At 44.8% G+C, this 42,007-nt stretch carries 44 protein-coding genes, 1 tRNA gene and 1 pseudogene (1 of these 46 running past the window's edge); 25 read left to right on the top strand and 21 right to left on the bottom strand.

Annotated elements, in window-relative coordinates; all coding sequences use genetic code 11:
• Nucleotides 1-394: 394 nt before the first annotated feature.
• From LIX84_RS21025 to LIX84_RS20995, 7 genes are all read right to left on the bottom strand, one after another.
• Nucleotides 395-1,648 (bottom strand): HD-GYP domain-containing protein, encoded by a 1,254-nt coding sequence (locus LIX84_RS21025; protein ID WP_048626864.1) that lies wholly within the window; start codon nucleotides 1,646-1,648, stop codon nucleotides 395-397.
• A gap of 128 nt (nucleotides 1,649-1,776) precedes the next feature.
• Entirely contained in the window at nucleotides 1,777-2,775 is a 999-nt protein-coding gene (locus LIX84_RS21020; protein ID WP_006742369.1) for a LacI family DNA-binding transcriptional regulator, read from the bottom strand.
• A 105-nt stretch (nucleotides 2,776-2,880) separates the two neighbouring features.
• Entirely contained in the window at nucleotides 2,881-3,636 is a 756-nt protein-coding gene (gene chbG, locus LIX84_RS21015) for a chitin disaccharide deacetylase (protein WP_006742368.1), read from the bottom strand.
• 18 nt (nucleotides 3,637-3,654) lie between these two features.
• Nucleotides 3,655-4,977 (bottom strand): 6-phospho-beta-glucosidase, encoded by a 1,323-nt coding sequence (locus LIX84_RS21010; protein WP_005397437.1) that lies wholly within the window; start codon nucleotides 4,975-4,977, stop codon nucleotides 3,655-3,657.
• A 10-nt stretch (nucleotides 4,978-4,987) separates the two neighbouring features.
• Entirely contained in the window at nucleotides 4,988-5,299 is a 312-nt protein-coding gene (locus LIX84_RS21005; protein ID WP_031780628.1) for a PTS lactose/cellobiose transporter subunit IIA, read from the bottom strand.
• Nucleotides 5,300-5,350: 51 nt separating this feature from the next.
• A complete protein-coding gene (locus tag LIX84_RS21000; RefSeq protein WP_226422116.1) occupies nucleotides 5,351-6,685 on the bottom strand; it encodes a PTS sugar transporter subunit IIC in 1,335 nt (444 codons plus the stop codon).
• A gap of 88 nt (nucleotides 6,686-6,773) precedes the next feature.
• Nucleotides 6,774-7,079 carry a PTS sugar transporter subunit IIB gene (locus tag LIX84_RS20995; RefSeq protein ID WP_025767645.1) on the bottom strand — a complete coding sequence of 102 codons (306 nt, stop codon included), beginning with the start codon at nucleotides 7,077-7,079 and terminating at the stop codon, nucleotides 6,774-6,776.
• Between the two features lie 247 nt (nucleotides 7,080-7,326).
• Between LIX84_RS20995 and LIX84_RS20990 the strand changes: the two genes are divergently transcribed.
• Complete coding sequence (locus tag LIX84_RS20990; protein ID WP_053809395.1) at nucleotides 7,327-8,610, top strand: carbohydrate-binding protein; 1,284 nt, start codon at nucleotides 7,327-7,329, stop codon at nucleotides 8,608-8,610.
• Between the two features lie 199 nt (nucleotides 8,611-8,809).
• On the opposite strand, the gene LIX84_RS20985 is transcribed toward LIX84_RS20990, so the two are convergent.
• A tRNA-Leu gene (locus LIX84_RS20985) sits at nucleotides 8,810-8,894 on the bottom strand.
• Nucleotides 8,895-9,084: 190 nt separating this feature from the next.
• Nucleotides 9,085-9,750 carry an SDR family NAD(P)-dependent oxidoreductase gene (locus tag LIX84_RS20980; RefSeq protein WP_145533556.1) on the bottom strand — a complete coding sequence of 222 codons (666 nt, stop codon included), beginning with the start codon at nucleotides 9,748-9,750 and terminating at the stop codon, nucleotides 9,085-9,087.
• A 227-nt stretch (nucleotides 9,751-9,977) separates the two neighbouring features.
• Here LIX84_RS20980 and LIX84_RS20975 point away from each other — a divergent pair.
• A pseudogene (locus LIX84_RS20975) lies at nucleotides 9,978-11,246 on the top strand (DUF2254 domain-containing protein).
• Between the two features lie 184 nt (nucleotides 11,247-11,430).
• Nucleotides 11,431-11,910 (top strand): RDD family protein, encoded by a 480-nt coding sequence (locus LIX84_RS20970; RefSeq protein ID WP_005397453.1) that lies wholly within the window; start codon nucleotides 11,431-11,433, stop codon nucleotides 11,908-11,910.
• 87 nt (nucleotides 11,911-11,997) lie between these two features.
• Here the strand turns inward: LIX84_RS20970 and lptG are convergent, their stop codons facing one another.
• Both lptG and lptF read right to left on the bottom strand, forming a co-directional pair.
• Nucleotides 11,998-13,068, bottom strand: a complete 1,071-nt coding sequence (gene lptG, locus LIX84_RS20965) for an LPS export ABC transporter permease LptG (protein WP_005397455.1) — start codon at nucleotides 13,066-13,068, stop codon at nucleotides 11,998-12,000.
• 3 nt (nucleotides 13,069-13,071) lie between these two features.
• Nucleotides 13,072-14,172 (bottom strand): LPS export ABC transporter permease LptF, encoded by a 1,101-nt coding sequence (lptF, locus tag LIX84_RS20960; protein ID WP_006742363.1) that lies wholly within the window; start codon nucleotides 14,170-14,172, stop codon nucleotides 13,072-13,074.
• A gap of 200 nt (nucleotides 14,173-14,372) precedes the next feature.
• On the opposite strand from lptF, the gene pepA reads away from it, so the two are divergent.
• The 5 genes from pepA to LIX84_RS20935 all read left to right on the top strand — a co-directional run bounded on the left by pepA (nucleotide 14,373) and on the right by LIX84_RS20935 (nucleotide 21,029).
• Nucleotides 14,373-15,881, top strand: a complete 1,509-nt coding sequence (gene pepA / locus LIX84_RS20955) for a leucyl aminopeptidase (protein WP_005397459.1) — start codon at nucleotides 14,373-14,375, stop codon at nucleotides 15,879-15,881.
• A 115-nt stretch (nucleotides 15,882-15,996) separates the two neighbouring features.
• Entirely contained in the window at nucleotides 15,997-16,446 is a 450-nt protein-coding gene (locus tag LIX84_RS20950) for a DNA polymerase III subunit chi (RefSeq protein WP_046873623.1), read from the top strand.
• Between the two features lie 96 nt (nucleotides 16,447-16,542).
• Nucleotides 16,543-19,401: a valine--tRNA ligase gene (locus tag LIX84_RS20945; protein WP_226422115.1), complete on the top strand. Its 2,859-nt coding sequence runs from the start codon at nucleotides 16,543-16,545 to the stop codon at nucleotides 19,399-19,401.
• A 202-nt stretch (nucleotides 19,402-19,603) separates the two neighbouring features.
• The gene (locus LIX84_RS20940; protein WP_005397464.1) at nucleotides 19,604-20,008 is read left to right on the top strand and encodes a DUF2061 domain-containing protein; all 405 of its coding nucleotides are present in this window, start codon (nucleotides 19,604-19,606) and stop codon (nucleotides 20,006-20,008) included.
• A 115-nt stretch (nucleotides 20,009-20,123) separates the two neighbouring features.
• Nucleotides 20,124-21,029, top strand: a complete 906-nt coding sequence (locus LIX84_RS20935) for a bifunctional helix-turn-helix transcriptional regulator/GNAT family N-acetyltransferase (RefSeq protein ID WP_226422114.1) — start codon at nucleotides 20,124-20,126, stop codon at nucleotides 21,027-21,029.
• A 19-nt stretch (nucleotides 21,030-21,048) separates the two neighbouring features.
• On the opposite strand, the gene LIX84_RS20930 is transcribed toward LIX84_RS20935, so the two are convergent.
• Both LIX84_RS20930 and rraB read right to left on the bottom strand, forming a co-directional pair.
• Nucleotides 21,049-21,849 carry a glycosyl hydrolase 2 galactose-binding domain-containing protein gene (locus tag LIX84_RS20930; RefSeq protein WP_226422113.1) on the bottom strand — a complete coding sequence of 267 codons (801 nt, stop codon included), beginning with the start codon at nucleotides 21,847-21,849 and terminating at the stop codon, nucleotides 21,049-21,051.
• A 166-nt stretch (nucleotides 21,850-22,015) separates the two neighbouring features.
• Nucleotides 22,016-22,429 (bottom strand): ribonuclease E inhibitor RraB, encoded by a 414-nt coding sequence (gene rraB, locus LIX84_RS20925; RefSeq protein ID WP_005381081.1) that lies wholly within the window; start codon nucleotides 22,427-22,429, stop codon nucleotides 22,016-22,018.
• Nucleotides 22,430-23,012: 583 nt separating this feature from the next.
• On the opposite strand from rraB, the gene arcA reads away from it, so the two are divergent.
• The 6 genes from arcA to LIX84_RS20895 all read left to right on the top strand — a co-directional run bounded on the left by arcA (nucleotide 23,013) and on the right by LIX84_RS20895 (nucleotide 27,601).
• Nucleotides 23,013-24,233 carry an arginine deiminase gene (gene arcA / locus LIX84_RS20920; protein ID WP_005397470.1) on the top strand — a complete coding sequence of 407 codons (1,221 nt, stop codon included), beginning with the start codon at nucleotides 23,013-23,015 and terminating at the stop codon, nucleotides 24,231-24,233.
• Between the two features lie 156 nt (nucleotides 24,234-24,389).
• Nucleotides 24,390-25,394: an ornithine carbamoyltransferase gene (locus LIX84_RS20915; protein ID WP_226422112.1), complete on the top strand. Its 1,005-nt coding sequence runs from the start codon at nucleotides 24,390-24,392 to the stop codon at nucleotides 25,392-25,394.
• Between the two features lie 99 nt (nucleotides 25,395-25,493).
• The gene (locus tag LIX84_RS20910) at nucleotides 25,494-25,589 is read left to right on the top strand and encodes a hypothetical protein (RefSeq protein ID WP_031780631.1); all 96 of its coding nucleotides are present in this window, start codon (nucleotides 25,494-25,496) and stop codon (nucleotides 25,587-25,589) included.
• A gap of 87 nt (nucleotides 25,590-25,676) precedes the next feature.
• Entirely contained in the window at nucleotides 25,677-26,606 is a 930-nt protein-coding gene (pyrB, locus tag LIX84_RS20905) for an aspartate carbamoyltransferase (protein WP_005397473.1), read from the top strand.
• A gap of 15 nt (nucleotides 26,607-26,621) precedes the next feature.
• Nucleotides 26,622-27,083 (top strand): aspartate carbamoyltransferase regulatory subunit, encoded by a 462-nt coding sequence (gene pyrI, locus LIX84_RS20900; protein WP_005381086.1) that lies wholly within the window; start codon nucleotides 26,622-26,624, stop codon nucleotides 27,081-27,083.
• A 128-nt stretch (nucleotides 27,084-27,211) separates the two neighbouring features.
• Entirely contained in the window at nucleotides 27,212-27,601 is a 390-nt protein-coding gene (locus LIX84_RS20895; RefSeq protein ID WP_005381087.1) for a RidA family protein, read from the top strand.
• 85 nt (nucleotides 27,602-27,686) lie between these two features.
• Here LIX84_RS20895 and LIX84_RS20890 read toward each other — a convergent pair whose 3' ends face one another.
• From LIX84_RS20890 to mlaF, 8 genes are all read right to left on the bottom strand, one after another.
• Nucleotides 27,687-28,412, bottom strand: a complete 726-nt coding sequence (locus LIX84_RS20890) for a 1-acylglycerol-3-phosphate O-acyltransferase (protein ID WP_005381088.1) — start codon at nucleotides 28,410-28,412, stop codon at nucleotides 27,687-27,689.
• Between the two features lie 146 nt (nucleotides 28,413-28,558).
• The gene (gene murA, locus LIX84_RS20885) at nucleotides 28,559-29,824 is read right to left on the bottom strand and encodes a UDP-N-acetylglucosamine 1-carboxyvinyltransferase (protein ID WP_046873610.1); all 1,266 of its coding nucleotides are present in this window, start codon (nucleotides 29,822-29,824) and stop codon (nucleotides 28,559-28,561) included.
• 9 nt (nucleotides 29,825-29,833) lie between these two features.
• Nucleotides 29,834-30,088, bottom strand: a complete 255-nt coding sequence (gene ibaG / locus LIX84_RS20880; RefSeq protein WP_005396230.1) for a BolA family iron metabolism protein IbaG — start codon at nucleotides 30,086-30,088, stop codon at nucleotides 29,834-29,836.
• Between the two features lie 3 nt (nucleotides 30,089-30,091).
• Nucleotides 30,092-30,412 (bottom strand): STAS domain-containing protein, encoded by a 321-nt coding sequence (locus LIX84_RS20875; RefSeq protein ID WP_226422111.1) that lies wholly within the window; start codon nucleotides 30,410-30,412, stop codon nucleotides 30,092-30,094.
• Nucleotides 30,412-31,050, bottom strand: coding sequence for a phospholipid-binding protein MlaC (gene mlaC, locus LIX84_RS20870; RefSeq protein ID WP_005396232.1), 639 nt, complete (start codon nucleotides 31,048-31,050; stop codon nucleotides 30,412-30,414). The genes LIX84_RS20875 and mlaC overlap by 1 nt, the downstream gene beginning before the upstream one ends.
• Nucleotides 31,051-31,052: 2 nt before the next feature.
• Entirely contained in the window at nucleotides 31,053-31,541 is a 489-nt protein-coding gene (gene mlaD, locus LIX84_RS20865; RefSeq protein WP_012841383.1) for an outer membrane lipid asymmetry maintenance protein MlaD, read from the bottom strand.
• Between the two features lie 2 nt (nucleotides 31,542-31,543).
• The gene (gene mlaE / locus LIX84_RS20860; RefSeq protein WP_005396234.1) at nucleotides 31,544-32,335 is read right to left on the bottom strand and encodes a lipid asymmetry maintenance ABC transporter permease subunit MlaE; all 792 of its coding nucleotides are present in this window, start codon (nucleotides 32,333-32,335) and stop codon (nucleotides 31,544-31,546) included.
• Nucleotides 32,325-33,128, bottom strand: a complete 804-nt coding sequence (gene mlaF / locus LIX84_RS20855; RefSeq protein WP_005396235.1) for a phospholipid ABC transporter ATP-binding protein MlaF — start codon at nucleotides 33,126-33,128, stop codon at nucleotides 32,325-32,327. The genes mlaE and mlaF overlap by 11 nt, the downstream gene beginning before the upstream one ends.
• 374 nt (nucleotides 33,129-33,502) lie before the next feature.
• Between mlaF and LIX84_RS20850 the strand changes: the two genes are divergently transcribed.
• The 11 genes from LIX84_RS20850 to mgtE all read left to right on the top strand — a co-directional run.
• On the top strand, nucleotides 33,503-34,468 hold the full coding sequence (locus LIX84_RS20850) for a calcium/sodium antiporter (protein ID WP_005396236.1): 966 nt from the start codon (nucleotides 33,503-33,505) through the stop codon (nucleotides 34,466-34,468).
• Between the two features lie 29 nt (nucleotides 34,469-34,497).
• On the top strand, nucleotides 34,498-35,469 hold the full coding sequence (gene kdsD / locus LIX84_RS20845; protein ID WP_005396237.1) for an arabinose-5-phosphate isomerase KdsD: 972 nt from the start codon (nucleotides 34,498-34,500) through the stop codon (nucleotides 35,467-35,469).
• Nucleotides 35,470-35,555: 86 nt separating this feature from the next.
• On the top strand, nucleotides 35,556-36,119 hold the full coding sequence (gene lptC / locus LIX84_RS20840; RefSeq protein WP_005396238.1) for an LPS export ABC transporter periplasmic protein LptC: 564 nt from the start codon (nucleotides 35,556-35,558) through the stop codon (nucleotides 36,117-36,119).
• Entirely contained in the window at nucleotides 36,100-36,594 is a 495-nt protein-coding gene (lptA, locus tag LIX84_RS20835) for a lipopolysaccharide transport periplasmic protein LptA (RefSeq protein WP_005396239.1), read from the top strand. Before lptC ends, lptA begins: the two co-directional genes overlap by 20 nt.
• Nucleotide 36,595: 1 nt before the next feature.
• Nucleotides 36,596-37,321, top strand: a complete 726-nt coding sequence (gene lptB, locus LIX84_RS20830; RefSeq protein WP_005396240.1) for an LPS export ABC transporter ATP-binding protein — start codon at nucleotides 36,596-36,598, stop codon at nucleotides 37,319-37,321.
• Nucleotides 37,322-37,371: 50 nt separating this feature from the next.
• Nucleotides 37,372-38,841: an RNA polymerase factor sigma-54 gene (locus LIX84_RS20825; RefSeq protein ID WP_005396241.1), complete on the top strand. Its 1,470-nt coding sequence runs from the start codon at nucleotides 37,372-37,374 to the stop codon at nucleotides 38,839-38,841.
• A gap of 24 nt (nucleotides 38,842-38,865) precedes the next feature.
• On the top strand, nucleotides 38,866-39,153 hold the full coding sequence (hpf, locus tag LIX84_RS20820) for a ribosome hibernation promoting factor (RefSeq protein WP_005381114.1): 288 nt from the start codon (nucleotides 38,866-38,868) through the stop codon (nucleotides 39,151-39,153).
• Nucleotides 39,154-39,155: 2 nt separating this feature from the next.
• A complete protein-coding gene (ptsN, locus tag LIX84_RS20815) occupies nucleotides 39,156-39,602 on the top strand; it encodes a PTS IIA-like nitrogen regulatory protein PtsN (protein WP_005381116.1) in 447 nt (148 codons plus the stop codon).
• A gap of 14 nt (nucleotides 39,603-39,616) precedes the next feature.
• Nucleotides 39,617-40,480, top strand: a complete 864-nt coding sequence (rapZ, locus tag LIX84_RS20810) for an RNase adapter RapZ (protein WP_006742353.1) — start codon at nucleotides 39,617-39,619, stop codon at nucleotides 40,478-40,480.
• A gap of 2 nt (nucleotides 40,481-40,482) precedes the next feature.
• Entirely contained in the window at nucleotides 40,483-40,758 is a 276-nt protein-coding gene (locus LIX84_RS20805) for an HPr family phosphocarrier protein (RefSeq protein WP_005396244.1), read from the top strand.
• A 148-nt stretch (nucleotides 40,759-40,906) separates the two neighbouring features.
• Nucleotides 40,907-42,007, top strand: the 5' portion of a protein-coding gene (gene mgtE / locus LIX84_RS20800; RefSeq protein ID WP_005396251.1) for a magnesium transporter. Its footprint extends 258 nt past the window's final position; 1,101 of the gene's 1,359 nt are visible here — the first part of the coding sequence; the start codon lies at nucleotides 40,907-40,909; the stop codon falls past the right edge of the window.

Genomic DNA, 42,007 nt, shown 5'->3' with positions numbered 1-42,007 from the left:
ATCATTGAAACCTAATTTGAAACCGAAGTTTCTAATTGGATTATCATCAACGAGTGCCCACACAGATTGATAGGTCTATATTGTTAAAGAGCTTGCTTTTCGATAAGTTTTCTCTCAAAGCGGAGGTGCATTCTAGCGATTTGGTTGTTAGTGTCAAACACTTTTTTCAACTAATTTTTCGTAGAACCTTTTTACCTCTTCGACCCTGCTGAAGCCTTGTGGCGTCTGCCGTGTCGATGGATGCGCATTATAGGGAGAAGATTTTTTTTGGCAATACTAAAAACACATTTTTTCTAAAAAAACATGCCAAGTGGATACTTTCCATCCAACCTCAAAATTACCCCGAAATAACACTCAAGATTTCTACAGCTTACCCACAAAAATATGTGGATAACTACTCATCACTATCGAAGAAGTAAGAAATGCGTGAACGCGGATTAAGATACTCTTTGATTTTCTCCGGCAATTTAGACGGATGAACCGCGTTAACTATCTTTATATCCTTTGATGCAAGATCAATGATTGGCGCCTGCGTCCTTGGCACTGATGGGTCGTAAACCAATACATTTGGGAATAATAGATGCGATGCATTCACTGAGATAACCAAGCCCACCATATTATTGGAAAGCTGAACCACAGTGCCTGGAGGAAACACGCCCATAAACTTAATCAGGATATTCAGGTTTTCTTCTTTATATAGGTGTTTACAGTTCTTATATAAATGAGAGAGTGCAGTATAAGGAATTTTTTGCTCTGAGACTATAGGTGTATGACACAAGTTATCAAATGCGTTAGCTACAGCAATAATTTGAGCAAACTCGTTGATCTCATCTCCTTTCAGACCTTTGGGATAGCCAGACCCATCTCTTAGTTCATGGTGCTGTGCAATCACAACTCTCGCAACCTCGGGAAAACCTTCTATTTGACTCGCAAGGTCTACTCCATATTTGGTGTGCAACTTTAAGTAGTTAATTTCTGGTTCCGTCAGCGGTGCTTGCTTTCTTAATATTGCGGTAGGAATTTTTATTTTACCGATATCGTGGAATAGCGCTGAAAATGAAAGCTCTTTCAACTGCGCAGCTGAGTACCCGTTAGCACGGCCAATCATCATGGCGATAACAGCAACGTTCAACGAATGGAAATAAATATCTTCAAACTCATTTTTACCGTTCATCAGATGTAGAGTGACATTATCATCACACATTAACTTCTCGACGATATCTTCAATAAGAAGCTTTGCTTCATCAACGGCAGCTGTTGGACGATTGCGAATTTTCGTCATGACTGAGCGCATACGCGCAAGAGAGCGCTCAAACTCTTTTTCGCACTGAATAACGCGTCGACGATACGCACTTAACTTTTCTATGCGGTTTTGTTTTTCTTGCCAAAGTTTTTGAGTTTCATGATCTAGCGACGCTTCATTCGTTACTCTATCAGCTTGTATCTGGTCGACTGGAAGTGGTGCGGCATCACTTTGCTCTGGATTAAAGTAAACGAACTTTACACCGAGGTGACGGATCATCTCGACTTGTTCTTGATCTTTAATCTTAAAACTATTGAGTAGAAAAGGGTGATCGTTCCACTTTAGCGGAAGACGGATATGTAATCCGGGTTGAATACGATCGACCGTAAGTTTAATGGCTGCCACTTATTCACTACTGATTTACGTTGCCTAAGAGAGTTAGAATACTAGTAAATTTTGTGAATAAATTCATCAGTAAGTATCAAAACATCAGATGGTCATTTCTAATTACTCATTTAATGAGCAAAAGCAAGCTACTTTAAGGTTCGATCTGCTTTGCGTATTTTAAGCTGAGCCTCGAACGTTGGCTTATCTATTATTTCTTGACCTTTGACTAATCCCATTAATGTTTGTACCGCTACACGGGCCATATCACTGATAGGAAAGTGCACTGCCGACACTGTAGGATAAAGGCTTTCACAAAGGTCGACACTGTCAAAGCTAGTTAAAGAGATTTGCTCCGGTACTGAAATATTGTGCTCGTGTAAGTACTGCATTGCACCGACCGTCATTTCCTCACTGCAAGAAAAGACTGCAGTAACTTCAGGGTGTCGTTGTAAAATTGCAGCCATTGCATCATAACCACTTTGCCGACCATAATTCCCTTCTTCACACCAGCTTTCGTCAATATCGATACCTGCATCCTTCATCGCGTCAACGTACCCAAGCTTTCTTAATAAACTATTATGACGTTGGGATGGACCGGTAATACAGGCGATTTTTCTATGACCACCAGCTAAAAGATGCTCGACGGCAATACGGCTTGCATGATGATGATTAAAAGTAACGCAACGCTCTTCTATTCCTTCAACATAGCGATCCAGAAGAACGAAAGGCGTAGGCTGTTTTGCTAATTCACGTAAATCATCATCTGACAAATAACGACTATGGAGGACATAGCCATCACAACGCAGATCATTAAAACGCTGAATGGCTTCCTTTTCACCTTCTGCAGAATGATGTCCTTGAGCGGTAATCAGAAACTTTTTATGAATATCCAGCTCAGTCTGAACCTGCTCCATCATCTCTCCAAAGAAGCCCCCCGTATAGTAAGTCACCAATAAGCCAACCATATTACTGGATGAGGTTGCGAGTGAACGAGCAATCGCACTCGGGCGATAATTCAGTTGCGCCATAGCTTGCTCTACTTTTTTTCGAGTTTCTTCGCGAAACTTCCCCTCCCCATTAATGATTCGAGAAACGGTAGAGCGATTTACACCGGCGAGTTCGGCGACATCTTTAATCCTTGCCATAATGCTATTGGGTCCAACTGCAATTGTTATTAAATATCCGTTTGTGTAGAACGGCTGCCAGCAATTCGTAAGGTGCTTATAGGGGGCGAAGCTGGCAGCCTTTAATCATACACCGACCATTTGATTGGTAGAAACGAGCTCAGAGTAATCCGTGACAGCTATACCATGTTGAGCTAACTGTTCTTTTAAAATGGGAGAGGTTAGAACTTGTAACTCTAGCTCTCGCTGAAGCGCATAACCACTCTTTAAAATCAGCGCTTGATCGGCCTCTGCCGGGTGGCACATCACCTCAACCAAATCATAGTTTGTCTTTAGACTCAATAAATGCGCCATCAAACCATCTAAACTTACTTTTTGATCGTAAAACTCGTCAGTAAAGACATACCTTGTTGTCATCGATTCTTGACACAAGCCAGTGCCCCGCAGTGGCACTCGGTATTCACTCGCTACCTCTTTAATAACGGGCAAAATTTGAGGGTGAGTATGCGCGTGATGATGGCTATCTAAGTGGCTTAGCTCTAACCCAAGCGATAAAAAATGTTCCACCTGAGCTTTTGCTTCGTCATAAATGACCTGAGTTTCGAAGTCCTGCTTACCCCACAGTTCGTCGTATTTGATAAAATGCGCTCGACCGTTGGTCAAATTAGGGTGCCCAGTTAGAGGCACTCCCGCTGTAAACCTAAGATGAACGCCAATTCTCAAGTCTGGATTATGGCGAGCCAACTCTAAAGCATGTTTCTCAGCATCCATACCGACCATCATGGTGGTTGAATGAACAACACCTTGCTGATGAGCTTTTACGATGCCGTTATTTACACCTCTCGTTAAACCAAAATCATCAGCATTAAAAATGACTTTCATTGGCGTGCTTCCTTAGTACTACAACGTCGTTAGTTTAAATTGAGGTAAATACGGAGCGTTCACCGCCAGAATATCATCCAGAATTGACTTGGCACGGCCAATGTCAGGCACCAATGGGTTGTTGGTTAGTGCCATGAGCGCTTTGTCATAATTACCTTCAACAGCAGCGTCTATTGTCAACTGTTCATATGCTTTGACTTGATAGAGTAGTCCTTTGATATTGTTTGACAGCTCACCAACCGCAAGAGGTTTCGCGCCCCAACTACCAATCACCGCGCTACACTCAATCACAGCATCGTCAGGGAGGCCGTTAATCGCTCCGTTATTTAAGACGTTAACAACATGAATACTATTACGATTGTTATAAATTGAATCAACCAAGTTTAGTGATGCATCTGAATAATAAGCCCCACCCCGCTCTTCTAACTCTTTCGGCTTATGATCGAGATTAGGATCTTGATAGAGCTTGAATAGCGCATTTTCTGTTTCCATTACCTGCTCAGCACGAGTGCCCTTTTCACCCGCGCTTTGTTTCTCTTCAGCGAGCATAGCATCGGTTTGATAGAAATAACGATGGTAAGGACATGGTATCGCCCCCAGCGCTTTTAGAAATGCGGGATCCCACGGTTCTTCCCAGATGTTCTTCATGCTGAAGTTAGCACCATCACCGACTTTCTCTAATACTGTTTGAGTAATATCTTCTCCATTGAGCCATGCTTTGTGCACCCAAACGAGATGGTTTAATCCGGCAAACTCAAGTTGTAGCTCTTTTGGCTCGCACTCCATCATTTCTGCGATCATCATTTCCATCGAAACCGGCACATTACATAAACCAATACTCTTTACTTTGGTGTACTTACTGACGGCTTCAGAGACCAAACCCGCAGGGTTGGTGAAGTTGAGCATCCATGCATTGGGTGCCAACTCTTCAATATCTTTACATATATCAAGAATAACCGGGATGGTTCGCAGTGCTTTAGCAAACCCACCTGGGCCTGTTGTTTCTTGACCGATGACGTCGTATTTAATTGGAATTCGCTCGTCATTAGCACGAGCAGCAAGGCCACCCACACGGAACTGCGTCATCACAAAGTCCGCATCTTTTATCGCAGCACGACGATCAAAGTCTGCTTTTATCTCAATCTTTGCACCTGCTTTATCAACCATTCGCTGCGCTAGACCTTTGATAATCTCAAGCTTCTCAGCTCCTGACTCAATGTCCACAAAATGAATCTTCTTAACGGGTAAATATTCTAAGCGCTTAATAACCCCTTCAACCAGTTCAGGGGTATAGCTACTACCACCGCCAATAATGGCAAGTTTGATCGCCTCTCTAGACATTTTTCTCCCCTTATTTGTTCGAGATTTTTTTGTTCAGTGCAACGATTTCTACAGCCATTTCTTGAGCCAAAATCGTGGTCATTAAGTGATCTTGAGCATGTACCATCACTAACGTCATCGGGACTTTCCCTTCCCCCTGATCTTCCTCAATCAACTGAGTCTGAATTAAGTGGGCTTTGTTAATGCACTCTCTTGCTTGAGAGAGCTTCTCCTCAGCCGCATCAAAATCTTGTTCTCTAGATAAACGCAACGCCTCGTAGCTCAAACTTCTGGCTTCGCCAGCATTACAGATGATCTCCATCACAACCAATTCTTGTTCCATCATTTTCTCTCCGAAAATCGGGCCGCGGTAATTGCGGCCCATTAAGCACCGTTAAGCAGTAACACCTTCACCTGAAGGTTGCGTCTCATCCTTAGTTTCTTTCGTCGTTGGTAGTTCTTGCTCCAACATTTGCTTCTCAAACATTTTGAAGAATGGGAAGTAGATAATTAGATCAAGAATCAATAAACCAATGACGAGCAATACTGGAGCAAAGGTCCAACCGCTACCCCACGAAGCACCTATCAGTGCTGGTGTTGTCCAAGGCGTTGTAGCGACCCCCATACCCACAAAGCCGACATGCACAGCAAAGTACGCTATCGTAGCGTTGATGACTGGAGCGAAGACGAACGGGATAAACAAGGTCGGGTTCATCACAACTGGGCTACCGAAGATCACAGGTTCATTGATTTGGAAGAAGCCAGGCACCGCACTCATTCGACCAATACTCTTAAGGTGAACAGAACGGCTAAATGACATCAGCATAACAAGAGCAAGTGTTGCACCAGAGCCACCGATAAAGATGTAAAAATCCCAGAAAGGCTGAGTAAATACGTTTGGAATCGGTTCACCTGCAACAAAGGCTTCGATGTTGGCACCAATGTTGGTCAAGAAAATTGGAGAAAGCAGCCCCACAACAATTGCAGCACCATGGATACCCGCAAACCAAAGTAGTTGGCAAAGCAATAGAGCGCCAATAATGGCAGGCAATGAGTTAGACGCACTAATTAAAGGCTTAAAAACTGCCATGACCGCATCTGGAATCAACATGTCGTACTGGGTTTGCACGAAAAGGCTAAGTGGATATGAGGTAATGAATATCGCTAAGACTGGTAACAGTACTTCAAATGATCGTGCAATCGCCGGTGGCACCTGCTCTGGCATACGAATCGTAATATTGTGCTTTTTCATAAAACGGTAGAGCTCTACCGAGAAGAATGCACACATCACAGCAGTGAAGATCCCTGTTCCTCCCATGTGTGACATAGACAACGCGCCATCTTTAGCAGGGGCCGCGATGAGTAAAAAAGACATCAGCGACAATACAGCACTCGTGATCCCATCCATCTTGTAAGCCTTAGCTAAGCTATAAGCAACGCCGAGCGAAACAAAAATGGTCATGATCCCCATCGACATGTTGTAGGGCATCATTATGGTATCAAAATGTGTGGTGGCGAAATCGAGCCAAATTCGACCAAAAGTAAAGGTCGTGTCTTCGGCAAATGGTGGGAATGCAAAAATCAAAATGAAACTACCGACAATAATAAACGGCATTGCAACTATAAAACCGTCTCTCATTGCTCGAACATGGGGCTGATTCCCCACTTTTGCTGCTATAGGGGCTATATGCTTTTCGACTGCGCCTATAATTGCGTCATAAAGCTTCATAGAATCCATCCTTATTTTAGGCAAAAGAATCCCGCATCAAATATTTATATTTGATGTACAGTTATCTTTTTTAATTTAAAACTATGGTTTAGTTAATTAATTCTAATGCTTGCTCTAGTACTTCTTCTCCCTTCATCATTCCATAATGCTGAGGAGAAATCGCATCAATGTTTTTACCATGCTCTTGCGCCGTTTTTCTTAGCTCTTCTAGCTGAAAACGTACTTGAGGCCCGAGAAGACAAACATCGTACTCTTTAATTGCATCTTCAAATGCATTCACTGACATCGCGTCAATTTTGCACTCAATTCCTTTATTTTCAGCTGCTTGCTCCATTTTTTTAACAAGCATACTGGTTGACATCCCTGCGCTACAGCATAAAAGGATCTTTTTCATAGCCTTACTCCCGTTGTGTAAATTTCAACCTGCAAAAACTGTAGCAAAAATAACCAAGACAAAAAAGCGCAACCGGTTGCATTATTCGTGAACACAATCCCAATTTAGAAAATACGATCTGTTTTTTAGTAATTATTTAGGTCTAGGATAAAAGTCAGGAAATAAATTAAGACACCACATTAGGTTTCAAATTATCAATATATTACTACTGACAACGTCGTTATTAATTTCTAAAAAGGAATAGAGAATGAAATTTAATAAATTAGCTATTGCAACGCTTGTAAGTGCCGCACTATCACAATACTCATTTGCTCAAACCGACTCTAAAGGCACCATTTATCTAACGTTTGATGATGGACCAATCAATGCATCTATTGACGTTATTCAAGTACTTAACCAAGAAGATATCAAAGCGACGTTTTACTTTAATGCTTGGCACTTAGACGGAATTGGTGATGAGAATGAAGACCGTTCGCTAGAAGCCTTAAAGCTCGCATTAGACACTGGTCATATTGTCGCGAACCATAGTTACGATCATATGGTTCATAACTGCGTTGATGAGTTTGGACCTAATAGCGCAGCAGAATGTAATGCTACCGGCGACCACCAGCTTAACTCGTACCAAGATCCTGTTTACGATGCCTCAATGTTTACAGAAAACTTATCTGTTTTAGAAAAGTATCTGCCTAACATTACAAGCTACCCGAATTATAAGGCAACAGAGTTTGCTAGACTGCCCTACACCAACGGCTGGCGCGTGACTAAAGACTTCAAAGCAGATGGATTATGTGCAACGTCTGATGACTTTAAACCTTGGGAACCAGGCTACGTTTGTAATATCAACGACCCATCAAACAGTGTGAAAGCCTCAATTGCGGTACAAAACATTCTGGCTAATAAAGGCTATCAAACACATGGTTGGGATGTGGATTGGGCACCTGAAAACTGGGGGATAGCAATGCCAGCCAACAGTCTAACAGAGGCAGAACCTTTCCTAGGTTACGTAGATGCAGCATTGAACAACTGTGCTCCTACCACCATCAACCCTATCAATTCAAAAGCACAAGAGTTTCCATGTGGTACACCACTCCACGCAGACAAGGTCATTATTCTAACGCATGAGTTTTTGTTTGAAGACGGTAAGCGAGGAATGGGCGCAACCAAGAATTTACCTAAATTAACGGAATTTATCCGACTAGCAAAACAAGCTGGCTATGTATTCGATACGATGGATAACTACACACCAAACTGGCAAGTTGGTCATAGCTACAACGCTGGCGACTACGTCCTACATTTAGGCACCGTTTACCAAGCAGTGACCAGCCATAACGCACAGCAGGACTGGGCACCTTCCCCAACCTCTAGCCTTTGGACCAATGCTGATCCGGCAACAAATTGGGAAGTGAATGTTTCATATAAAGAGGGAGATGTTGTGACGTACTCTGGCAAACGTTATCTCGTCAACGTCCCACACGTCTCTCAAGCCGATTGGACACCTGACTCACAGAACACCTTGTTCACAGCTCTATAAGCTGTTCCCTACTATTATCATGTAGTAGCTTGCGCGAGGTAATACCTCGCGCTTTTTTATTTTTAGAAAAGTAAAAATGGAAAGCAGTAAAGAGTGGACTGACTGGGCCTGGCATTCCTGACGCCACGCTGGATTTGAATTCACAAACCCTAGATACAACAAAGCCCCGACTTACGTCGAGGCTTTATCATATGAATTATGGTACCGGTGGGCGGACTTGAACCGCCACGCCCGAAGGCAACGGATTTTGAATCCGTCGTGTATACCAATTTCACCACACCGGCATCTTTGGGCTATTGCCCTTTGATGGTTGGCATTATACGGAAGCTTTTGACCTGCGCAAGCAGAAATACCTTAAATAACTATCGTTTGCTGATAATTTCGCCACAAAGTGTGACAAAGCTGTACTGATAAGAAACGTACACTCCATTTCCTACTACTGTTCCAGGTGGAAATGAGTATACGTAACTCTTTTTAAATTCTATTCACTGTAATATCAGAAACATAACCATTCCCGATGCTCGACAAAGCCGTATGGAGCATCTCGGCAGCATCTTCCGCTTGCATGAAGTGACTCGTGTCCATCATGTTGCCGCTTGTTTTCCAGAATTCCGTATCCATTCCACCAGGATAAACCGCGATAATTTTCATTGGCTTTCCTTTTAACTCCAAACGAACCGACTCGATTAATCCTTTGACAGCCCACTTCACAGCACAATACGTAGACTCTTGCGCTTTAGGCTGTTGCGCAGCAGTAGACATAACCATGACCACTTTTATCGGTTGATCTTTGTAACGCTTTACTAACTCTCTTAATACATGAATGGCGGAATTCAGGTTATTATCAATCAGTTTTTGAATCTCTTCCGGCTCCTGCTCTTCCAGTTCGCCAAAATAACCACTTCCTGCACTATGAATGACCATTTCAGGCGGCTGTTTCATCCCATCAAATAGGTGTTTCACATCTTGATGTAATGAGAGGTTGCAAGCTTGATAGCCGACGTTATGAGAGAGTTGTTTTGCTAGTGCGGATAGTTTTTCTGTGTTTCTTCCTATGATATACGTCTCTTTGTCTTCCGCATCATAACGCTTTGTCAGCTCTGCCCCTAAACCGCTACTTGCACCTGTAATTACAATCATGGCTACCTCTTATCAATCACATACTTTTAATGCATCTATCAATTAAGGTAACAGAATCTTGGTAATTCACACCTCAAGAACACCATTCTTTGAAGCAAGCGGCTTTCTTACTCTCATGATGCATGAAATACCAAGTAGAACGAGGAAGATTTAACCTATGCTTAAGCAAGAATAACTTTCTGAATTTTCTATCGACTTTCGAGTAAGAGCTTAATAGGAGCATACGAATGACTGGGTCAAAATGGCAATGGTTACTGAAGCAAATGACGCGCAAACTGTGGGTTCGCACGTAACTTTATGCCTTACTTGCTGTCGCCACCGCCCTAATATCCATTGTTTTAAACCAGTTCATTACTCTGCCTCCTGCAATCAACGTCAGTAAGGATTTGCTTAACAACATATTAAATATCCTCGCGACTTCCATGCTTGCGGTGACCACATTCTCGCTCAATATAATGGTCTCAGCGTACAGTGCCGCTAGTGCAGGGGTAACGCCACGGGCCACCAAACTGTTGATGGAAGACAGCACAACGCAAAATGCTTTGGCAACCTTTCTTGGCTCTTTTTTATTTAGCTTGGTAGGCATTATCGCGCTAGGCATTGGTGCCTATCATCAACAAGCACAAATTTATCTGTTCATCGTGACCATCGCCGTAATCGTGATGATCATACTCACCTTGCTACGTTGGATTCAGCACCTTTCCGTGCTAGGGAGAGTCAGTGAAACTACCTCCTACGTGGAACAAGCTTTGTTAAATGCGATAAGAAAACGTGGTCGGGAACGCTGGCTAGGCGCTCACCCATGGAGCCATCCAGAACATAAACCCAGAGGAAGCAAGCCTATTTTCAGCCAAGAAATTGGCTACTTACAGCATGTTGATATGCATCATCTAGATAGTATTGCTGAAGCAAACCAATGCACCATCTATCTTGAACGACAACCAGGAAGTTTTGTGTATGTGAGTCAACCATTGGCTTGGGTTTGTGGAGCGTTGCCAGACGAAAACGAAATAACTGCGGCCTTCACGATTCGAACGGAGCGTTCCTATGATCAAGATCCTCGTTTTGGATTAGTCGTCATGGCGGAGATTGCCTCACGAGCTCTCTCCCCCGCCGTGAATGATAACGGTACCGCGATTGATGTTCTTGGGCGTTCTGTACGAGCCCTTTCATTGTGGGGAGAGTTACTCAGCGAACCTCCCACCAAGACTCGATACCCTAGGCTATTTGTGCCCGCATTAAGCTGCCAAGATTTATTTGATGATGTCTTTTTGCCAATCGCGCACGATGGTGCAGCGCAACTCCAAATACAGATTCGCCTACAAAAAGCCTTGCTAGCTCTCTCTAGTATGCACCCCAAGTTGTTTTTATCACCTGCAACCAAGCTATCAGAAAAAGCTTTAGAGCTCTCCTTGAGCCAGCATTATACCGAAGATGAGAAACACCAACTCTCTCATCTGTCTAATCTAGTTACAGACCAAAAAGCTAATGGTTAGGCAAGTAAAATTCAGTTGAAATAGGTTACCGAAAGGCCTTGTACATCATGGTATATATTCATAACACACAGCAGAAAAGTCACTTCGTTTATGCATAATTAAAGACTCTGTGCGTTAGGTCTCTTTTCTCTTGGTGAGGGAATCTATATTCTGACGCACAATTTTTAAGGTAAGTGATGGAATAATGACAACGTCTACAACTCTTCCACCTGCTGGTCTCTTTCGTCGACTTGCAGCGTTGATTTACGACACATTGATTATTATCGCAATTGAAATGATGGCCGCAGGTATTGTTATGGCCGTTGTATTTGCACTAAATGCAGCAGGGCTGTTGAGCTACGGCGAGTACGCAGATGCCGCTGATATGCTCGGAAAGCACCCTGTATTAAGCCCTCTATTTACACTGTATCTTGCGGTTGTATGGATTTACTTCTTTGTCTTCTTCTGGACGCGAGCAGGGCAAACACTTGGGATGCGCGCTTGGAAACTTCGAGTTCGCAATGCCAAAGACGGTGCGCCGATTACAGTCACTCAAGCCCTGATTCGCATTGCAACATCTGGCTTTGGTTTGGCAAACCTGACTGTGCCGATTGATCCCAAGAAACGTGGGTTCCACGACATTTGGGCAAAAACAGAGGTTGTTGTGTTGCCTAAGGCAAACTAACTTATCCGGGACTACAAAAAAGGAAGGCATAATGCCTTCCTTTTACATTTAGTCCGATGAAACATGGTTTATTCGGTGATACTTCAGCTACAGCTTTCTTCTCAGCAGCGCAATCGCAATCGCTAAGAACACTAGGCTCGGGGCCAATGCACCAAACACAGGGGATATGCCATACACCAAGCTTAATGGGCCAAAGAACTCACTGGATATATAAAAAGTAAACCCGGCAACCACGCCCGACAATACCCTTGCCCCCATGGTCACACTTCTGAGTGGACCGAAAACAAACGATAGCGCCATCAACATCATCACGGCAATTGAAAGCGGCTGTGTCAACTTACGCCAAAACGCCAATTCATAGCGAGACGCATCTTGCTCAGATGCTTTCAGATAGGTCACGTAATCATACAAACCGCTCAGTGATAACTCTTCAGGCTTTACCGTCACCACAGCTAGCTTATCTGGAGCCAATGACGTATGCCATTCCATCTGTTCGATGTCTTGCTTCGAAATCACGTTTTCATTTTTCATATCCGTGATTTGTACGTCTCGCATCAACCAATTGTTATCTTGTTGATAGTCGACCTCTTCAGCAAAGATAACCTTTTGTAGATTCTTATCATCATCAAAACGCCACATATTTAAAGCATAAAGCTTGTCGTCTTCGACTTTACCTATAAAGATAAAGTCGTTTGCGTCACGAGCCCAAACTCCAGAACGAACTGAGACAATACTACCTCCAGATATCGCAAAGGATCGTAGGTCACGAGCCATCTTTTGTGCTTCTGGAGCGCCCCATTGCCCTAACGTCATAACGATAAGCATAAGTGGCACCGCCGTTTTGAGCACGGATAACCCGATATCCAACTTTGAGAAACCAGCAGCTTGCATCACCACCAGCTCAGAGCTTGACGCCAACATACCCAAACCAATAAGGGCACCGAGTAATGCTGCCATTGGGAAGAACATTTCGATATCACGCGGCACACTGAGCAACACAAAGTACAACGCATGAGTGAGGTCATACACGCCTCGCCCTACTTTACGTAGCTGTTCTACATATTTAATGATGCCCGATAAGCCAACAAACGTCGCTAAAACCAAGGCAGTGGTAGAGATGATGGTTCTACCGATGTAAAGGTCTAAGATTTTGAACACAGCTTACGCGAGCCTCTTCTTACGGAATTTGTCTTTTATTCGTCGAGCAGCAACGCTGTCCATCATATTGGCCATGATTGCGACAATCAGTAACATCGCATTAATTGGCCACATGCCGATTGCCGCCGGAATGTCACCATCTTCTAATGCAGATTTTGTTGCACTAATCGCCAGGAAATACGCTAGATAAATAAGAATCGCGGGCCCCATTTTGGCAAATCGTCCCTGACGCGGATTCACCGCCGACAAAGGAATAACCAGCATCGTTAAGAGTGGAATACACACAAATAACGAAATTCGCCATTGCAGCTCTGCTTGCGCTTCTGGGTCTGGGTGTCCGATCAAATCAACCGTTGGGTACGCTTCCCAATCTCGCCCTTTCTTTTTGACCTCACGCTGGCCGATAACGCCTTCGTATTCATCGAATTTTGTGATCATATATTCAACGCGAGTAGGCACACCTTCATAACGCGTGCCTTCTTTCATGGTGATGACCTGACGGCCGTCCGACAGTTCTTTTACTTCACCAGAGGACGAGAACATCACACTCGGCAATACTGAATCTCTCGGGCGCATCTGCGCGACAAAAACGTTGCTCAATGTATTGTCTTTAATGTCATCAATGAAGACAACCGATGAACCATCTGGCGTGCCTTGGAATTGCCCTTTCTTTAGCAAGTCAACGCTGTTTTCTGCCGCGACTTGTTCATAAAGTTGCTCAACACGGTCTTGAGACCACGGCGATAACCACAATGCATTGAAAGCCGCCACAGCAGAAGTAATCAGTGCTAAGTACAAGGCCGCTTGTACCAGGAATTTGTTACCAATACCTGTCGCGTTCATCACGACAATTTCGCTCTCTGCATACAGACGACCAAATGTGATCAATATGCCGATATACAGACTTAAAGGCAGCATTAATAGACCCATTGCTGGCATATTCAAACCAACAATCGAGAAAATCAATCCAGCAGGAATATCCCCATCAGAAGCATCAGCAAGAACACTTATGAATTTCTGGCTTACAAACACCAAAAAAAGTACGAAAAAAATCGCAAATTGGCTCTTGAGTGTTTCGCGGATCAAATATCTAACAATAATCACGCTGAAATTACCTATACAAAACTTGTTTTTTTGGTCGAATCACTATAGTTTCCCGTTGAACCATTTATTTTTTTAAAAATTATAAACTAGATGTTAGTCGCTTAATCAGCTCTGCATGTAAGCCTGGAGCTAAAATTCAACAAGTAAGCGATCATTATCTAACATTTAGAGCAATTTGTCTTCAGGATGTAGGAGTACGCATGGAGTTCAGTGTAAAAAGTGGCAGTCCAGAGAAACAACGTAGCGCATGTATCGTTGTTGGTGTGTTTGAACCACGTCGCCTTTCTCCAGTAGCCGAACAACTTGATAAAATCAGTGACGGTTACATCAGTTCACTACTTCGCCGTGGTGATCTAGAGGGTAAACCTGGTCAGATGCTGCTACTGCATCAAGTACCAGGTGTTTTGTCAGAGCGCGTTTTACTTGTCGGTTGCGGCAAAGAGCGTGAACTTGGCGAGCGCCAGTACAAGGAAATCATTCAAAAGACGATCAGCACACTTAACGAGACAGGCTCAATGGAAGCGGTATGTTTCCTAACTGAACTGCATGTTAAGGGTCGCGATACATACTGGAAAGTACGCCAGGCTGTAGAAGCGACTAAAGATGGTCTATACACATTTAATCAATTCAAGAGCGTGAAACCTGAAACTCGCCGCCCACTGCGCAAGCTTGTTTTCAACGTACCAACGCGTCGTGAATTAAACTTGGGTGAAAAAGCAATCACTCATGGTCTAGCTATCGCATCAGGTGTCAAAGCCTCAAAAGACCTTGGCAACATGCCGCCAAACGTAGCTAATCCAGCTTACCTTGCTTCTCAAGCTCGTCGTCTAGCGGACGATTACGAAACCGTAACCACCAAAATCATTGGTGAGCAAGAGATGGAAAAACTGGGTATGACCTCTTACCTAGCAGTCGGTCGTGGTTCTAAAAACGAATCTATGATGTCTATCATCGAGTACAAAGGTAACCCTGACTCAGATGCAAAACCTATTGTGCTAGTAGGTAAAGGTCTAACCTTCGATTCAGGCGGTATCTCTCTAAAACCGGGCGAAGGTATGGATGAGATGAAGTACGACATGTGTGGTGCGGCATCGGTATTCGGTACAATGAAAGCGCTAGCGAAGCTAAACCTACCAATTAACGTTATTGGTGTTCTAGCAGGCTGTGAAAACATGCCAGGCAGCAACGCTTACCGTCCAGGTGATATCCTAACGACAATGTCTGGTCAAACTGTAGAAGTTCTGAACACGGATGCGGAAGGTCGTCTTGTTCTTTGTGACGCACTGACTTACGTAGAGCGTTTCGAACCAGACTGTGTTGTTGACGTTGCAACCCTAACTGGTGCTTGTGTTATCGCACTAGGTCACCACATCAGTGGCGTTATCTCTAACCACAACCCTCTTTCTCATGAGCTAGTTAACGCTTCAGAGCAAGCGAGTGACCGTGCATGGCGTCTACCAATGGCAGATGAGTACCACGAGCAGCTGAAGAGCCCGTTTGCGGATATGGCAAACATTGGTGGCCGCCCTGCTGGTACTATCACTGCGGGTTGCTTCTTATCTAAGTTCGCGAAGAAATACAACTGGGCACACGTCGATATCGCAGGTACCGCGTGGAAATCAGGCGCAGCGAAAGGCTCAACGGGCCGTCCTGTCTCAATGCTTGTCCAATTCCTTTTGAACCGCAGCGGCCAAGAGACAGAAGAGTAATTTCTGAACAGAATCTAAAAGGGCCGCAAGGCCCTTTTTTATTATCCTAATTTTCTAAAATGAAAGTGGGACTTAAGATGGTCTTAGGAAGAGACCCAAGGCAAGTGAGAGAATGATGCAAACTGCAACCTTCTACATCATTAACGAAGAGAGCCCGCAAGCAACGGTGGCTGGCTTTGAAGAATACATCGTGTTTTTGGCTCAGCACTTTGCTCGCCAAGGCGCCAAAGTGTATTTAAACTGCCAAGACAAACCACACGCCGAGCAGCTCGCTGAAGCCTTTTGGCAAGTTGATGCAGACAAGTTCATGGCACATAACCTCGTAGGCGAGGGACCGAAATACGCCACCAACATTGAAATCGGCCATAATGGTGTAAAACCGTCTTGGAATCGTCAATTGGTAATTAATTTGGCGGAAAATGAGACAACCTTTGCGAACAAGTTTGCTCAAGTGGTAGACTTCGTGCCCTGCGAAGAAAAAGCTAAACAACTCGCAAGAGAAAGATATAAAATTTACCGTCAAGCAGGTTACCAGCTGCAAACGATCGAAATTCAATATCCTTAACGGTCAATCCTTATAGTTAAGGCGATCTTGTTAAGATCCCTCACTTATAAAGATTGACTAAGATTCAACCATCAACGTATCCATTAAAAGAGCGCTATGGAAAAGACATACAACCCAACTTCAATCGAACAAGCTCTGTATCAGACTTGGGAAGAGAAAGGCTACTTTAAGCCACACGGTGACACTACTAAAGAATCATACAGCATCATGATCCCGCCACCGAACGTCACTGGTAGCCTACACATGGGCCACGCGTTCCAAGATACGATCATGGATACGCTTATCCGTTGTGAACGTATGAAGGGTAAAAACACCCTTTGGCAAGTAGGTACTGACCATGCTGGTATCGCAACTCAGATGGTTGTTGAGCGTAAGATCGCTGCAGAAGAAGGCAAAACAAAACACGATTACGGTCGTGAAGCTTTCATCGACAAAATCTGGGAATGGAAAGGCGAATCTGGCGGCACTATCACTAAGCAGCTTCGTCGTCTTGGCGCATCAGTAGACTGGGACCGTGAGCGCTTTACGATGGACGATGGTCTATCTAACGCCGTCCAAGAAGTGTTCGTACGTCTATACGAAGACGATCTAATCTACCGCGGTAAGCGTCTAGTTAACTGGGATCCAAAGCTACACACAGCGATTTCAGATCTAGAAGTAGAGAACAAAGATACTAAAGGCCACATGTGGCACTTCCGCTACCCACTAGCAGATGGCGCTAAAACAGCGGATGGCAAAGACTACATCGTTGTTGCAACGACTCGTCCAGAGACCATGCTAGGCGATACGGGTGTTGCAGTTAACCCAGAAGATCCACGTTACAAAGATCTTATCGGTAAAGAAATCATCCTTCCTATCGTTGATCGTCGCATCCCAATCGTGGGCGATGAGCACGCAGATATGGAAAAAGGTACTGGCTGTGTGAAAATCACACCTGCGCACGACTTCAACGACTACGAAGTTGGTAAGCGCCACCAGCTACCAATGATCAACATTCTGACTTTCGACGCGAACATCCGCGACGCAGCAGAAGTATTCGACACTAACGGCGAAGCAAGCGACGCTTACAGCACTGAGCTACCAGCTAAATACCACGGTATGGAGCGTTTTGCCGCTCGTAAAGCTATCGTTGCTGAATTCGACGAGCTAGGTCTACTTGAAGAAGTGAAAGATCACGATCTACAAGTTCCTTACGGCGACCGTGGTGGCGTGGTTATCGAACCAATGCTAACTGACCAATGGTACGTACGTACTGCGCCTCTAGCGAAAACAGCGGTTGAAGCAGTAGAAAACGGCGACATCCAATTCGTTCCTAAGCAATACGAAAACATGTACTTCTCTTGGATGCGTGACGTTCAAGACTGGTGTATCTCTCGTCAGCTATGGTGGGGGCACCGCATCCCAGCTTGGTACGACAACCAAGGTAATGTTTACGTAGGTCGCACTGAAGAAGAAGTTCGCAAGAACAACAACCTAGAGTCAGTCATTGAACTGCACCAAGACGAAGACGTACTGGATACATGGTTCTCTTCTGCACTATGGACGTTCGGTACTCAAGGTTGGCCAGAGCAAACTGACGATCTGAAAGTATTCCACCCTTCAGACGTTCTAGTAACTGGTTTCGACATCATCTTCTTCTGGGTTGCGCGCATGATCATGATGACCATGCACTTCGTGAAAGACGAAAATGGCAAACCACAAGTACCATTTAAGACAGTTTACGTTACCGGCCTAATCCGTGACGAAAACGGCGACAAGATGTCGAAGTCGAAAGGTAACGTACTTGACCCAATCGACATGATCGATGGTATCGACCTAGAGTCTCTAGTAGAGAAGCGTTGTGGCAACATGATGCAGCCTCAGCTAGCGAAGAAGATCGAGAAGAACACGCGTAAGACGTTTGAAAACGGTATCGAAGCATACGGTACAGACGCACTGCGTTTCACCCTTGCAGCAATGGCATCAACAGGTCGCGATATCAACTGGGATATGAAGCGTCTTGAAGGTTACCGTAACTTCTGTAACAAACTATGGAACGCAAGCCGTTACGTAATGATGAACACAGAAGAGCAAGATTGTGGTTTTGGTGAAGGTGAGATCGAGTACTCACTAGCAGACAAGTGGATCGAATCTCAGTTTGAACTCGCAGCGAAAGCGTTCAACAACCATATCGACAACTTCCGTCTAGATATGGCTGCGAACACGCTATACGAATTCATCTGGAACCAATTCTGTGACTGGTACCTAGAGCTAACTAAACCCGTTCTATGGAAAGGTACTGAAGCGCAACAGCGTGGTACTCGCCGTACACTAATCACGGTACTTGAGAAGACGCTACGTCTAGCTCACCCTGTGATTCCTTACATCACAGAAACTATCTGGCAAAGCATCAAGCCACTAGTTGACGGTGTTGAGGGCGAGACAATCATGCTACAAACTCTGCCTCAGTTTGACGAAGCAAACTTCCACCAAGAAGCGCTAGACGATATCGAATGGGTGAAAGCGTTCATTACAAGCATCCGTAATCTACGTGCTGAATACGACATCAACCCAGGCAAGCCTCTAGACGTTATGCTGAAAGCAGCGAATGAGAAAGACGCCTCTCGTCTAGAAGCAAGCAAACAAGTATTGATGTCTCTAGCGAAGCTAGAAGCAGTACGCGTGCTTGAAGCTGGCGAAGAAACCCCAGCGTGTGCAACGGCACTGGTTGGCAAGTCTGAGCTGATGATCCCAATGGCGGGTTTGATCGACAAAGATGCAGAGCTTGCTCGTCTAGATGGCGAAATCAAGAAGACGCACGGCGAAATCAAGCGTATCGAAGGCAAACTGGGCAACGAAGGCTTTGTAGCGAAAGCACCTGAAGCGGTTGTTGCTAAAGAGCGTGAGAAGCTTGAAGGCTACAAAGAGACACTAGCTAAGCTAGAAGAGCAGAAGACAACGATCGCTGCACTTTAAGCCTCAGTGAAAGAGAAGAACTAACACTTCTCACTTTGAATCCAAAGGTTGGCCATCATGGTCAACCTTTTTTGTATATCTTTCACCAAAAACCATCATCAATAGCTTTCCCCTATCGCAACAATACTCATCATCCATTAGCATTAATGAGAATTATTATCGATAATAAACTCATCGAAACAAACACGATTGAGTAATTATCATGAAAAAGACACTAACTTTCGCAGCACTGCATTTTACTATCGCATTTAGTGTCGCTTACGTACTCACAGGCGACATTTTAATTGGTAGTTTAATTGCCATGATTGAGCCTTCAGTGAACACCGTAGCCTTCTACTTTCATGAAAAGGCATGGGCAAAAGTCCCAGCACTTAAAGCTCGTCAGTGGATGACCAAATTAAAAACCGCAAGCTTTGCGACCGTGCACTTCAGCGTCGCTTTTACCGTGGTTTACTTACTAACAGGTGATGCATTTGTCGGCGGCGTAATGGCGATGCTAGAGCCGAGTTTGAATACGGTGGCTTACTACTTCCACGAGAAAGTATGGATGCGTAAATCATCAGCAAAAACTCCAGCACCGCAGTTTTGTTTACATCACCACGCTTAAACATGGAGGCTCACTACGTCTCCTAACGAGCCAAATGACATTTATCATTGACAAAGTTGCGCACCGCAATTAATTTAATTGCGGTGCGCAACTTTATTTTTAGAGGTAAGTGATAATGAACGCTCGTCAACTCCGACACTACTCCCGTCAAGCCGTCCGATTGCTTGGTATGCTCGATAAACAATGCGGCGATGTCGCTCTTACCCCGGTACAAGCGCACGCATTAGGTGAAATCCAATTGCAGCCATTGACCATAAACCAACTGGCGCAGCAGCTTAGTGTCGACAAGTCCAATGCAAGCCGCACCATTACTGGTTTGATTAAATTAGGTTTGGTTGAGAGCATCGAAAACCCGAAAGATAAACGAAGCCAACTCGTAGTGCTCACAATTCAAGGACAGCAGGCGTTATCGCAACTAGACCAACAGCAAAACAGCTTTTTTGAGCAGTTGCTTACACAACTTGATGACTGTGAGCAAGAACAACTCAAACTTGGTCTAGAGACTTACCTAAAAGGGCTGATAAAAGTATGTCAGGCAGAGGAATACGTTCTTCGACCTCTTACAAAAGCAGACAACCCGCAAGTGGCAGACGTAATTCGTAAAGTCTCTGCTGAATACGGCTTAACCGCAGACAAAGGTTATGGTGTGGCCGATCCAACGCTTGATGATATGTATTCGGTGTACAATCAATGCGGCGCCTCCTATTGGGTCATTGAACGTCGCGGAGAGATCGTTGGTGGCGGTGGCTTTGCCCCTTTAGCTGGTGAGCCAAATGTGTGTGAGCTGCAAAAGATGTACTTCTTACCTCAAACACGAGGACACGGTTTAGCCAAACGCATCGTCGCATTGAGCTTACAACTGGCGAAACAGTTTGGGTATCAGCAGTGCTATTTAGAAACGACCGAATGTCTAAGAGAGGCGGTAGGCTTGTATGAAAAGCTAGGCTTTGAGCATCTCGATGCCCCGCTTGGACAAACAGGGCATGATGCATGTGAAGTCGTAATGCTTAAGGTACTGTAATAAAAAATATTATCAGACGTTAAAGCACAACATGGGTAACGCAAAGCTCCTGGCTCAATGCAACAGTGAAGTTTTGGCGTTGCCCATCCAATTCAACAGACAACTGATAGAGATCATTTGGATCAGGGTCATTAAGATCAGCATACTTTGGCGCTTCAATCTGAAAGAGTGCACTGGCGTGATCTGCACGAACGTCAATTGGGATATGGTAAGTCATGCCATTAAACTTTACCGCTGCTGACACTAGTCCTGGCGCAAATGTCTGGTAATACAAATAGACCTTAAATTCACACCCGCCACCATGGTGCCAAATCTGCTCGGTTGCCACGCGATCTAAACGCACGTTGCGAATAAACTGCAAGTACGGTTCTTGCCACACGCCCAGTCGCTCATCACTTTTCTTATATTGATGTTCAGAAAGCGGGCACAGCTCTGGCTTATCCTCATCGAATAAAAGATCTTCTTCTTCCTCTAGGAACAATATCTCAAAGCGATTACGCCCCATTTGCATGTATGGGCGAATGTCTTTCTTATACACACTTTGCGAGCCATCACAATCAAACACAGCCACGCCGTTCAAACGTACCTCCGCATGGTAATCAACACCACCCATTACCATTTCCACTGCAGGAAATGCCATCATCGCCTCATCCACTTCAATGTCATGCATCAGGTGCCATTCTTGTTGACGGATCGCTTCCTCCGTCAATTCATCAGGCAGGACTAGACTTAAAGGGGCGGGAAAAGTGATGTCATCCTGTGGAATCGAGAGGTCCGTCAGTGGAGAGACTTGCCATAAACCGGCGAGTGAGAGTTGCATATACACCTTGCGCTAGATCAATTTTCACGCATTATAGGGAGAAATCCCCTATAAACTCAATGTGAATTATTTATCACCTCCACATTCATCTGTTGTTGGATGCCATTTTCAAGGTATAAAAAAACCAGCGTTAAACGCTGGTTTCTCTAAAAGAGGTGAGCTTTGATTACTCGTCGTCTTCATCTTCTTCAGGGTAAAGCGCATCTTCGCCTTCGTAGTACGTACCCCAACCGTCATAGATGATGTCGTATTTTTCTGCCAAGTGAATCAGTTTTTCAACTTGCGCATCAATGGCTTCTGCGTCTAATGCTGATTCCATGGTTGCGTCACAGCAAAGCAACTTGTTGCCATCTTCATCTTCAGTTTCTTCCGCTTCAAGCACTTCAAAGCCCATCTTGAATGCTTCAACTACCGCTTTTTCTAGCGTGTCAAAATCTTCTGCAAACAGGTGGTGCTCGATTTCGTATAGCGAATCTGGATCGCTGCCATCTTCTAGCAATGCTGCAATGATATCGCGAGTCTCTTCCTTTTGAATCTCAATTAATTCTTCTACTGATAGATATTCATCTTCGTGAGACATGTTTTGGCTCCAGATTAGTTACTTGATAGAAACACTATACCCGATACTGAGTATGCTGATCCGGTGAAATATGGCATGGATTGCGATGAAAAGCCACAAACAAACATCATACCACCGCGATTCTTATCGGTTATTTGAATATAAATATTAAACCGACCATGCAAAGAAACAAAAAATTAACAAAAAATGGCATTTTTTAATATTCAGAACATCCTAACTGACACTTAATGCGGTTATTTTCTCTTTCTGTGCGTGTTTATGGCGCTTTCTTGAATACACTCACGTGTAAAACGAAGAAGCATAACGAATAAATTCACTTCAATAATGCATAATTTAGAATAAAAATGCACGTTTTATGCACTATGCATGTATTCTTTCTCAATGGGAAAATTAGAATAAAAACGCACGCTCTCCACATTTCACTAAATAGAATTAAAACCCAACCCAAGACTTAAGCAGCAAAACAGACAAAACTAAAATCTAAAAAATAACAAAAACTCAGAACATAGACAAAGTGTAGTGATTTGCATCTTTCTAGGAAGCTTGTCATAACTAACGGCTGGAAAATTTGTAAGGATACAAAATGAGCAAGCTGTACGTTGGATCAGAAGTTGGTCAACTTCGACGAGTTCTATTAAATCGCCCAGAGCGCGCCCTAACCCACTTAACTCCATCAAACTGTCATGAGTTACTGTTTGATGATGTTCTTGCTGTAGAAGCGGCCGGTGAAGAGCACGATGCGTTCGCACGCACGCTACGCGATCAAGATGTAGAAGTGCTTCTCCTCCACGACTTACTGGTCGAAACCCTCGCCGTTCCAGAAGCAAAACAGTGGCTGCTAAATACTCAGATTTCTGACTTTCGTTACGGGCCAACCTTTGCGCGAGACCTGCGCCAATATTTTTCAGAAATGGATGATGAACACCTTGCCAGCATCTTTTTAGGTGGCTTAGCTTACTCAGAGCTGCCGATCACCTCATCTTCTATGCTGCCAAAAATGAAGCGTCCGCTGGATTTTGTTATTGAGCCGCTACCTAACCATCTATTTACGCGTGATACCTCATGCTGGGTTTATGGTGGTGTATCGCTCAACCCAATGATGATGCCTGCACGCCAACGTGAAACAAACCACTTACGTGCGATTTATCGTTGGCACCCAATTTTTGCTGGCCAAGACTTTATCAAATACTTCGGTGATGATGATCTGCATTACGATAACGCGAATGTCGAAGGCGGTGATGTGTTGGTTATCGGTAAAGGTGCGGTGCTTATTGGTATGTCTGAGCGCACGACCGCGCAAGGTGTAGAAAACCTTGCAGCGAGCCTGTTTAAGGCAGGACAAGCGACCGAAGTGATTGCGATTGATCTGCCTAAACACCGTTCATGCATGCATTTAGACACCGTTATGACCCATATGGATGTGGACACTTTCTCTGTTTACCCAGAGATCATGCGCAAAGATCTCGACACATGGCGCTTAACACCAAAAGGCAATGGTGAAATGCATGTTGAAGCATCTCATAACTACCTACATGCGATTGAATCTGCTCTTGGCTTAGATCAGCTGAAAATCATCACCACGGGTGGTGACAGTTATGAAGCTGAGCGCGAACAATGGAATGACGCCAATAACGTTCTTACCGTAAAACCGGGCGTTGTGATTGGTTACGAACGCAATGTATACACCAACGAAAAATACGACAAAGCTGGTATCAAAGTACTGACAGTCCCAGGTAACGAGCTTGGCCGTGGCCGTGGTGGCGCCCGCTGCATGAGTTGTCCGATAGAACGAGACGATATATAACCAATTCGTCCTTTTACATTAAATGAATAAAAACTAAGGTTGATGTGAATGCATCAACCTTTTTTAGTTTTATATAAAAATAATTATTCACAAATAAAGCATTTATATGTTTTAATGCATTCTATTAATTCAATCACACGTACTAAGGGACGAGCTATGGCTTTCAATTTACGTAACCGCAACTTTTTGAAGCTATTGGATTTCTCAACCAAAGAAATCCAGTTCTTGCTCGAACTGTCTGCAGAGCTAAAAAAAGCAAAATATGCAGGAACAGAGCAGAAGACACTTCAAGGTAAAAACATTGCACTCATCTTTGAGAAATCTTCGACTCGTACCCGATGTGCGTTTGAAGTCGCAGCTTTTGATCAAGGCGCTCAAGTCTCTTACATCGGCCCTTCTGGTTCTCAGATTGGCCATAAAGAATCAATGAAAGACACCGCACGCGTCTTAGGTCGCATGTATGACGGCATCGAATATCGCGGCTTTGGCCAATCCATTGTTGAAGAGCTTGGCACTTATGCTGGTGTTCCAGTGTGGAATGGTTTGACTGATGAGTTCCACCCAACCCAAATCCTTGCTGACTTCCTGACCATGCAAGAGCACGGACGCGGTAAGCAGCTGCATGAAATGACCTTCGCTTATCTAGGCGATGCACGCAACAATATGGGCAACTCGCTCATGGTGGGTGCCGCTAAAATGGGCATGGATATTCGCCTTGTCGCGCCAAAAGCGTTCTGGCCTGAAGAAGATCTGGTGGCAACTTGCCAAACTATCGCGCAGCAAACTGGTGCAAAAATCACATTAACTGAAAGCGTGGAGGAAGGCGTGAAGGGTTGTGACTTCCTTTACACCGATGTTTGGGTATCTATGGGTGAGTCTGCCGAGGCATGGGATGAACGTGTAGCGTTAATGACACCTTATCAAATCAATATGGACGTGATTAAGCAAACGGATAATCCACATGTGAAATTCATGCACTGCCTTCCGGCTTTCCACAATGATGAGACCACCGTCGGCAAAGAAGTCGCTGAAAAATACGGCATGAAAGGCCTTGAAGTAACAGAAGAGGTATTTGAGTCAGAATACTCCATCGTATTCGACGAAGCTGAAAACCGTATGCACACCATCAAAGCCGTGATGGTAGCGACATTAGGAAGCTAAACTAGCAAGCCAAAACAGCCGCTAAAAACCATGATGTAATCGCTTGCGCTCACGAAAGTTAAGCGTATAATGCTCGGCAATTTGTCTGAGGATTAAGAAATGACCAAGCTGATTGCCGACATGAAAACGCGATTTGCTCTAGCTAAGCGACTACGCTTACGTGGTGTTATTTTCGTTAATTCTATTGAATTTTAAAACCTCCCCATTTGGGGAGGTTTTTTTATGTCCAAAATTCCTTTCGGCAATTTGGATGTAGTCATCAATGTTATAGGGAAGAAGATCATGGCGAACTCGCTTTACCAGAAGCACATCATCTCTATTCCAGAGCTTTCACGTGAAGAGCTGGAACTTATCGTAGAAACAGCAGGCAGCCTTAAAAAAGCACCTCGACCAGAACTGATTAAAAACAAAGTCGTTGCCAGTTGTTTCTTTGAACCATCAACACGTACACGTTTATCGTTTGAAACAGCGATTCAACGCATTGGTGGTGACGTGATTGGCTTTGATAATGATGGTAATACCTCTCTGGCGAAAAAAGGCGAAACACTCGCAGATTCAGTACAGGTCATCTCTTCTTACGTCGATGCCTTTGTGATGCGCCATCCACAAGAAGGCGCCGCTCGCTTGGCCTCTGAATTCTCAAATGGCGTGCCAGTGATCAACGCTGGTGACGGTGCAAACCAACACCCAACTCAAACGCTACTCGACCTATACACCATCGCGGAAACACAAGGTCGTCTAGACAACCTGAACGTCGCGTTCGTCGGTGACCTAAAATATGGCCGCACAGTGCACTCACTGACTCAAGCCTTAGCGAAGTTTAATAACATCCGCTTCTTCTTTGTTGCACCAGAAGCATTGGCAATGCCAGATTACATCTGCGAAGAGCTAGACGAAGCTGGCATTCAATATAGCCTACACACGGACATGGAGAGCGTGATTCCTGAACTGGATATTCTGTACATGACACGAGTACAGAAAGAACGTTTTGACGAATCGGAGTACGCGCACATTAAATCGGCGTATATTTTGACAGCTGCATTACTCGAAGGGGCGCGCGAAAATCTAAAAGTACTCCACCCACTACCACGTGTGGATGAAATCACAACCGATGTTGATAAAACGCCTCATGCTTACTTCTTCCAGCAAGCTCAAAATGGCGTATACGCTCGCCAAGCACTGTTGGCGCTTGTTCTAAACGAAACACTGTAATCGAGGAGAAAACCCATGGCTAAAGAAACTCAATTGCAGGTAGAAGCAATCAAAAATGGCACAGTCATCGACCACATCCCTGCGCAAATCGGCATCAAAGTATTAAGACTGTTCGATATGCACAATTCATCACAGCGCGTTACGATTGGTCTGAACTTGCCATCATCGGCACTCGGTCATAAAGATCTACTGAAAATAGAAAATGTGTTTATTAATGAAGAGCAAGCGAGCAAGTTGGCGCTGTATGCTCCTCACGCGACCGTGAACCAAATCGAAAACTATGAAGTGGTGAAAAAGCTCGCGTTAGAGCTTCCAGAGCGCATCAATGATGTCTTCGAATGCCCAAATTCAAACTGTATTTCTCACAATGAGCCAGTAGAAAGCAGCTTTAGCGTATTCGAAAAGAAACAAGAAATCCGCCTAAAGTGTAAGTACTGCGAGAAAGTGTTCTCACGTGAGATCGTAACCGAACGATAAACACACCGTACGACTAGGCGTGATACGTTTAAAATACCCCGCAATGCCGGGGTATTTTACTCTTTACCTACCACGGGTTTAGAGGCAAACTGAGCATCTTTATTCCCTACAACTGATGGAAAAATCAAATGACGAAAGTACTTCACACTGAATCTGCACCAGCAGCAATCGGTCCTTACGTTCAAGGCGTAGATCTAGGTAACATGGTTCTTACTTCAGGCCAAATCCCAGTAAACCCAGCGACAGGTGAAGTGTCTGCTGATATCGCAGAGCAAGCTCGTCAGTCTCTAGAAAACGTAAAGGCTGTGGTTGAATCTTCAGGCCTTAAAGTGTCAGATATCGTGAAGCTAACGGTTTTTGTTAAAGACCTAAACGACTTTGGCACGGTGAACGAAGTTTACGGCAAGTTCTTTGATGAGCACGGCGTAGCAAACTACCCTGCACGTTCTTGTGTAGAAGTCGCTCGCCTACCGAAAGATGTTGGTATCGAGATTGAAGCAATCGCGGTTCGAAAATAATTGCACTTGCTGACAAACATAAAAAAACGGGTAGCTCAGGCTACCCGTTTTTTATTGTCTTTTCGTGATGATATCGCAGTAAAACTTAAGCAGCGTTGCGCTGTTTGACTTCTTCATCTAACGATTCAAGCTTCTCTTTCATCTGTTCACGACAGATATTCGCTAGCTCGCGAATGCCCTCTTTACCATAGCCTTCTGTACTGATTGGAGGTAGCATTTCAACAATCACATGACCATTGTTCCAACGGTTCAGCTTAATTTTATTCGTCGAGCTACATACGATAGGAATGATTGGTACGCCTGCTCCAATTGCCGCATGAAAAGCACCTGTTTTGAATGGCAGCAAACCACGTCCACGAGAACGCGTGCCTTCAGGGAACATCCACACCGAAACATCACTTTCTTTCATGCTGCTCACGACCTGATCGATAGTACCTTTTGCTTTCGAGCGATTCGCTCTGTCAATCAGGATGTTACCCGTAAGCCAGTAAAGCTGACCAAACAGTGGCATCCAAGCCAAGCTCTTTTTACCTACTGTCACAACTTTCGGGGTCACAGCAGCAGAAACAGTAAACATGTCCCAGTTGTTCTGGTGGTTAGCAATGTAAACATGTTGTCCGCGTGAATACGCATCTTCAGGGATACGCAGCTCTAACTTAATCCCAAATACACGAGACATCTTGGCAAACAAGCGGCCAAAAGTGAAAACGTGCTTAGGGTTTCGGGGGCTTAACAGGCAGTAACCACAACCACCAATAAACATAACAATCGCAAAGATAGCGACAGCAAATACACGTAACAGTGCAATCATTCTTGTTCTCCAGGAACCGGCTTTTGCCAGATACAGCTATTAATTTCTCTCTTTCCATAAAGGATAACTATGGTCATGAGAGTGATATAAAAAAGCCGAAACTCAGGTTTCGGCTCTCTTGATATCCAAGTTACCTGCGGTGCAGTTTAACTTGCCTCGCTCACTCGCTCAATATTTGCGCCAAGTGCAGCCAGTTTATTTTCGATTTTGTCGTAACCGCGGTCGATATGGTAAATACGATCAACGATGGTTTCGCCTTTAGCAATACAGCCCGCAATTACCAAACTAGCCGAAGCTCGTAGGTCGGTTGCCATCACTTGCGCACCGCTGAGTGACTCAACATCACCACAGATAACAGTGTTGCCTTCAATCTCGGCTTTCGCGCCCATACGCATCAATTCTGGTACGTGCATAAAGCGGTTTTCAAAGATAGTCTCAGTGATCACGCCGCCGCCTTTCGCCATCATGTTTAGTAGCGTAAATTGCGCTTGCATATCGGTCGGGAAGCCTGGATGCGGCGCTGTACGTACACTCACTGCTTTCAGCTCGCGATCGGTCATATCTACTGAAATCCAATCTTCACCCGTTTCGACAAGCGCGCCAGCTTCTTCTAGCTTGGCTAGAACCGCTTCAAGCAAATGAGCGTTAGTGTTACGACATACTACTTTACCGCCAGATACCGCAGCAGCGACAAGGAATGTTCCCGTCTCAATACGGTCGGCAACCACGTTGTGTTTACAACCACCTAGGCGCTCAACACCTTCAATCGTGATCGTATCTGTACCTGCACCAGAAATTTTTGCACCAAGCTTATTTAGGAAATCCGCTGTGTCTACAATTTCAGGTTCACGCGCCGCGTTGTCTAGTGTTGTAGTGCCTTCAGCAAGTGCTGCAGCACACATGATGGTGATCGTCGCGCCTACGCTGACTTTATCCATCACGATGTGCGCACCTTTTAGACGACCATCAACCTCAGCTTTAACGTAACCATCTTCAAGCGTAATCGTTGCGCCAAGCTGCTCTAGGCCAGAAATATGCAGATCAACAGGACGAGCACCGATAGCACAACCGCCAGGTAGAGAAACCTGACCTTGACCAAATCGCGCTACGAGCGGACCCAAAGCCCAAATAGAAGCACGCATGGTTTTCACCAAATCATACGGTGCGCAGTATTCAGTAATGCTACTAGGATCGACGTGAACAGAACCATTACGGCTTACTTTCGCGCCTAAACGCTTAAGCAGTTCCATGGTTGTATCGATATCACGAAGGTGTGGCACGTTTGCCACTTCTACAGGCTCTTCCGCCAAGATAGACGCAAATAAAATCGGCAGTGCTGCGTTTTTTGCACCGGAAATGGTCACTTCACCAACGAGTGGTTTATCTGACCCAATAACTCGAAACTTTTCCATCAATAAACCTTAAAGCGACATCAGTTTCTTATCACGAGCCCACTCTTCTGGTGTGAACGCTTTAATTGATAATGCGTGAATGTCGTTACGCTGGATGTATTCCATCAGAGGACCATAAATTAACTGCTGCTTCTTAACGCGGCTCATTCCATCGAAACAAGCATCAACAGCAACCACCTCATAGTGGCTACCTTCACCTTTTACATGCACTTCTTGAAGGTTTAGTGCTTCTTCTAATAACTGTTGTACTTTTGCGCTATCCACAATTTACCCCTGATAATTCTGTATGTGTTTGGCCACTAAAGATTCAACATTGCTCAGTTGAAACAAAGTGCGCAGTTGCGCCGGCACGAAACTGAGCATTATATGACAGTTTTGCTTTTTTGCATGCTCTAATAAGTGGATTAACATCACCATTCCTGCAGAGTCGACGCGCTCTATCTCTTTTAACGAGCATTCCAGCTCAGCTTGAGCTGGTTGCCATTGCTGAGCATACGCCCACAATGAGGGCACTGTATCTCTATCAAGTGCCCCTGTTAGCTTAAGAATGCTTTGATCTAATTGCCACTGAGCGGGAGTCTGGGCCATTATTTCTTCGCCTCAAAGCGAACCGGTTCCGCAGCTAATTTTTCTAGATCTTTCGCGACAGATAGAATGCCTTCTTGACGAATTTTGCTATTCCATTCTGACTGTTTGCTAGAGAGTAAACTGATGCCTTCCGCAATCATATCGAACGCTTCCCACTCACCAGATTTGTTGTCTTTACGCAATTTGAACTCTAGCTTGATGTTTGGACGCGGCGTATCGATGATATCAACTTTAATACTGGTGATACGCTTAGAGTCATCAATGCTAGGCTCAGGACCAAATTCAATTTGTTGGTCACTGTATTGCGTTAGCACTTGGGCATAAGAAGCAATTAAGTACGCGCGAAATGCATCGATAAACTCAAGTACGTCTTCACGTTTCGCTCCTTTTAGGTTTGGACCTAGGAGCTTTAACCCAGCATAGCGGTAGTTGACGTAAGGCATTAGCTCTTCTTCAACAATCACCTTGAGTAAATCTGGGTCTTGTTTGATTTTCGGCTGCTCAGCTTTTAATCTTTCGAACGTGACTTCAGCCACTTGCTTCATCATCTTATAAGGTTCAGTTTTATCCACTTCTGCTGCACTTGTACCAAACGCGCTAAACACAGCACAAACTGAAAGTAATAATCTCGCTAACATAGTTATTCCTTACTTGAATCGTCTGAACCACCTACGCTGTAAAGTACTTGACCAATTAAGTCTTCAAGCACGAGCGCTGATTTGGTGTCTTCGATGGTATCGCCATCGACCAGCATGACTTCATCGTCAAAAACAAAGCCTGGTACTAAACCAATGTATTGCTCACCAATCAAGCCAGACGTCAAAATTTGTACGCTCGACGTTTCTGGGAATTGATTGTATTTGCTATTGATCGATAGAGTTACAACAGGTAATAAGTTATCTGGGTTAAGCGAAATATTGCTTACCCGGCCAATCACAACCCCACCCACTTTCACTGGCGAGCGAACTTTTAAACTACCAATATTATCGAACTCAGCTTTGAGGGTGTAAGTATCACCAGAGCCAATGCTTTTTACGTCAGCAACTTGAAAAATCATCACAAGAATCGCGCAAATTCCCGCTAATACAAAGCTGCCAACCCATAATTCAGTTTTACGTGTTTGTTGCATGATTAATTCCCAAACATCAATGCGGTCAGTACAAAGTCTAGTCCTAGTACTGCTAAAGAAGAATGCACAACAGTGCGCGTAGTTGCTCGGCTGATCCCTTCCGAAGTTGGAATAGCATCATAACCGTTAAATAGAGCGACCCAAGTAACCGTAATTGCAAACGCAAAGCACTTGATCATACTGTTACCAATATCCTGTCCTAGTTCAACTGAGGACTGCATCGCTGACCAAAAACTGCCATGGTCAACACCTTTCCAGTCAACACCAACAAGCTGGGCGCCCCAAATACCCACTGCCATGAAAATCATAGCCAGCAATGGCATTGAAATAGCACCAGCCCAAAAACGTGGCGCAATCACTCTTTTCAAAGGATCTACCGCCATCATTTCAAGGCTAGAGAGTTGCTCCGTCGCTTTCATCAAACCTATCTCTGCAGTTAACGCAGAGCCTGCACGACCAGCAAACAGAAGTGCAGTGACAACGGGCCCTAATTCACGTAGCAATGAGAGCGCCACCATTTGCCCCAAACTGCCCTCTGCGCCGTAATCCACCAGCACAACATAGCCTTGTAGGCTCAAGACCATACCAATGAACAACCCAGATACGACGATAATCGCCAGAGACTGGACGCCTACGGAATAAAGTTGTTTAACGAGCAGAGGAAAGCTTTTGAGCGGTTGTGGCTTAGTAAACAGTGCCCCAATCAGCATGAAAGTCGCACGACCAAATGCTCCGCAGATGGAGAGCGTTCGTCTACCTAGTGAGGCGACAAAATGCATAAAGTTATCGACCATCAAATAAGTCCTTTTCGATACTTTGAGAAGGGAAGCGAAACGGTACAGGACCATCTGCATCACCTTGTAAGAACTGCTGAACGCGAGGGTCAGGATTCTGATTAAGCTCTTCTGGTGTGCCAAAAGCGATAATTTTGCCATCGGCCATCAGATAAACCCAATCGGCAATACTCATTACTTCAGGCACGTCGTGAGAAACGACTATAGAAGTTAAACCTAACGCTTGATTTAGATTACTAATGAGCTCAACCAAGACACCCATGGTGATTGGGTCTTGTCCGACAAATGGTTCATCATACATGATTAAATCAGGATCCAGGGCGATCGCACGCGCCAACGCAGCGCGTCTTGCCATGCCACCCGATAGCTCGCTCGGCATCAGTTGTGCCGCGCCGCGTAGACCGACGGCTTCAAGCTTAAGCAATACCATGGTACGAATCAGCTCTTCAGATAAATTCGTATGCTCTCGCAATGGGAAGGCGACGTTATCAAAGACATTCAAATCAGTGAATAAAGCTCCTGATTGAAACAACATGCTCATTTTCTTTCGAGCATGGTAGAGTTTTTTACGCGAGAGAGAGGGAATATTGTCGCCATCAAACCAGATCTCTCCTTGCTCGGGATACAACTGACCACCAATTAAACGCAGCAGTGTTGTTTTACCAATTCCCGATGGTCCCATAATGGCCGTCACTTTGCCCTCAGGAACATGCAGATCAATACCATCAAAGATCTTGCGCTCTCCCCGTGAAAAAGTGAGGTTGTTCACGGTGACTAAATCGTTGTTCGACATATCATCTCTTCTACTGTCGGAGCGTTGCAACTCACGGCATCATCAACCTGACACACAACGGAGTTGAATTTCACGTTTAATAAAGTAACGTCGGTACATTTATTAGGCTGCAATCATAAGCACATTGGCTTTGAATTTAAAGCACTGTTCAATTAAATAAAGTCGAGTATATACCTGCAATTTTTTATGGATTACGATCAAATCAGCGCAAAGTGTTTAAATCCTAGACAAGAATTGCTGATTTAAGTGAACGACATTTGCATACATTTTCGTTACTAACCTTTAATTTATTCGTCGTTTATCTTCCATTTTAGGCCGCAAAAGGTCAAAATTAGCGGTTATTCATTTTACTTATTTAATACTTAGGAATTCTCATGCTCGAAGCCGTAGCGTTGCTTATAGTCGGTCTTGTTTTGCTCGTATGGAGTGCAGATAAACTTGTTTTTGGTTCTGCAGCGATAGCCCGCAACGTCGGTATTTCACCTCTTGTCATCGGCATGACAATCCTTGCGATGGGCTCTTCTGCGCCAGAGATGATGGTTTCTGCAACCGCAGCCTGGGACGGAAAAACCGATACTGCAGTGGGTAACGTTTTAGGCTCAAACATCGCGAACATCGCGTTAATCCTAGGTATTACAGCACTCATCAAGCCTCTGTCGATTAGCTCCGCGGTCATCCGCCGGGAACTGCCATTAATGATTGCTGTAACAGTACTCGCCGGTATTCTGCTTTGGAATAGCCATCTCGGTTTTTATGAAGGTGTCTTATTGTTTGTACTCTTTGGGGCATTTTTATTTGCTATGTTGCAGATCAGCCGCAAAGAACAAAAATCAGGTGATGTTTTTCTTGATGACCAAGAGTCAGAGATCCCAGAAGGCGTCAGCAACCCTAAAGCGATCATGTGGGTGGTTATTGGCCTGATACTGCTTCCTTTGGCAGCAAGCATGCTAGTGGATAACGCGGTGATTATTGCAAAGTATTTTGGCATGAGCGATCTTGTCATCGGTCTGACTATCATTGCCATCGGTACTAGTCTACCTGAGCTCGCAGCATCGCTTGCTGGTGTTTTAAAAGGTGAAGACGACATGGCCGTCGGTAACATTATTGGCTCGAATGTGTTTAATATTCTGGCCGTAATGGGCATTCCTGGCATCATTAATCCATCGGTGCTGAGTGAGTACGCGATGGGACGTGACTTCTGGGTCATGTTAGGCGTTTCACTATTACTTGTCGCGATGTGTTTGGGTAAATCACGCAGTATTAACCGTATTGAAGGTGCAATCTTGTTTGCATGCTTCCTAGGTTATCAAGTGTACTTATTCGCAAACATGGCCGCTTAATTACCACGATAAATAAGTAGAGAACTGATATGTCCAATCAATTTGATTTTCGCGCTGCTGCTAAACAAGTTCTTGATATCGAAGTTGCTGCTCTGCAAGAGCTGGATACCTACTTTGATGATCAATTTGAGAAAGCGTGCGAACTGATCCTTTCCAACAGCGGCAAAGTAGTCGTTATGGGTATTGGCAAGTCAGGCCACATTGGTAACAAGATTGCTGCGACTCTGGCAAGCACGGGGACTTCTGCGTTTTTCGTTCACCCTGGCGAAGCAGCACATGGCGACTTGGGCATGATCAGCCCTGGAGATATTGTGCTCGCAATTTCTAACTCTGGTGAGTCAAACGAAATTCTGTCTCTATTTCCGGTATTAAAACGCCTGAACATCAAGATAATTAGCATGACAGGCAAGCCAGAATCCAATATGGCAAAACTGTCTGACTTGCACCTGCAAATCACGGTACCTCAAGAAGCTTGCCCACTAGGGTTGGCACCGACCAGCAGTACCACTGCCACATTAGTAATGGGAGACGCATTAGCCGTAGCCCTACTTCAAGCGCGTGGTTTTTCTGCCGAAGATTTTGCCCTGTCTCATCCAGGTGGCGCGTTAGGGAGAAAACTGCTGCTTAAGTTGTCTGATATTATGCACTTTGGAGAAGCGTTACCTAAAGTTTCTCCAAACGCATTGATTCGTGATGCCCTGCTTGAAATTTCAGAAAAAGGGCTAGGTATGACCGCTATCGTCGATGAACACGATGCTATGCTTGGTATATTCACCGATGGTGATTTACGTCGCACCTTAGACAAACGCATTGATATTCATACGACCGCGATTGGCGAAGTCATGACGACAAATCCAACCACAGCGCACCCTGATATGCTAGCGGTTGAAGGTTTGAACTTGATGCAGAATAAAAATATTAACGCTCTGATTTTATGTAAAGACGAAAAAATTGTGGGTGCACTGAACATGCACGATTTACTAAAAGCTGGCGTGATGTAATATCAGCACAAACATTTAAATCATTTATTACACAAATAAAGGCAATGGTCAGGGAAGTACTGAGCTAAACGATAGGCCTTCATTATATGAGTTTTACTCGCCTTATTTATTTGCTCTTGATCTTCGTTGTCGCATGGTGCGGTTATTACCTACTGACCCCAAAAGGCAACGACGCAATTCAAGTAGCACCAGATTCTGAACTGCCCATGTTCAGTGGTACTGGACTGGAAAACATCACCTATGGTGAAGATGGTGTCCGCAGTTACATCATCCGCTCCACGAACTTAGACCATTATGCTAAGAGTGGAGATACCATTTTTAATAACCCGACTTTGATGGTTTACCGTGAAGGTAGCGTCATTGAATGGAAGGTGACGGCCACAAGAGCCGTGTTAGATGAAGACCAAGTCTTAACGTTATATGACAAGGTCTTAATGCAAAATCTTCTGCCTGGTGCGAGCTTTGATACCATGGCAACAGACAAGTTAGTCATTAATCTAACCAATCGTGATTTTAAAGCCGATCAACAGGTCATGTTGGTTGGGCCACAATTTGAAACTACTGGAGGCGCAATGCAAGGCAACTTAAAGCAGCATACCGCAACTCTGACAGACGAAGTTCAAGGTCGATATGAAACCGTTACACCTTAGCCTACTGGCACTGGTATTGGCGGCGCCTCAAGCGCTGGCACTTAAGTCGGATACTCAACAACCGGTTTACATTAACTCTGACACCCAACAGGTGGATATGAAGAGTAACCAGGTTATCTTTAAAGGCGATGTATCTCTTAAGCAAGGTAGCATCAATATCGATGCTGATAGAATCGTGGTAACGCGCGATCCTAAAACCGAAGCCATCAAACAGATTCAAGCATTTGGTAAACCTGCGAAGTTTTCTCAGCTGATGGACGATGGTAAGACACTGAGTGGTCAAGCTGTGGAGCTGGATTACCGTATTTCTACAGACGAATTGACCATGAAAGGTCAAGCGCAACTGGCACAAGACAACAACACCATTAAAGGTTCTTCGATTCGTTACCAAATTGGTAAACAAAAGCTAGTCGCTGATAGCTCTAAGGAAGAGCGCGTTACGACCATTTTGCAACCCAATCAGATAGAGAACTAATATGGCAGTACTGAGTGCGAAAAACTTGGCGAAAAGCTACAAAAAGCGCAAAGTCGTAACCGATGTTAGCTTGGAAGTTGAATCTGGTCAGATTGTTGGGCTGCTAGGCCCAAACGGCGCAGGTAAAACCACCTCGTTTTATATGATTGTCGGCTTGGTGCCACGAGATGAAGGCACCATCACCATTGATGATAAAGACATCAGTATTCTGCCGATGCACAGTCGTTCGCGTCTCGGGATTGGCTACCTTCCGCAAGAAGCGTCGATTTTCCGTAAGCTGTCGGTGGAAGATAACATCATGGCTGTACTCGAAACTCGTCAAGAAATGACACGTGAAGAGCGCCAAGATAAGCTGGAAGATTTGTTGGAAGAATTCCACATCCAGCACATCAGAACCAGTGCGGGTATGGCACTATCAGGGGGTGAGCGACGCAGGGTGGAAATCGCTCGCGCTTTAGCAGCCAACCCTCAATTCATTTTGTTGGATGAACCTTTCGCAGGTGTTGACCCAATCTCGGTTAATGACATCAAGAAAATCATCGAGCATCTACGCGATCGCGGCCTCGGAGTGTTAATCACTGACCATAACGTGCGTGAAACACTGGACGTATGCGAAAAAGCCTATATCGTAAGCCAAGGGCACCTAATTGCATCGGGAACTCCGGCAGAAGTTCTCAATAATGAACAGGTGAAACAAGTTTATCTCGGCGAACAATTCCGTCTATGATTATATTAGGAACGGTAAGATTCTGAGCATTACAAGGTAAGTAACACTGAATGAAACCTTCATTACAACTCAAGCTAGGTCAACAGTTAGCCATGACGCCACAGTTGCAACAAGCGATTCGCTTACTGCAACTGTCGACACTCGATCTTCAACAGGAAATCCAAGAAGCCTTGGATTCAAACCCATTATTGGAAGTTGAAGAAGGCCAAGATGAGCCTCTAGCAAACGGTGAAGATAAATCAGCGGTCGAGGCTGCTGATAGCAACAGTGCTAACGAACCAGCAGACATTGACGTTCCAGACAGTTCAGACGTAATTGAGAAGTCAGAGATCAGCTCTGAACTTGAAATCGATACCACTTGGGATGACGTCTACAGCGCGAATACTGGTAGCACTGGCTTAGCTCTTGATGATGATATGCCTGTCTACCAAGGCGAAACCACGGAATCATTGCATGACTACCTAATGTGGCAGCTTGACCTGACACCATTCAGTGAAACCGATCGTACGATTGCATTAGCGATTATTGACGCTGTTGATGACTACGGTTACCTAACCCTATCTCCTGAAGAAATTCATGAGAGCTTCGATAACGAAGAGATTGAGTTAGACGAAGTAGAAGCCGTTCGTAAACGTATTCAGCAGTTCGATCCGCTCGGTGTGGCATCACGCAACTTACAAGAGTGCCTACTGCTACAGCTAGCGACTTTCCCAGAAGACACACCGTGGCTTGCTGAAGCCAAAATGATTCTTGCGGATCATATTGATCACCTGGGGAACCGTGATTACAAGCTCGTCATCAAAGAGACTAAGCTGAAAGAAGCCGATCTCCGTGAAGTCCTCAAACTTATCCAGCAGTTAGATCCTCGTCCCGGTAGCCGTATCACACCGGATGATACCGAGTACGTAATTCCAGATGTGTCCGTTTTTAAAGACAACGGCAAATGGACCGTTTCTATCAACCCAGATAGCGTTCCAAAATTAAAAGTAAATCAACAATATGCTCAATTAGGCAAAGGCAATAGCGCGGATAGCCAGTACATCCGCAGCAATTTGCAAGAGGCAAAATGGTTAATTAAGAGCTTAGAGAGTAGAAACGAGACGCTACTCAAAGTTGCAAGATGTATTGTTGAACATCAACAAGATTTCTTTGAGTATGGTGAGGAAGCCATGAAGCCAATGGTACTAAATGATGTAGCCTTGGCAGTGGACATGCATGAATCCACGATTTCTCGTGTAACAACACAAAAATTTATGCATACACCACGTGGCATTTTTGAATTGAAGTACTTCTTCTCTAGCCATGTTAGTACTGACAACGGCGGAGAATGTTCGTCAACAGCAATTCGCGCACTCATTAAAAAACTGGTCGCAGCAGAGAATACTGCTAAGCCATTGAGTGATAGCAAGATTGCTGCTCTTCTGGCTGACCAAGGGATTCAGGTCGCGAGACGTACGATAGCCAAATATCGAGAATCCTTGGGAATTGCCCCTTCAAGTCAGCGTAAACGCCTATTATAAGGCACTAACTGAAAAGGAAAGTCTATGCAAATCAATATTCAAGGCCATCACGTTGATCTTACCGATTCAATGCAAGACTATGTAAATTCTAAGTTTCAGAAGCTCGAAAGGTTCTTCGACCATATCAATCAAGTACATGTTGTACTAAAAGTTGAAAAAATCACTCAAATCGCGGAAGCTACGCTTCATATAAATCAAGGCGAAATCCACGCATCAGCTGATGACGAAAATATGTATGCCGCGATCGATTCGCTGGTAGATAAATTGGTTCGCCAACTCAATAAGCACAAAGAAAAACTAAACAGTCATTAATCATGCAACTGAGCGAAATACTGTCATTGGACTGCACCAAGAGTGCGGTCCACTGCACGAGTAAAAAACGCGCCCTTGAAATGATCAGCCGCATCGTGGCTGATCAAACGGGCCAAGATTCTACCGAACTGTTCGAGTGCATGCTCAACAGAGAGAAAATGGGCAGTACTGGTATCGGAAACGGTATTGCGATCCCACACGCTAGAATGCAATCAAGCGACAAGGCTATTGCTGTGTTGCTGCAATGTGATGAAGCCATTGAATTCGATGCGATTGATAATCGACCTGTCGACCTTCTTTTTGCGCTCCTTGTACCAGAAGAACAGTGCAAAGAGCACCTCAAGACTCTATCCTCTATGGCAGAACGTCTGAGCGATAAGCAAGTATTGAAACTACTGCGCAATGCTCAGAGTGATGAAGAACTTTACGACATCATGATTCACCAATAAGCAGGACGGACATCATGCGACTAATCGTGGTTAGCGGGCACTCAGGTGCCGGTAAGAGTATTGCGCTGCGCGTACTGGAAGACTTAGGTTATTACTGTGTTGATAACCTCCCAGTGAATTTGCTGGACGCATTTGTTCACTCTGTTGCTGACAGCAAGCAGAATGTTGCGGTAAGCATTGATATTCGCAATATCCCTAAAAAGCTAAAAGAACTGACTGGTACACTGGAGCAGTTGAAAACAGAGCTTGATGTGACCGTGCTTTTCTTGGACGCCAATAAGGAAACGCTACTCAAACGCTACAGCGAAACACGCCGAATCCACCCTTTATCTTTAGGTGGCACCTCTCTCTCCCTTGACCAAGCCATCGAGCGTGAGAAAGAAATTTTAACGCCACTTAAAGCGCATGCCGATCTTGTACTGAATAGCAGTGGACAATCTTTGCATGAGTTGAGTGAAACCGTGCGTATGCGTGTTGAAGGCAGGGATCGCAAAGGGCTTGTTATGGTATTTGAGTCTTTTGGCTTCAAATATGGCCTGCCTTCCGATGCCGATTACGTATTCGACGTTCGCTTCTTGCCCAACCCACATTGGGAACCAGCGTTGCGCCCACTTACGGGTTTGGATGCCCCTATCGCCGCATTTTTGGAGCAGCACCAATCGGTGTTAAGTTTGAAATACCAAATTGAAAACTTTATAGAGAATTGGTTACCTCTGCTCGAGAAAAATAACCGCAGCTATTTGACCGTTGCAATAGGCTGTACCGGTGGTAAACACCGTTCGGTGTACTTAACTCAGCAAATCGGTGAGTACTTCGCCAATAAAGGACACCAAGTGCAAATTCGTCATACCTCACTAGAGAAAAACACTAAGGAGTAGCTGTGGAGTTAAGTCGTAAAGTATTGATTCAAAATCGCCTTGGCTTACATGCTCGCGCAGCCGTCAAACTGGTCGAACTGGCCCAGAGCTTTGAAGCGGTCATCACTATCGACAATGAAGAAGACAAAACCGCCACAGCAGACAGCGTAATGGGTTTATTAATGCTTGAGTCTGCTCAAGGACAGTACGTCACAATCCACGCTGCGGGTGAGCAAGCAGAAGAAGCACTGGATGCCGTTTGCCACTTAATCGAAGATAAATTTGATGAAGGCGAGTAATTTACTCGCTTTTTTATTACCTCTCACTCCCCTTCCCCTCACTGCGCCAATAAATAAATTTGCTTAGTATCATAAGTTGTTATTAAAAGGCGCCTAGAATTAAGTTATTATTCAACGCATTGTAAATATCAGGAATTGGGAGGAATGAATGGCAGAGCAAATTGAATTCGACCAAGCTCACCAAGCCCTCCAAGAAGTCACAGAAGCGCTAGAAAATGGCCGCTTCGTCCATGTTCGTCGCCAGTTACAGGACATGGAACCTGAGGATATCGCTCACCTTTTAGAAGCCTCTCCACGCAAAAGCCGTGAAGTTCTCTGGCAACTCACCGACCCTGAAGACTACGGTGAAATCCTCGACGAACTAAACGAAGACGTCAAAGATAGTCTCGTATCCAAAATGGCACCTGAAGCGCTTGCAGAGGCGACAGAAGGCATGGATACCGATGACGTGGCTTATGTACTGCGTAGCTTGCCAGACAACCTGTCACGCGAAGTCCTGTCTCAAATGGACTCCTCTGACCGTCTGCGTGTCGAAACCGCCCTGTCCTACCCAGAAGACACTGCAGGTGGACTGATGAACACCGACGTTATCACGATTCGTGGTGACGTAGATGTGGACGTGGTTTTACGTTATCTGCGTATGAAAGGTGAACTACCAGAAGCAACGGATGCACTTTATGTCATTGATGAAGAAAGCAAACTGATTGGTGAACTACCCATTACTCTGCTGATCACGACCCAGCCTGATGTCAAAATTATCGACATCATGGAAGATGCTGACGAAGCGATTACTGTCGATACCAGTGATTCAGATGTTGCTAGTCTGTTCGAACGTCGTAACTGGGTCTCTGCTCCTGTCGTAGACGAGAATCAGCATCTCGTTGGCCGTATCACTATCGATGACGTGGTTGACGTTATCCGTGAAGATGCCGAGCACTCGATGATGAGTATGGCAGGTATGGACGATGACGAAGATACCTTCGCACCCGTTGTAAAATCAGCTCGCAAACGCAGTATCTGGCTTGGGGCCAACGTGTTGGCCGCACTCGCCGCCGCTTCTGTTTCTAACATGTTTGAAGCCACGCTAGACCAGATGGCGGCCATTGCCGTATTGATGACGATTGTTCCTTCCATGGGTGGTGTCGCTGGTAACCAAACCGTCGCACTAGTGATTCGTGGTCTTGCTCTTGGTCATATCGGTGACTCGAACAAACGAGAACTGTTGATGAAAGAAGCCTCGATCGGTTTA

The sequence above is a fragment of the Vibrio sp. E14 genome (assembly GCF_020515785.1).
Classification (GTDB): Bacteria; Pseudomonadota; Gammaproteobacteria; order Enterobacterales; family Vibrionaceae; genus Vibrio; species Vibrio diabolicus.
The sequence above is the reverse complement of the archived record's forward strand: the minus strand, read 5'-3'. Positions and strand labels throughout refer to the sequence as shown.

What these genes read in the sequence shown, in the direction of transcription:
- LIX84_RS21020 (WP_006742369.1), bottom strand. Translation starts at nt 2,775, where the DNA reads ATGGCAAGGATTAAAGATGTCGCCGAACTCGCCGGTGTAAATCGCTCT.
- chbG (WP_006742368.1), bottom strand. Translation starts at nt 3,636, where the DNA reads ATGAAAGTCATTTTTAATGCTGATGATTTTGGTTTAACGAGAGGTGTA.
- LIX84_RS21010 (WP_005397437.1), bottom strand. Translation starts at nt 4,977, where the DNA reads ATGTCTAGAGAGGCGATCAAACTTGCCATTATTGGCGGTGGTAGTAGC.
- LIX84_RS21005 (WP_031780628.1), bottom strand. Translation starts at nt 5,299, where the DNA reads ATGGAACAAGAATTGGTTGTGATGGAGATCATCTGTAATGCTGGCGAA.
- LIX84_RS21000 (WP_226422116.1), bottom strand. Translation starts at nt 6,685, where the DNA reads ATGAAGCTTTATGACGCAATTATAGGCGCAGTCGAAAAGCATATAGCC.
- LIX84_RS20995 (WP_025767645.1), bottom strand. Translation starts at nt 7,079, where the DNA reads ATGAAAAAGATCCTTTTATGCTGTAGCGCAGGGATGTCAACCAGTATG.
- LIX84_RS20990 (WP_053809395.1), top strand. Translation starts at nt 7,327, where the DNA reads ATGAAATTTAATAAATTAGCTATTGCAACGCTTGTAAGTGCCGCACTA.
- LIX84_RS20980 (WP_145533556.1), bottom strand. Translation starts at nt 9,750, where the DNA reads ATGATTGTAATTACAGGTGCAAGTAGCGGTTTAGGGGCAGAGCTGACA.
- LIX84_RS20970 (WP_005397453.1), top strand. Translation starts at nt 11,431, where the DNA reads ATGACAACGTCTACAACTCTTCCACCTGCTGGTCTCTTTCGTCGACTT.
- pepA (WP_005397459.1), top strand. Translation starts at nt 14,373, where the DNA reads ATGGAGTTCAGTGTAAAAAGTGGCAGTCCAGAGAAACAACGTAGCGCA.
- LIX84_RS20950 (WP_046873623.1), top strand. Translation starts at nt 15,997, where the DNA reads ATGCAAACTGCAACCTTCTACATCATTAACGAAGAGAGCCCGCAAGCA.
- LIX84_RS20945 (WP_226422115.1), top strand. Translation starts at nt 16,543, where the DNA reads ATGGAAAAGACATACAACCCAACTTCAATCGAACAAGCTCTGTATCAG.
- LIX84_RS20940 (WP_005397464.1), top strand. Translation starts at nt 19,604, where the DNA reads ATGAAAAAGACACTAACTTTCGCAGCACTGCATTTTACTATCGCATTT.
- LIX84_RS20935 (WP_226422114.1), top strand. Translation starts at nt 20,124, where the DNA reads ATGAACGCTCGTCAACTCCGACACTACTCCCGTCAAGCCGTCCGATTG.
- LIX84_RS20930 (WP_226422113.1), bottom strand. Translation starts at nt 21,849, where the DNA reads ATGCAACTCTCACTCGCCGGTTTATGGCAAGTCTCTCCACTGACGGAC.
- rraB (WP_005381081.1), bottom strand. Translation starts at nt 22,429, where the DNA reads ATGTCTCACGAAGATGAATATCTATCAGTAGAAGAATTAATTGAGATT.
- arcA (WP_005397470.1), top strand. Translation starts at nt 23,013, where the DNA reads ATGAGCAAGCTGTACGTTGGATCAGAAGTTGGTCAACTTCGACGAGTT.
- LIX84_RS20915 (WP_226422112.1), top strand. Translation starts at nt 24,390, where the DNA reads ATGGCTTTCAATTTACGTAACCGCAACTTTTTGAAGCTATTGGATTTC.
- LIX84_RS20910 (WP_031780631.1), top strand. Translation starts at nt 25,494, where the DNA reads ATGACCAAGCTGATTGCCGACATGAAAACGCGATTTGCTCTAGCTAAG.
- pyrB (WP_005397473.1), top strand. Translation starts at nt 25,677, where the DNA reads ATGGCGAACTCGCTTTACCAGAAGCACATCATCTCTATTCCAGAGCTT.
- pyrI (WP_005381086.1), top strand. Translation starts at nt 26,622, where the DNA reads ATGGCTAAAGAAACTCAATTGCAGGTAGAAGCAATCAAAAATGGCACA.
- LIX84_RS20895 (WP_005381087.1), top strand. Translation starts at nt 27,212, where the DNA reads ATGACGAAAGTACTTCACACTGAATCTGCACCAGCAGCAATCGGTCCT.
- LIX84_RS20890 (WP_005381088.1), bottom strand. Translation starts at nt 28,412, where the DNA reads ATGATTGCACTGTTACGTGTATTTGCTGTCGCTATCTTTGCGATTGTT.
- murA (WP_046873610.1), bottom strand. Translation starts at nt 29,824, where the DNA reads ATGGAAAAGTTTCGAGTTATTGGGTCAGATAAACCACTCGTTGGTGAA.
- LIX84_RS20875 (WP_226422111.1), bottom strand. Translation starts at nt 30,412, where the DNA reads ATGGCCCAGACTCCCGCTCAGTGGCAATTAGATCAAAGCATTCTTAAG.
- mlaC (WP_005396232.1), bottom strand. Translation starts at nt 31,050, where the DNA reads ATGTTAGCGAGATTATTACTTTCAGTTTGTGCTGTGTTTAGCGCGTTT.
- mlaD (WP_012841383.1), bottom strand. Translation starts at nt 31,541, where the DNA reads ATGCAACAAACACGTAAAACTGAATTATGGGTTGGCAGCTTTGTATTA.
- mlaE (WP_005396234.1), bottom strand. Translation starts at nt 32,335, where the DNA reads ATGGTCGATAACTTTATGCATTTTGTCGCCTCACTAGGTAGACGAACG.
- mlaF (WP_005396235.1), bottom strand. Translation starts at nt 33,128, where the DNA reads ATGTCGAACAACGATTTAGTCACCGTGAACAACCTCACTTTTTCACGG.
- LIX84_RS20850 (WP_005396236.1), top strand. Translation starts at nt 33,503, where the DNA reads ATGCTCGAAGCCGTAGCGTTGCTTATAGTCGGTCTTGTTTTGCTCGTA.
- kdsD (WP_005396237.1), top strand. Translation starts at nt 34,498, where the DNA reads ATGTCCAATCAATTTGATTTTCGCGCTGCTGCTAAACAAGTTCTTGAT.
- lptC (WP_005396238.1), top strand. Translation starts at nt 35,556, where the DNA reads ATGAGTTTTACTCGCCTTATTTATTTGCTCTTGATCTTCGTTGTCGCA.
- lptA (WP_005396239.1), top strand. Translation starts at nt 36,100, where the DNA reads ATGAAACCGTTACACCTTAGCCTACTGGCACTGGTATTGGCGGCGCCT.
- lptB (WP_005396240.1), top strand. Translation starts at nt 36,596, where the DNA reads ATGGCAGTACTGAGTGCGAAAAACTTGGCGAAAAGCTACAAAAAGCGC.
- LIX84_RS20825 (WP_005396241.1), top strand. Translation starts at nt 37,372, where the DNA reads ATGAAACCTTCATTACAACTCAAGCTAGGTCAACAGTTAGCCATGACG.
- hpf (WP_005381114.1), top strand. Translation starts at nt 38,866, where the DNA reads ATGCAAATCAATATTCAAGGCCATCACGTTGATCTTACCGATTCAATG.
- ptsN (WP_005381116.1), top strand. Translation starts at nt 39,156, where the DNA reads ATGCAACTGAGCGAAATACTGTCATTGGACTGCACCAAGAGTGCGGTC.
- rapZ (WP_006742353.1), top strand. Translation starts at nt 39,617, where the DNA reads ATGCGACTAATCGTGGTTAGCGGGCACTCAGGTGCCGGTAAGAGTATT.